The sequence below is a fragment of the Pandoraea communis genome, from assembly GCF_902459745.1.
Lineage (GTDB): Bacteria > Pseudomonadota > Gammaproteobacteria > Burkholderiales > Burkholderiaceae > Pandoraea > Pandoraea communis.
In genome coordinates this window covers 1-57,671 of sequence record NZ_CABPSJ010000009.1, presented here as the reverse complement: position 1 = coordinate 57,671, position 57,671 = coordinate 1, and the positions used below count along the sequence as shown (strand labels likewise).

The following is a 57,671-nucleotide window of genomic DNA, read 5'->3' as shown; positions in this document are numbered from 1 at the left end:
GCATGAACGGCAACGTGACGCGCCGGTACGTTGGGCAGCGGGGCGTCGTGCAGTGCCTGCGCGGCGGCATCGAGTTTGCCGACGAGCAACAGGCGGCGAGCGATGAGCAGCCGCGCGAGCATGGCGTTGGGGAAGTCGTCATGCGCCGCGAGAAGGGACGCAGCGTCTTGCAACGAGCGAGTGGTCCCACTCAGATCACGCATGGCGAGCGCGACTTCGGCGTCGGCGACGACGCATCGGGCGCGGGCCAGTGCCTCGTGGGTTCCGAAGCCGCGCGCGGCGCGTTTGAGCAACTCGCGGGCTCGCGCGTAATCGCCAAGCTGCGCCATCGCGATACCGCGCAGCGCAAGCGCCGGCGGATCGTCGCGAAGCGCGACACGGTGCAGCGCACCCAGCGGGTCGCCCGCAGCCAACGCGCGGGCGGAAGCGGCGATGAGGGAGTCCATCGCGCGATATTACCGCGTGGGGCACGCATAGCCCCGGCCCGACATGCGGCCCGGAGCGCCATGACCGCCGGTCTGCGTCATGTCTTCCAAGCGGGAGTGCCGCGCCCTGCAACGGGGGCGGCGTCAAGCGGATTCAGTGCGCCTGCGACGTCGACGCGCCGCGACAATCGCCCCCTGGACAAGACGATGGTGCACCACGCGCATGCGCGACCGGCCCGGACGACGTGCCATGACGTCCAAATCCGATCTGCTCAAAGACACCGCCACCCAGCTCGAAACCGGTGGCGTAGTGATAGGCGGCAACTGTGGAGCCGAGTGCCACCGACAGCAACAACAACGTTCCCGTACGCCAGCGGCGTCGGACCGTGGAAGCCATGTCTCCTCCCTGTCAGAGGTCGGCCCGCCCGAACGACGCTCGTCACCAACACATGGCAACGACACGCCGGCATCTCGGCGGGGATCGAGTTCCCGTCAACTGCTGAGTCTCGTTTTTTCGCGATTCTGCACGTTACGGGCCCCGTTTGTCATCCCGGCTATCCCTAAGGCCGCCTAATATATCGCATTGTGATATATTTTTCGGCTTTCGGACCTTCCGGCGTCCCGCGCCCTCCCGCCCATGTCTGCACCTGCCTCGCCCGGTTCGCCGATCACCGCCGACGCGCTGACCAAGAGCGATTTCGAAGCACTTTCGGAATTCCGCTATCGCCTGCGGCGCTTCCTCAATTTCAGCGAGACAGCGGCGCGCGAAGGCGGCATCACGCCGCAGCAGTATCTATTGCTGCTGCACGTGAAAGGTATACCGGGGCGCGACTGGGCGTCCATCAGTGAATTGGCCGAGCGATTGCAAGCCGTGCATCACAGCGTGGTGGCACTTGTCGCCCGTTGCGAGAAGGCCGGGCTCGTCACCCGTCGTCAGAACGAAAGCGACCGGCGCGTGGTGGAAGTGCACCTGTCGGCGGCAGGCGACGCGTGTCTCGCCAACCTCGCCGCCCAGCATCGCAACGAGTTGAGCACCTTCGCAGACATCTTCCACATTCGTGGCGTTCATCTGTAATCACGGCACCGTCATGGATTCCGCACCCCACACCGTTTCACCTCACTCGACCATGGCCGCACCCCCGCATGCCCGCGACTTTGCGCGGGCGCCGGGGTTGCCGCGACTGCTTGCGCTGGCCACCGTCATCGGTTTTTGCGGTGTGCCCGCCGCGTGGCTGCTGCTGCACCTGATTCAAGGCTTCACCAACCTTTTCTTCTACCAGACACTGTCGTTCGCCCCTCGCTCACCCGCCAATCACACGCTGGGGGCCGTGGCTATCGTGCTGCCCGTCATTGGGGGCCTCATCGTCGGTGTGATGGCGCGATTCGGCAGCGACAAGATTCGCGGCCACGGCATTCCAGAGGCCATCGAGGCGATTCTGTTCGGCAAGAGCAAGATGTCGCCCCGCGTGGCCATCCTCAAACCGCTGTCGTCGGGCATCGTGATCGGCAGTGGCGGCCCGTTCGGCGCCGAAGGTCCGATCATCATGACGGGCGGCGCCATCGGTTCGCTCGTCGCCCAGTACTTCCATCTGAGCGCCGCCGAGCGCAAGACGCTGCTTGTCGCGGGTGCCGCCGCCGGCATGACGGCCGTGTTCGGCACACCGGTGGCTGCCGTCCTGCTTGCCGTGGAACTGCTGTTGTTCGAATGGCGTCCGCGCAGTCTGCTGCCGGTGATCGTCGCCTGTGCCGTCGCCGGCTTCGCCCGGCCGCTGATGCTCGAAGCCGGCCCCCTCTTCCCCATGGCAACCCCCGACGTCGCCCCTGTCGCGCTGTTCTCGTGTCTGCTCGCGGGGGGGTGTGCAGGCATCCTGTCTGCGGGCATGTCGCGCGCCCTGTATGCCATCGAAGACGGCTTTCACAAGCTGCCTGTGCACTGGATGTGGTGGCCAGCCATCGGTGGCCTGGCGGTCGGCATCGGCGGCGACTTCCAGCCGCGCGCGCTGGGCGTCGGTTACGACGTCATCGCAGACCTGCTCGCCGGACACTTCACCCTGCACGCCGCGCTGGCGCTGCTGCTCGTCAAGGCGATCATCTGGGCGATTGCGCTGGGCTCGTGCACCTCGGGCGGGGTGCTCGCCCCGCTGCTCATGATCGGCGCAGGGCTCGGCACGCTGCTCGCGCCGGTGCTGCCCGGCGGCGATGTCTCGCTGTGGGCGCTCGTGTGCATGGCCGCCACCCTCGCGGGCGTGCTGGGTGCACCGCTGACCGCCATCGTCTTCGCACTCGGCCTCACGCACGACGTGAATGCGTTGCTGCCGCTGCTGCTCACTTGCGGCGTATCGTATGGCGTAACGATCTGGATCATGCCGCGCTCGATCATGACGGAGAAGATCGCGCGACGCGGGCGTCACATCCATCGCGAATACGGCGTCGACCCGCTGGAACGCCTGCATGTGGGCGAGTTGATGACACGCGAGCCGGTAGCGCTGGGCGACATCATGTCGATCGAGGATGCGATGAAGGAAGCCTTCGGTGCGAGTCAGCGCCATCGCGCTTACCCCGTGGTCGATGCGTCGCACGCCTTGCTGGGCATGGTCGACAGGCAGGCGCTCAGGCGCGCTCAGGCACAAGGGCTGACAACGCTGGGCGAGTTGTACGGTGTCAATCCGCCGCTCGTTGCGCTGCCTTCGGAGACAGGGCGGATCGTGTCGGCACGCTTCGCCGCGCACCATCTGGAGCGCCTGCCTGTGGTGAGCGATGCCACCTCGCGCAAGCTCGTCGGCATCATCAGCCGCAGCGATCTGGTCAAACCGGCCGAACACTGGCGCGCCGAAGAGGAGGTGCGCGAGCGCATGCTTCATCTCGGACGCCGACGTAATTGATCTCCGGTGCGGCGACGTGCCGTCGCCCCCATTGACGCGCGTCGCCTCATGACGTCACCATCGGGGACTTCTTCCCACCGAATGCGCATGGCGCCATGCGCAACAGCCGATGGCGACGACTCAAACCTCCAAAGCGCCGGCTGCGACCCGCACGTCGCCCGGAAATCACATTCGTATCGGCGTCGGCGGCTGGAATTTCGCGCCATGGCAAGGTACGTTCTATCCTGATAAGTGGCCGAAGCGCCGCGAACTCGAATACGCCAGCCAACACCTCACTTCCATCGAGATCAACAGCACGTTCTACGGCTCGCAAAAGCCGTCGACGTTTCGCCGTTGGTTCGAGGAAACCCCGGACGACTTCGTGTTTTCGGTCAAGGCATCGCGCTACGCAACGCATCGGCGCGTGCTCGGTGAAGCGGGCGAATCGGTCGAGCGCTTCTTCGACAGCGGCGTGCTCGAACTGGGCAAGAAACTCGGCCCGGTGAACTGGCAATTCGCGCCGGCGAAAGCGTTCGACGCGCAAGACTTCGAGCATTTCCTGAGTCTGCTTCCGGCGAAGGCGGGCGGCCATCCAATCCGTCATGCGCTGGAAGTCCGGCACGAGAGTTTTGCCGTGCCCGAGTTCGTCGCGCTGGCGCGCAAGTACCACATGGCAATCGTCCTTGCCGGAGACGCGAAATTCCCCTGCATTGCCGATGTCACCGCCCCGTTCGTCTACGCGCGTCTCATGGGGACGGAGGAACGCTACACGCTCGGCTACGCCCCGAAGGCGATGACGCAGTGGCTGGCGCGCGCAAAAACCTTCGCGCAAGGCGGCGCACCAAAGGATCTCGACACCATCGCTGGCGCCCCGCCCAAGGTCCAACACCGCGATGTGTTTCTCTATATCATCAGCGGCTTCAAGGAACGCAATCCCGCTACCGCGATGGCGATGATCGACGCCTTGGCGAAACGCTGACCGCTCCCCGGCAGGTGCGCACCGTGCAATAAAAATGCGGCGCCCAGGGCGCCGCATCACAAACGGCCAAGACTGCGATCAATCGACGCGACGGACGTCAATGCATGGCGGCAGAGTTGCGCGCGTCGTTCGACGTCGCCGGAAGATGACCTCGCGCACGCTCCCACGCGTTTTTTGCCAGCAGCGCGACGGTGGCGATCACGGCCGGAATGGCCAGCAGAGAAAATGTCGCAGAAAAGCCCAGATGACGGCGCATCAATTCGGCCCCCAGCAACGCCCCCGCGATGCCGCCGAAGCGCCCGATGCCGAGCATCCACGCGACGCCCGTGGCGCGCCCGTGCGTCGGATAGAACATGGCGGCGAGCGACGGCATCGACGACTGCGCACCGTTCATCGCGGTGCCGGCAAGGAAAATCAGCGCCACCAGCAAGCCGATATTGCCTATCGCCTGACCGACCGCATACACCAGCACTGCGGTGAGCGCGTACCCCACGGCCACCACTTTCTGGGCGTTGAACTTGTCCATCAGCCAGCCCGACAGCACCGTGCCGATGCCCCCGCCCAGCGGGAACAGGGCCGTGATGAGCGCGGCGCGTTCGATGGTAAAACCCGCATCCTTGAACAGGATCGGCATCCAGCTCGTGAGCAGATAGAAGATCACGAGCCCCATGAAGTACGTGAGCCACAACATCACCGAACCGAAACCGTACTGCTTCGAGAGCACCACGCTCACGGCAGATCCCGCGCGCTTCGGTGCCGCTTCGTTGACGGTGAACTCGCCGACATCGCTGAGCGATTCGCCCGAGATGCGCGACAGTATGCGACGCACATGTTCAATCGGCTTTTGCCGCACGACGAGAAACTTCACCGATTCCGGCAGACACAGGATGAGCAGCACCGAGAGCACCAGAGGCAGTACGCCGCCGAGAACCAGCACGCTATGCCAGCCGAAGTGCGGAATCAGCCACGAGGCGACGAACCCACCGATCGATGCCCCGAGCGGGAAGCCGCAAAACATGGTGTTGACGATCACGGCACGACGTGACTCCGGCGCGTACTCCGAGATCAGCGTCACGGCGTTGGGCATGGCCGCCCCAAGCCCCAGCCCCGTGAGAAAACGCAGCGCGGTCAGCGTGTCGAGATCCTGCGCAAAGGCGGTGGCGAGACTCGCAATGCCGAAGAAGACGACCGAGAGCACCAGCAGCGTCTTGCGCCCTAACTTGTCGGCGAGCGGCCCGGCGAAGATCGCACCGCCTGCCAGGCCGAAGAGCGCGGCCGAGAGCACCGGCCCGAGCGAGCCGCGATCGATATGCCATTGCTGCACAAGCGAGGGGGCGATGTAACCGATAGCCGCCGTATCGAAGCCGTCGATGGCCACCACGAAGAAACACAGGATCAGTACCAGCCATTGATAGCCGGAAAATCGTTGTGCGTTGATATAGGCGGGCACGTCCACCGCGCGCGATTGACTCATGAAACTGTCTCCTCGGGGCGTGGCCGCCCCGTTTGTCATCCCATTATTATTCTTGAATTCGTCGCCGCCTCTGCGCGCCCGGCTGTCTGGGGGGAGGCGCCTGTCACTGTCTTGACGCAGCGGTGCGGCGGCGTCGATTTCTGCCGCTACTGTACGTCTTTCAACTGCCCGTCAAAATGATCTTTCGTCAGGCCATCCATAACGGACGGTTATGCACGCGGCCACCGGTGGCGGCTATCGCACACCGGTGGCGCTATCCCTGCGCCGCCTGTCGTCAGACGAGCGGCAGCCCCACGTAGTTCTCCGCCAGCATGAGCGACGCCGCGCGCGAACTGACCACGTACTCAAGCTCCGAGCGCTGCATTTGTTGTTCGAACGGCGTGGCATCGTCGATCCGATGCAGCATGCGCGTCATCCAGTACGAGAAATGCTCGGCGCGCCAGATCCGCTTGAGCGCCGCTTCGGAATAGCCTTGAAGCCCCGTCTCGCTGTCGCGATGAAAGAAGTCGTCGAGCGCACGCGCCAGACGCCAGACGTCTGCGACGGCCAGGTTCATCCCCTTGGCCCCTGTCGGCGGCACGATATGCGCGGCGTCGCCCGCGAGGAACAGGCGGCCGTATTGCATCGGTGTGGCGACGAAGCTGCGCATGGCGACCACATTCTTCTGGAAGATCGGACCTTCCTTGAGACGCCAACCGTCGTGGGTCTGCGTACGCGCGTGCAACTCGCCCCAGATGCGTTCGTCGCTCCATTCCTCCGCACGCTCGGCCGGATCGCACTGGAAGTACATCCGTTGCACGGTAGGCGAGCGCGTGCTGATCAGCGCGAACCCGCGCTCGTGCGCGGCGTAAATCAGTTCGTCGGACGACGGCGGCGCCTCGACCAGCACACCGAACCAGCCGAACGGGTACACCCGCTGGTATTCCTTGCGCACCGATGCGGGCATGGCCGGGCGGCACACCCCGTGAAAACCGTCGCATCCCGCGATAAAGTCGCACGTCAAACGCTGCGTCTTGCCCTGCACGGTGAACTGCACGCTCGGTTGTGCGCTATCGATGTCGTGCACCGAGACGTCCGACACGTCGAACAGAATTTCGCCTTGTGCCGCTTCACGCGCCGCAATCAGATCCTTGATGACTTCGTGCTGCGCATAGACGGTGATGGCGCGCCCGGTCAGTTCGGTCAGCGCGATGCGATGACGTTGACCGTCGAACGCCAACTCGACGCCATGGTGCACCGCGCCTTCGCGCCGCATACGCTCGCCCACGCCCGTCTCGTTGAGAATGTCCATCGTGCCCTGCTCCAGCACACCGGCGCGAATGGTCGACTCGACGGCTGCACGCGAGCGCGATTCGAGCACGATCGACTCGATACCTTGCAGGTGCAGCAGATGGGAAAGCAGCAAGCCGGCGGGACCGGCGCCGATGATGACGACGGGGTAATGGGTACGCATGAATTGTCTCCTCAGATTTGCTCCGCCCTCGTCCGGCGCGCTCGGGCCGGGTCATGTCGCGACAGGTGAACGGCAGGCGTGCGGATTGCATTTCTTGGTTGTCTTGCGCACGCTGCACCCGCTTAGGACTGCGCGTAAACGAGCATGTCTAAAAACGCGTTCACGCCTTGTCACGAGGGGCGAATGCGTCATATCTTATGGAGCACGCACGGCGTGTTGAATGGATGAATCGACGACTTTCTTGTACTTTTTCGACAACTTCGCCCAAGGGAAAACCAGTATGTCAGGCGCGTCACCCCGGCTGCGCGCGGCGCGCGAGACGATTCCGGAATTCTCGCTGTACGGAGAATTGACGGAAACCGACAGTGCCGATTTCGTCCATATCGAGTGGATCGAAACCCGCAGCCGCCTCTACGACTGGCATATCGATACCCATCGGCATCTGGGACTCTTTCAGGTGCTGGCGATTTTCGAGGGAACGGTCGAGGCAAACGTCGACGACGCGACATGGGAAGTCGAAGGTCCGGCCGTCATCACGGTGCATCCGTCCGCCGTGCACAACTTCCGCTTCTCGCGCGGCGCACACGGCTTCGTCCTCACGATGGCGCAGAGCGTGCCTTTCGACGCGGCCATCGGGGCCGACGCCGATATGGAGTCGTTGCTGAGCAAGCCATGGCTCTTCTCGCTGGGCGATGCGCCGCAAACGCGCGACCGTCTCTACACGTTGCTTGGCCTGATCATGGACGAGTTTTCGCGCCCGCAACTGGGGCACGCGGAAATGGTCGGATGGCTCACGCGCAGCGTGTTGCTGCTGCTCGCGAGGCTGCATGCGCTTCACGATTCCGCAGCCCGCTCCGGGCGCACGGAGCTGGATCTGTTCGCCCGCTTTCGCGCGCTGGTGGAGACGCATTACACCGAAGCCTGGGCCGTACCGGCCTACGCGGAACGGCTGCATGTCACCGAGAGCAAGCTCAACCGGCTGTGCCGCCGCATCGCCGGAAAATCGGCCTTCGACCTGGTGCAGGACCGCCTGATGCTCGAAGCGCGCCGCAAGCTCATCTACATCCCCGCCCCCGTCTCGCATGTTGCCTACGAACTGGGCTTTCAGGACCCCGCGTATTTCTGCCGGGTCTTCAAACGGCATGTCGGTGTCACGCCGTCGGCCTTCCGGCGCAAGGCGCAAAACACCCATCTGGGCGACGAATGACAACACTCGGCCGGGTTGGCGAGGCGGCTCCGTCGAGCGCCTCGCCCCCGTGCTCACGCAGGCAGTCGGCGCTTACGCGCTCGCCGGCGTCTTCCCCTGCAAAAAGCGCAGCAGCGCCTCGGTGACAGCCGGCGCGCACTCGATGTTCGACAGATGCGCCCCCGGCACGATGACCTGCTGTGCACCGGGAATACGTTCGACCATCGCACTCGACATCGCGGGCGGCGTCGCCAGATCGCCCGAGCCGGTAATTACCAGCGTCGGCGCCGTGATCGATGCAATCTCGTCAAGCTGATTCATGTCGCGCACGGCTGCGCACGCCGCAGCGTAGCCGTCTGCCGAGAGCGACCGGAACATCGTTTTCATGCGTTCGATGAGCGCGGGTTCGCGTTGCGCGAACTCGGGCGTGAACCAGCGCGACACCACCGCATCGGCGACCGCGCTCATGCCGTCGGCCTGCACGGTGCGAATGCGGGCGTTCCAGCCATCCTCGCCGCCGATATGCGCGGACGAGCAGACGATCGCCAGACGCTCGAGCCGCTGCGGCGCATGAATGCCCAGCCACATGCCCGTCATGCCGCCCATCGAGACCCCGGCCAGACTCGCGCGCTCGATATGCAAGGCGTCGAGCAGTGCGATCACGTCGTGTCCCAATTGCGCGATGGCGTACGGCCCCGGCGTCACGGACGAACCGCCGTGTCCGCGCGTGTCATAACGGATCACGCGAAATTCGCGCGCGAGAGCGGCCACTTGCGGCGCCCACATGTCGAGCGTCGTGCCCAGCGAATTGGACAGCACGAGCGCCGGTGCCCGATCGTCGCCGTTGATGACCACACGCAGCATGGCGTCGCCCACCTCGATAAGACGTTCCGTCGTCATTTGGCTCGTCTCCTCAGCGCTGTGCGTCATCGCGCACACGCGTGGTCGAGCCCGGCTCGGCGGCTTCCATCTCCGCGAAGACCTTCTCGGCGTCGTGGATCGCCTGATTGGCCGCAGGCAGACCGCAATACAGCGCAGCGTGCATGAACAACTCCTTCATTTCGTCACGCGTCACACCGTTGTTGAACGCAGCACGCACATGCATGCGGAACTCGTCGCCGCGATTGAGTGCGATCAGCAGCGAGAGCGTAATCATGCTGCGCATATGGCGCGTGAGCCCCGGACGCGTCCACACGTCGCCCCAGGCGAAGCGCGTGATGAAGTTCTGAAAGTCGTCGTTGAATTCGTTGCGGCGCGTAAGCGTGCGATCCACGTGCGCATCGCCGAGAACGGCGCGGCGCACCTGCATACCGTTGTCGTAACGTTCCTGATCGTTCATTTCGATTTCCTGCCGGGTTGAGAGGTCGGCGCGGCGGCGTCGGCGAGCGCGAGCACCCGGCTCACGAACGTCTCGGCAGCGCCCAGATAATGTTGCGGGTTCATCAAACGCTCAAGTGCGTCGGCGGAAAGCACGCGCGTGATTTCCTCGTTTTCGCACAGCACGTCGAACAGATGGCGTTGCTGGGCAATGGCCTCGCGACAACACGCCTCGACCCGGCGGTGTGCTTCGAGCCGCCCCATCGCTTCGCCAAGCGCCATCGTGACGGCTTCGGCCATGATGAGCCCGTGCGTGATCTCGAGATTCGCTCGCATGCGCGCCGTATCCACTGTCCAGTCGCCGATGAGCGTGCGTGCCGTGGCCAGTGCGCCGCCGCACAGCATGAGCAGCTCGGGCAGCGTCTCCCATTCGGCATGCCAGGTGCCCAGACCACGCTCATGGTCCTGCTGCATCGCGGCGAAGAGCGTGGCAGCGAGTTGCGGTGTGCGGGCGGCGGCGGCCAGCATGGCGGCACATCCGACCGGATTGCGTTTGTGCGGCATGGTGGACGAACCGCCACGGCCCGGCCCGGAAGCCTCGGCAATTTCGCCGACTTCGGTTTGCGTCAGCATCGCCGTATCGCGCGCGAACTTGCCGAGCAGGCCGGTCAGCGACGCCGCCCAGCCCCCCACGCGCACGATGCGATCACGCTGGCCGTGCCATGGCGTGGCCGCCTCCGACAGGCAGAGGTGCCGGGCAAGCGCCGCCGAGACCGCCGCACCTTGTGCACCGAGAGACGCCAGCGTGCCCGCAGCGCCGCCGAACTGCACGCACAGCACCTGTTCGCGCACGTTCGCGAGATCGGCGCGCGCGCGCAGCAGGGCGTCGAGCGTGCCCGCGAGCTTGAGTCCGAATGTGATGGGCAAGGCATGTTGCAGCCACGTGCGGCCGACCATGACCGTTGCGCGGTGCTGCCGCACTTGCGCAGCGAGTTGGCCGATGAGGCCGTCGAGATCGGTGCCGATGGCGTCGAGGGCGCCGCGCACTTGCAAGATGAGACCGGTATCGATGGCATCCTGACTGGTGGCGCCCCAATGCACGAATCGTGCGGCGTCGGCGTCGAGCGCTTTCACGCGGGCCGTCAGTTGCTTGACCAGAGGAATGGCGAGGTTGCCCGCGCGCGCCGCGTCGTCGCGCAAGGCGTTCCAGTCGAATTCGCTGGCGCGGGCCGCGGCGGTAATCGGGGCGACGGCTGCGGCCGGAATCAGACCGGCGTCGGCTTCGGCGGCGGCCAGCGCCGCTTCGAAGTCGAGCATGCCCTGAAGCGTGGCGTCGCGCGAGAAACGCGCCGTCACGGCAGAGCCGCGCAGCAAGGAGTCAAGCAGTTCCGTCATCGGAGGGTCGATGGTGGTTAAGTTGGTGGTTAAAGTCTGCCCGCGAGTCCGGGATTCGCGGGCAAAACCCTTGTACGTTGCAAAAATGCAGATACGGCCACAGGCCGCCGGCACTTTCATGCCGGCAGCCCGAAGCCGCGCCAGTGTCAGCCCTGCATGACCGATGTCAAAGGTCGAGGAACACCGTCTCCTCGTCGCCCTGCATGCGAATATCGAAACGGTACGACACGCGCCCGCCGTTCACCTCGCGGCGTGCGATCAGCGTGTGGCGACGCTCGGCCGGCACTTGTTGCAGCACGGGGTCAAGCGCATTGGCCGCAGCCTCGTCGTCGAAATAGATACGCGTAAACAGATGATTGAGCAAGCCCCGCATCGTCAGAATCACATCGATGCGCGGCGCTTCGCCAGGCGCGCTCGAGCCCGGCTTGATCGTCTCGAAGACAAAACGGTTCTCGGCGTCCGTGCCGGTGCCGCAACGGCCGGTGCCGGCGAAGCCCGTACGTTCGATCTCGTCGGCGTTCTGCACATAGCGGCCATGGGCATCGGCCTGCACGACCTCGATCAGGGCATCGTTGATCGGATTGCCTTCGCCGTCGACCACTTGCCCGATCAGGCGAATGGCTTCGCCTTCGGCGCGATCCAGCGCCACCACGGGCGTGAAAGCGCTCTTGAAGTCGTAGCGGTATTGCTCCGGCGACAGGCCATAAGCGAAGTACGGGCCGACGGTCTGCGACGGCGTTTGCTGATAATCGGACATGGCTCAGGACTCCATCGGCGTTTGGTCGGCACCGCGCAGCACGATGTCGAATTCGTATCCCAGCGCGTACTCGGGTTCGGTGACGTCCATCGAGAAGCGCGCGATCAAACGGTCGCGGGCATGCGCCGGCGTGGCCTGGAAGATCGGATCATAGGCCAGCAGCGGATCGCCGGGGAAGTACATCTGCGTGACGAGGCGGGTCGCGAAATACTGACCGAACACCGAGAAGTGCAGATGCTGCGGGCGCCACGCGTTGTGATGGTTCCTCCACGGGTAGGCGCCGGGCTTGATGGTGAGGAATTTGTAACGGCCCTGCGCGTCGGTCAGCGCGCGGCCGGCGCCGAGGAAGTTCGCATCGAGCGGTGCGTCGTGCTGGTCGACCTTGTGCACGTAGCGGCCGCAGGCGTTGGCTTGCCACAGTTCCACGAGTGTATTGGGCACCGGACGGCCGCCTTCATCGAGCACGCGGCCGGTCACGATCATGCGCTCACCCAGAGGCTCGCCGTTGCGAACCGCGTTGCGCGTGAGATCGCCGTCGAGCTCACCGATGATGCCGTGGCCGTAGACCGGCGAGCGAAGGTTCGCGAGGTTCTGCCTGACCGGGACGAGCAGTTGCTTGGGGCCGCGCAGCGCCGTGGACTTGTACCCGCTGTCGATGAGCTTGGGATGGGAATCCCAGTCGCGGGGGCGCAGGACGGTGGTCGTTTCCGACATGGTCTCACTCCGTTATGTGTTGACTGATCTGGCCTGGCGCCAGCTTGTTTTCGACACTATATCCATAATCAACGGATATATTTATTGACATTTTCTTAGGTTTTTCATAACTTTTCGGCATGGAAAGACATCGACTCGACGGGCGAATCAAGCTGCGTCATTTGCAATGCCTGCTGGCCGTGGCGCAGCACGGCAGCCTTCAGCGCGCTGCCGAAGCGCTGTCCATCACGCAACCGGCCGTTAGCAAGACGATTGCCGAACTGGAAGGACTGCTTGGGGTGCGCTTGTTCGACCGCGGACGCAACGGCGCACGGCCGACGGCGCAGGCGGAGTTGTTCCTGCGGCACGCGGGGGCGAGCGTGAGTGCGCTGCGTCAGGGCATCGATGTGCTCTCCCGCGCCGTCGGCCAGACGGGCGGCGTGATCGAGATCGCCGTATTGCCCACGCTGGCCGCCGCCATGATGCCCAGCGTGCTCGAAACCTTCCGGCGCGAATGGCCAGGCATCGTGGTGCAAGTGCATACCGGCGCGAACCAGCAATTGCTCACGCAGTTGAAATCGGGCGAGACGACGCTCGCCCTCGGCCGGATGTCCGATCCCGAGGGGATGGCGGGACTCACGTTCGAGCATCTTTGCGCGACGCCGCTCAGTGTGGTCGTGCGCCCGGCGCATCCGCTGGTGCAACAGCGCAGCGTATCGATGGCAGATCTGGCGAACCATCACGTGATCTTGCCGCCGCACGGCACGATCTTGCGTCACACGGCCGACAGTTTCTTGCGCGCGCACGGCGTGGGCACGCTCGATGACTACTCGGAATTGCTGTCGATGTCGCTCGCCCGCGCCATGACCCTGCGAGACGACGTGGTGTGGATCGCCTCCGAGATCACCGTGCAGGACGATCTGGCCGACGGCGTGCTGTGCGCCCTGCCCTTCGCGATGAAAGGCACCGAGGAGTCCATCGGCATCCTGTGGCGCAACGATACGATGCCCACGCCACCGGAGCAGACCCTCATCAGCGCCATGCGCGAAGCCGCGCGTGTGCGCTACGGCGGGCCGGGGTTGCGCTGAGGATGGCACCGCTCACGCCTGTGCCGGAGCCGGTGCCGCAACGCCCGCAGTCTGAATCGGCTCAGGTGCAAGGCCGAGCATCCTCACTGCGTTGTCCTTGAGCACCAGAGGCTTGACCTCGTCTCGAAATCCTGCGGCCTCGAAATCGCGCAACCACCGGTCTGGCGCGATGAGCGGGAAGTCCGAACCGAACAGCATCTTCTCGCGCAACAACGAGTTGGCGTACTGAATCAGTTCCGGTGAGAAATACTTGGGCGACCAGCCGGACAGATCGATATAGACGTTCGGCTTGTGCAGCGCGATGGACAGCGCCTGCGATTGCCACGGCCACGACGGATGCGCGATCACGATGTTCATGTCCGGGAAATCGGTCGCGACGTCGTCCAGATGGATCGGCTCGGAGAACTTGAGCCGCAGCCCGCCGCCACCCGGCATCCCCGAACCGATGCCCGAATGCCCGCTGTGGAACACGGCCGTGAGCTTGTACTCCGCGATCAACTCATACATCGGATACGCCATGCGATCGTTGGCGAAGAACCCCTGCATGGTGGGATGGAACTTGAAGCCCCGCACGCCGAACGCCTCGACGAGCCGCCGCGCCTCCCGCACGCCCATGCGCCCCTTGTGCGGATCGATACTCGCGAACGCGATCATGATGTCCGCATTCTCCTGTGCGAAGCCGGCAATCTCCTCGTTCGGAATACGGCGACGGCCGATGTTCGCCTCGCAATCGACCGTGAACATCACGAAGCCGATGTTGCGCTCGCGATAGTGTTCGATGGTCTCGGGAATCGTGGGCCGGCGATTCTGCTTGAGAACCGTACCGAAGTACTTGTCCGCCGCGTCGTCGAAAGCCTTGCCGAAGAGATCCGGCGGCTGGCAGCACGACACTTCCGCGTGCACGTGTGTATCGATGGCGACGAGTTTGTCGAGATTCATTCGGCCGTCTCCGGATCGCTGATCTGCGCCGCAACGATCGCCATTGCGCGGCGCGTCTCCGGCAGTTCGAATTTCAACCAGTAGCGTGCCGCCCGGCGCTTGCCGTCGCGCACAATATCGCCCACCGCCTCGGCGCGGTGCTCGGCCAGCGCCGCGTGCGCCCATAGCCCCGCCATCGACAGCCCGTGCACGGCTCGCATCACCTCCCCTGCCACGCACAACGCCGCGCGTGTCGACGATTGCGCCAATGCGACGACGCACGGCAGTAGCGCTTCCCACTCGTCCAACGCCGCCAGCGCAGCGTCGAAGCCCTTGAGCGTCGTGATGGCTCGCGCATCATTCACTTGCGTGCGTGTCCATGCGAGCCATTGCCGCAACGTCTCGCCGTCGTCTCTGACGACCTTGCGCAGCATCAGGTCGATAGCCTGTATCTCGTTGGTCCCTTCGTAAATCATCGGGATACGCGCGTCACGCAGATACTGAGCGATGCCGGTCTCTTCGATGTAGCCATACCCGCCGAAGACCTGCAACGCGGCGCTCGCGCCTTCGAAGGCCTGCTCGGTGAGCATCGCCTTGACGACCGGCGTGAGCAGCGCCGCTAACGCGTCGGCCTTCATGCGTGCGTCCGCCGTGTCGGCGTGATGGGCCTCGTCGATGGCCAGCGCGGCGCGATACAACAGCAGGCGCGCACCTTCGACGGCGACCCGCTGCCCTTCGAGCAGACGCCACACCGCCGGGTGTTGCGCAATGGGCGCGTTCGCCGCCGCACCCGGTACGCGCGATTGCACGCGCTCCCAAGCATGCTTCACGGCCATTTCGTAGGCGTTCTGAGCCAGTCCGACCCCGGACGCGCCCACATGCAGACGCGCCGAATTCATCATCGCGAACATCGCCTCGAGACCGCGATGCGGTTTGCCGATGAGATACCCCGTCGCCCCCTCGAACGCCATCGAGCACGTGGCGCTGCCGCGAATCCCCATCTTGTGCTCGATGCCGATGCAGCGCACGGCGTTACGCTCGCCGTTCGCCAGTATCTTGGGCACGAGAAACAGCGACAGACCACCGCTTCCGGCGGGCGCGTCCGGCGTGCGCGCCAGCACGAGATGCACGATGTTCGGCGTCAGATCCTGCTCGCCGCCTGAGATGAAAATCTTCTCGCCGGTCACGCTGACTGTGTCGTTCGCCCCACCGATCCACTCGGCGCGCGTGCGAATCTGCCCCAGATCGCTGCCCGCCCCCGGTTCCGTCAGCGCCATCGTGGCAAGCCATTCACCACTCACCAGCGGACCGAGCCACGCATCGCGCAACGCGTCGCTGCCGAACCGGTGCACGCATTCGTACGCACCGTGCAAAATGCCGGGATACATGGTCCACGCCAGATTCGCGCCCGCCGTCAGTTCCTGCACCGCCACTTGCGCAACGACCGGCAGGCCCTGCCCGCCCGACGCCGGATCGCACGGCAACGATGGCCAGCCAGCGTCGCGATACTGACGATAGGCATCGGCAAATCCGGCAGGCGTGCGGACCTCGCCGTCGCGCCAGGTGCAGCCCTCCCGGTCGCCGACGGCGTTCAGCGGCGCGAGCACTTCGCGCGAGAAACGCGCCGCCTCGTCAACCACCTGCACCAGCGTCGCCGTATCGAATTCGCGGAACGGCGCGAGACGTGTCAGCGCTTCGCCGACACCGAGTTTATCCAGCACGAACGCGATATCGTCGGCCGCGCTTTGCAACACCCGATAGTCCATGTCAGCGCCGTGCCGGAGCAAGAATGATATGGGCGCCTTCCGCCTGAGCCGCATGCAGCGCATCGACCGTCGACGCGCGATGATCCTGCACGGCACGCTGGTTGATCGACCCCTTGTCGGTGACTTCGCCCTTATCGAGCGAAGGCGGCGAGTCGAGCAGCATGAGGCGAGCGACATAAGTGGCACTGCCACCTGCCGTGGCATTGAGCTTCGTCAGCAGCCCCGCGAAGACTTCCCGCACGGGGGCGGCGGCGAGTACGTCCGCCAGGGGGGCATCCTTCGCCAGCGCACTCAGACGGCGGCAGTCCTCCACCCGCGGGAAGACCATCAGCCCGATGTCGTCGCGATTGATCCCCGTGACCACGGCATCCTGCACATACGGCGCACCTTCCGAAATCACGCGGGCACGCAACGGCCCAACACTCACGAACGTGCCGGAACTGAGTTTGAAGTCTTCGGTGATGCGCCCATCGAACTGAAGACCGATCTCCGGCTGTTGTACGTCAACGAACGTCGCGGCGTCGCCCGTGCGGTAGTAGCCTTCTTCGTCGAACACCGGCTCGCTGGCCTGATGACGCCAATAGCCCGCCATGACGTTCGGACCACGGAACCGGACCTCCAGCTTGCCGCCCACCGGGGCCAGCTTCACCTCGCAGCCGGGCGCCGGCAGACCGATGTAGCCCGCCCGCATGATTGGCCCGGTGGTGAACATGCAGCTCGGCGAGGTCTCGGTCATGCCGAGTCCGGACATGATCCGGATGCGCTCGCCGCAGTGCTGTTCGGTCACGCGTTCGAGCCGGTTCCAGGCCGCCTGCGACAACCCTGCACCGCCGAAGAAATAGAGATTCACACGCGCGAAAAAGCGCTCGCGCAACGCGGCATCGCTCTCGAGCGCAATGGCAAGGTCCTCCCACCCCTTCGGCACGTTGAAGTACACCGTCGGAGATATCTCGCGCAGATTGCGCAGCGTCTCCTCGAACTTGCCGGTCACCGGCTTACCGTCGTCGATGTAAAGGGTGCCGCCGTTGTACAACGCGATGCCCACGTTGTGGCTGCCCCCGTAGGTGTGATTCCACGGCAGCCAGTCCACCAGCACCGGTGGCGCCTCGCCGAAGGTCGGGAACGTTTGCAGCAACATCTGCTGGTTGCTGCACAACATGCGCTGCGTGGTCGGCACGGCTTTCGGCTGACGCGTCGAACCGGACGTGAACAGAATCTTGGCGATGGTATCGCCGGTGACCTGCGCGTGTACGGCGTCGATATCGCGCGGCACGGTGTCGAGCAGCGCGTCGAACGCCAGCGTGCCGCCATCGCCGCCAGCGCTCACACGAATCACGTCGTCGCCCAGCACGGCATCCATGGCACGTCCGTAGGCATTGACGTCGGTCGCATAGACGAGGCCCGGTTGCAGCACGCCAAGCGTGTGACGCAACTTGCCGTAGTCCGTCGACACGATGGAGTAGGCCGGTGAAATCGGGGCGAACGGCACGCCTGCGTACATCGCGCCGAGGGCCAGTTGGAAGTGTTCGAGATCGTTACCGGACAGAATCGCAATCGGGCGCTGCTCGGACAGGCCGCGATCGCGCAAAGCCTGACCAATGGCGCGCGCACGCAACAGCATCTGCGCGTAGGTGATGCCGATCCAGGCGCCGTCGGGACCGCGCCGCGCGATCAGCCATCGTTCCGGATGCTGAGCGGCGCCCGACACCAGCCGGTCGGTCAGACGCTCGGGAAAGTCGCCGAGCGCTTCACGTGAGCGCAGATACCAGAACTCGCCGTCGCGCCGCACTTCTACGCCGGGATTGCCGATGCTCACCGGCCGGTAGCGATGCGCCGCGATCTCCGGCGTCTGCGCCGCCGTCGTGTTGTTGCCTTGATTCAAAACACTGTCTCCTGCTTCAGTCCTGCCGGGACGCGCTCTAGGTCGCGTTCGCGGGCGGTCACATCCTCATCCCCAGACCTGATCAGATCGGGTAGTGACGCGGGGTCGTTTGCACCGTGATCCAGCGAAGCTCGGTGAACTCGCCAATGGACGCCTTACTGCCAAAGCGGCCGTAACCACTCGCCTTCACGCCGCCAAACGGCATCTGCGCTTCATCATGCACCGTGGGGCCGTTGATGTGGCAGATGCCCGACTCGATGCGTTTGGCCAACTGCATGGCACGCGACACATCGCGACTGAAGATCGCCGCCGACAGGCCGAACTCGCTGTCGTTGGCCACCGTCACCGCTTCGTCGTCGCTCTGCACGCGCTGGATCGTCACCACCGGACCAAACGACTCTTCCCGGTACAGACGCATCGCAGGTGTCACGCCATCGACAATCGTTGCCTGCATGACCGCACCGTCGACGCGGCAGCCAAGCGGCAAGCGCGCGCCGTGCTCGCGGGCGTCCTCGACCAGCGCTGCTACGCGCGACGCCGCCTGCGCACTGACCATCGCGCCAAGCACGCTGTCGGGCGATGTCGGCGACCCGGCGTGCAGCTTCGCCGCCTTGGCGGTGAGCTTCTCGACGAAGGCGTCAGCGACGCGCGCATCGACGATGACCCGCTCCGTCGACATGCAGATTTGCCCTTGATTGAAGAAGGCGCCGAACGCAATGCCGTCGACTGCGGCATCCAGATCGGCGTCGTCGAGCACAAGCACGGGTGCCTTGCCGCCCAACTCCAGCAGCGCCGGTTTGAGATGCTCGGCCGCGAGGCACGCGATGATGCGGCCCACGTGGGTGGAGCCGGTGAAGTTGACTCGGCGCACCGCCGGATGCGCGATCAGACGCGCCACGATCTCGCCGGCATCTTCCGGCGCATTCGTGACGACGTTGACCACACCGTCGCCAAGCCCTGCCTCATGCAGACATGCACCAATCAATGCATGCACCCCCGGACACTGTTCCGACGCCTTGAGCACGACCGTGTTGCCGCATGCGAGCGGCATGGCCAGCGCTCGCGTGGCGAGAATGACCGGCGCGTTCCACGGCGCGATGCCCAGCACCACACCGACCGGCGAGCGCACGGCCAACGCGAGGCTGCCGGGCACGTCGCTCGGCATGACGCTGCCGTCGATTTGCGTGGTCATGGCCGCCGCTTCGCGCAGCATGTTGGCCGCGAGCATGACGTTAAAGCCATACCAGTTGGCCATCGCCCCGGTCTCGGCCGCGCCAATGGCAATGAAGTCGGCCGCGCGGCTGTCCATGCGTTCTGCGGCCGCGAGCAAACGCTGGCGACGCGCCGTGGGCGAGAGCGCCGACCACGCGGGGAATGCCGCCTGTGCCGCGTCGACCGCAGCGTCGGCATCCGCCAGCGTGGCTGCCGGGGCTCGCGTGGCGACTTCGCCCGTCACCGGATCGATTCGCTCGAACGTCGCTCCGCCTTGTGCGCCGCGCCACTGGCCGCCGATCAGCATCTGCACTTCATGCATTGCGCGATTCCTCTTTCGTCTGTTCGGTTACGGATGGTCGTTGCACTTCAGCGCTTGTAGGCTTGCAGACCCGGCTTGATCGACTTGTCGTCGAGGAACTGCTTGAGGCCCTGCTCGCGGCCGTGCTCCGGGTCGCGCAGTTGCGCCTGATCGAGCTTGGCGTACAGATAGTCCTCGCTTTGCTCCCACGTGAGTTCGCGAGCGCGCTTGAAGCCGTGCTTCGCGGCACGCAGCACCACCGGGTTCTTCTCGAGCAGCTTGGCGGCGAGCGCCAGCGTAGCGTCGCGCAGTTGGGCGAGCGGCACGCTTTGATTGACCAGCCCCATGTCGGCGGCTTCCACACCGGTGAACGTATCGCCGGTCATGATGTAGTGCAACGCACGACGATGCCCCACCGTATCGGCCATCGCCTTGCTCACCAGGTTGCCCGGCGGAATGCCCCAGTTGATTTCCGACAGGCCGAAGACAGCCTCATCGGCGGCGATCGCCAGATCGCAGGCCACCAGCGGGGAGAAGCCACCGCCGAAGCACCAGCCGTTGACCATCGCGATCGTCGGCTTCGAGTACATGCGCAGACGGCGCCATTGCCAATCCGATGCGTCGCGGCGCACGCGTTCCTGCACGATTTCCGGCCCGCCGTCGATCTCGCGGAAGTACTCCTTCAAATCCATCCCGGCCGTCCAGGCCGAGCCCGCACCCGTGAGCACGACCACCTTGATGTCGCCGTCGAGTTCAACGGCGTCGAGCACCTGATTCATCTCGGTGTTGAGCGTGGGGCTCATCGCGTTGCGCTTTTCCGGGCGATTGAAGATCACCCAGCCAATGCCGCCCTCGACCTTCACGTCGACCGTTTTCCAGCGCCCTTCGTATGCATTCATTTGCGTAATTTCCAAGTGTGCGGGGCAACTTGCGCCGCGCGCCGGGAGTGGCGCGCGGTGTTGCCAACACACACATTTAATATCAGGTAACCTTACATTGCAAGGATTGCGTTCCCGGTGAAAACCCTTAGCCGGAGATGTCAGAACGTATGACGCATGCCGAGCATCACGCCGGTCTGGCCCTGGCCTGCGGGCGGCGTGGTGCCGCCACCGCCGCCGCTGACCGAGTACGCGGCGCGTGCGCTATTGAAAAGATAAGCGGCTTGCGCGTAGACAGCGGTGCGCACCGACAGTGAATAGGTAGCGCGCAGTGTGGTCATGGTGCCGCGCGTGTCGTGATCGTTGTTGATGATGCGATACACCTCGCCGTCTACCAGCCACGCTGGCGTGAGGTTGTACGCCGCACCGAGATAGAACAGATTCGAGTGCGTGTTCACGGCAGCCGTCGAGACACGACGGCCCAGCCATCCGCCCCCGAGTTTGAATGCGCCGTACTTGTAGTACGCACCGAAGGTTGCGCGCGCGTCTTTGTCGCTGCTGCTGTTGAAGGCCGACGGCGCCTGTCCGTCGAAGAAGTTGGCCGAAGCATTCGTGCCGCCACGCTGTTCTTCATACGACGCCGCCACGCCGAAATTACTCGCGTCGTACTTGAGCATCACCGACCAGTCGCGGCACTGCACCGCCTGCCCCGGCACCTGGCCCGCGCAGGTGCCCTGCCCCGGCGAGTTGCCCGTGCCGCCGGAATCGCGGCCGAACGAATAGCCCACGCCGAAGCTCAGCCCCTGCCAGCCGACCTGATACGTGACGGAGTTATCGGTACGCGCGTTCGGGATGTAGGCATCGAACGAGCCCATGCCGTAGATGTCCGGGCCGAGCACGTCGGAGCCCAGCAGCGCGTAATACGTCATGGAGTATTGCCGGCCCAGCGCCAGCGTGCCGTACGGCCCCTTCACGCCCACGAAGGCCTGACGGCCGAACATTCGGCCTCCCTGCCCAAGATCGCCGCCGCGAATGTTGAAGCCGCTTTCCAGCTGAAAGATCGCGGCAAGGCCGCCACCGAGATCTTCCGAGCCGCGCAGCCCCCAGCGCGACGGCAGCTCTCCCGTCACCCCCGGCATACGCCAGACGGCGCCATTCGAGCTCGCATGAGAAACGTACTCGATCCCGGTGTCGACGATACCGTACAGCGTGATATTCGATTGCGCGCCGGCGATGCCGGGGGCAGCCAGCACAGCGGCCGCGCCCAGGGTTGCGAGCGCACGAGTGCGTGAGGGAAATGCCATACCTGTCTCCTGATTATCGATGTCGTTATGTATGCAGTCTTGCGGCGGCGAGTGCGCGTGCGACGCGCGCACGAAAAAACGCGACGGGGCAGCCGAATGCCGTCCGTCGCGTGCAAGCGAGGCCAACCGGTTGATGCTGGTCAGTCAGCTGCGCGGGGACGACGGATGAGTGTGAGTGCGGCCAGCGCGGCCACGATCGTCACGGGGATGCTGGCGCCGATCACCACGGCTGCGCTGCTGCCCACCGCGAGCAACATGCCTGCGGCGAGCGGCCCGACCACCGAGCCGATGCGCCCGATGGCCACGGCCGCGCCCACCCCCGTGCCGCGCATCGCGGTCGGGTAGTAAGCGGCGGCAAGCGCGTAGAGCACAGACTGGCCGCCGATGATGAACATGCCCGCGAAGAACGCTGCCGTGGCGAGCACGCTGAAGCCTTGTGCGGCGGCCAGACCGATCAGCGATGCGATCATCCCCAGATACATGCCGCCGATCACGAGCGACATGCGCGCCCGATCCATCAGATAGCCGAGCACGAGCACACCAACGGCACTACCTGCATTGAAGAGAATCTGCACCCAGCCGATTTCGCCGCGCGCCAGACCGCGCGATCCCATGAGCGAGGGCAGCCAGTTGAGCAGGAAGTACAGCACGATGAGCGTGCAGAAGTAGGACAGCCAGAGCTGGATGGTCGACACGCCGCGTCCTTCGGAGAACAGCACCGACATCATCGGTGCCGGCGTGGCACGCTGGCCTTGCGCGGCCGCGGCGGCAAACGCACGCGACTCGGGCAAGCACCAGGCCAGCAACGGCAACAGCAGCAGCGGGCCGACACCGCCAACGTAGAAGATGTGCCGCCAGTCGGCATCGCTCACCGCCAGCATGCCGATGGTGGCCGCGATGCCGCCGCCCAGCGGAATGCCGCAATACATGATGCTCACGGCCGTACCGCGCGAGCGCGGCGCCACGGCTTCCGAGGACAGCGCAATCAGGTTGGGCATCGCCCCACCCAGCCCGACGCCCGTGAGAACGCGCACGATCACCAGCATCCAGAAGTCGGATACGAACGCGGTCGCAATCGACAACACGCCGAACAGCGCCGCCGAGAGCATCAGCACACGCTTGCGGCCAATGCTGTCGGCCAGTCGCCCGCCCACCATCGCGCCGGGCAGCAGACCGAATGTGCCGGCCGAGAACGCGATGCCCATTTGCGCCACGCTCAGGCCGAACTCCTTGGCCATGCCGCGCGCGGCAACCCCGACCGACTGGAGGTCGAGACCTTCGAGCAACGCCACGGCAAAGCACAATGCCAGCGTCAGCACGACCGGACTGGTGTTGCTTGCCGCCCCGTCTGCCCCCAAAGGCAACGCACGTGCGTCGCCGTCCCGATTCGCTTCCATGGTGTCTCCTGTGATCTTCTTGATGGTCTTCGGTCACCGCCCCTCCGGGCAGCACCTGATTCGAAGTCAGTCGACACCGGCGACGACGCACGCGGGGTTCGTCAACACCGATCATTTAATCAGGAAACCTGATATTAACGACGCAAGTGCAACAGGCACGGCGATGCCGCAAGTGCGGCTCGTCGTTGTCGTCTTACCGTGTCACTGGGATTCGGTCGCGCGTATCTTCGCGCCGACGGACTCCATTTAATATCAAGCAACCTGACAATACAAGCAATCGGCGGCTCGGGACAAACCCGGAGTCAGTCGCGCAGATTCCGCACGAACATTTCGATATGGCGTTGCACCACTGCGGCGTCTTCGCGGCTCACGTCGGCACGCATGCGTGCGTCGATTTCCTTGGCCACGACCTCGCACCGGGCGAGCACGCGGCGGCCTTCGTCGGTGAGTTGCAACAGCACGATGCGGCCGTGATTGGGGTCGGGCTCGCGGGTGATCCACTGGCGAGATGCCATGATGCTCACGACCTCGTTGGCCGACTGCGGGGTGATGAACGAACGTTGCGCGAGTTGCGCGTTGGATAGCTTGCCGCGTGCGTCGAGTACCGACAGCGCGGTGAACTGGGCCAGCGTGAGACCGAGCGGCGCGAGCGCTTCCGACATGTGGCGGCGCAGCAGGCGGTCGAGGCTGGCGATGACGTACGTCAGTCGGAGTTTGGAGCGGCGCGGACGCGCATCGGCCGAGCCCGGCGTTTCCTCAAGCGTTTCGCTGCCGGGTTCCGGCGCGCGGATGTCGCGGGCGGCCGCTGCGGCGGCAGACTTCTTTTTCTGGGGTACGACGCTCATGGTGAGATGGCGATCGAGCACAAAAGGTATGCGCAGCGTATCGCGTGGTGCGGGAAAGTCAGCAGTGTAACGCCGCCGCCACGCGGTGGCGACGGTCGGCCGGCGATTTCTCCCGACGATGAGCACCGCGACCGGCTTACGCCGGCCGTGCGTTCAACTGGCGAGCTTGCGGAACGTTTCGAGCACGGCGTCGCCCTTGAACGGCTTGACGATCCAGCCCTTCACCCCGGCGGCCTTGCCGCGCTCCTTCATCGCCGGGCTGCTTTCCGTGGTGAGCATCACCACGTTGACGGTCTTGTTCGCAAGTTCGCCGCGAATCTTCTCGACCATCGTCAGACCGTCCATGTTCGGCATGTTCACGTCGCTGATGACCAGCTTCACGCCCGGGCTGGCCTTGATCTTGGCGAGGCCGTCGCGGCCGTCGATAGCCGTGTCCACGTCCAGGCCGTTCTTGCGCAGGAAACCCGCGACTTCGTCGCGCACGGTGCTCGAGTCATCGACCACGAGAATCTTCGACATGGTGTTGTCCTTGTGTATAAGAGGGAGTAGGTGTGCGAGCCGGGATCTCAGAACAATTCCAGCGCCCCGGTCTCGACGGGTTCGGTGGCCACCTGTGCGGCTTCGCGAAACGCTTCCGGCGACCAGTTCAGACTGAATACGAAATGCTGATGCAACGTCACGGTCTGCGCGCTGACCGGATCGGTGAGTCGATAGACGAAGCACAACTGCGGGTTATCGGTGCCGAACGAGATGTACTTCTGCTTGTGATTGATCAGCAGAGGCACTTGTATCTGTGCGCGGTCCACCGACAAGGGGTCGCCCATGTAGCGGTTCTTGAACGCCCCCCAGATCAGGTTCGTCAACTCGCCGAGCATGCCGTTGAGTTCGCGAAAGCCCGCCTGGCCTTCGCAACGGCCCGTGTGCTCAAGCAATTGCATGAACGGCACCTGTTCGGCCTGCATCATCATGAACCCACGGCACCAGGCGCTCTCTAGCGGGATCAGGCTGAAGACTTCGCCGAAAATGATGCGATCGCGCACCACGCTGGGCGGCTCGCAGTGCATGGCGATCTCACCGAACAGACCACGAAACACGCCGTCGGTGATGTCGATCATGCCGCGCACAAGCGCTTCGGGATATTCGTGCTCCACGCTGTCTTCGAGGATCAAAAACTGGCTGGCCGGCTCGCGGGGGGTGCTTCGGTTCATGGTCGTAATTTCCTATGGCGTGCGCCGATTCAAAACAATTCCAGTTCGCCGCTGCTGTCCTGCGTCACGCTGAGTTCGGCGTCGAAGTCGAGCGGCGCGTGCGCGCAAACGCACAGCGTGGCAGCCAGACGCACCGAGCCGTCGAGCATGATGTCCCACGACGCCAGATGGTTCGGTTTGAGCTGCATGAGGTGAGGCACGCAGCGCGCGCTCAGCACGTACGGCGTCGACATGCCCAGATCGGGGAAGTAGGCGAGCAGTTCCTGATTGATCGCCCCACAGCAGAGATTGCTGATTTCGAGGAAGACTTCGCGAAACGGCTTGTCCTGCGCGTCGCCCGCGAAATACCGGGTGGTGACGTCGTCCTCGTCGAAATGCAGCACCAGCAGCATGCGAAACCCGATGGACGAGATCGTGAGCACGACCACGTTGGCGTGCCGCGTCACCATATCGACGTCGGCATCCGAGGCGGCCGAATCTGTCTGACGTACCTTGAGCGGCACGATGTCGCACGCGGTGTCGGGTGTGCGGGCCAGCCGCGTGCGGACCGCCTTGTGCAGAATGCGTTCGAAACTGTCGCGTGCGTGGGCGCTGATCACAACGAAACCTGCCTGCTTAGTGAAGACGGGAATGCAACTGCTGGGCCAACGATTCGACGCTCGAGAGCGAGGCCGCAATCATCTTGCCGCCCGCCTGAATGTCCTGAAACGTCGCGGTGGTCGTCACGTCGTTGCGGTGCAGGCTGTCGCGGTAGCTCTTCGAAAGCTCCTCCGAGCGCGTGGCGAGCGAGCGCACTTCGCCGGCAACGATGCCAAAGCCGCGCCCTGCCGAGCCCGCACGCGCCGCTTCGATGGACGCGTTCAGCGACACGATCAGCACGTGCCGGACAATCGACGCCAGTTCGTGGTTCTTCGCGTGCATGTCCTGGTTCTGCGTCATGAGCGAGATCATCTGCTCGTGCCAGCGCTCGAACGTCGCCGCCAGACCGCGCAGGCGCGCGGCCTCTGCGGCAATGCGTTGCGCCTCGGCCTGCCAGAGGCCCTTCGCCTCGAGCACGGCCGCCTCCGACTTGCGTGCAGCCTCCAAATCCAGTTCCGCCTGCGTCAGACTGGCCCGTAGCGCGGCAAGCGCCTCGTCGTGCGCATGGGCGCCTTCCTCGCGGCTTGTCACGGCCAGACGCTCACGGTCCAGCGCCTGCGCCAACGCTTCGTCGTGCGTCTTGGTCAGCGCACGCCAATGTGCGGTGGCCCGCGCCATGCGCCAGCGATGCGCGACAAACGCCACCGCACCCGCGCCGATCACGCCGGCCAGCGCCCCTGCCAACAGCCATTCCACTGCTTCCATACGCCATTCGTCTCCGAAAGCGGCACGGCGGCGGCAGACCCGTCAGGTCCGCGCCGCCTTGCCCATCGTGCTTACTGTGCCAGCGGTGCCGACGATGCCAACGGTGTGGCGGCGCCTCAAACCTTGTCGGCTTGCGACAGACCACCGCGCGAGGCCGATCGCTCGCCAGCCTCGATGGCCGGCAGGTCCACGGCATCGGCCGCCACACTGTTCAGGTCGAAGCCATCGACCACCAGGTTGTCGGGCAGACACACCACCGTCTGGAACTGACGGAATTCGGCACCCTTGCGCTCGTCGGTGAAGCGCAGTTCGATACGGCCATGTTCGCGGCGCACGAAGTCCTGCACGGCATCCATGCCCACCCCGCGCCCCGACACTTCGGTGACTTGCGCTGCCGTCGAAAAGCCCGGACGGAAGATGAACTGGGCAATCTGCTCGTCCGTCACATAGGTCTCGGCGGTAATCCAGCCGCGCTGAACGGCGATATTGCGGATACGGTGCAGCGCCAGCCCGCGACCGTCGTCGGCGAGCGTGACTTGCAGCATGTTGTGGTCGAGGCCGACTTCAATGTCGATGGTGCCCGCGGGCGGCTTACCCTTCATACGACGCTCGTCCGCACTCTCCAGCCCGTGATCCATCGAATTGCGCAGCAGGTGCATGAACACGTCGCGCAGAATCCGCACGGCGGGCGATCGCAGGCGGTAGCCGTTGTCGTCGATTCGCACGGCCGGGGCCGGCTTGCCGAGTTCGGCCGCGAGCGATGGCAACGAATCCAGCACACCGCCCAGCGCTTCGCCCACGCCTTCGGTGCCCAGCAGACGCAGCGTCTGGTGCACGGCGTCGCGCATGGCGACAAGTTGCTGCGGATCGTTCGGATCGGCCGCTTCGAGCATGCGCAGGCTGGCCCGGATGTGCGCGCGATCGACCACCATCGACTGTTCGTCGGCGGCTCTGCCCGGGCCCTTGCGGCCGAGACTCATCTCATTGATTTGGGCGTAGGTGTCGACCGCTTCGCGCACGCGTTCGAGTTCGCGCATCAGGCCGTCCTGATCCCACAGACGAGCGACGTCGGGCTGACGCAGATCGTGATAGCGCTGCTCGGTCTCGTGCACGACGTTCGTCAGATATTGCAGGTTATATGTGCGCGCGTTGCCCTTAATGGTGTGCATGTTGCGGAACAGCTCCGCGATGGCCGCACTGTCGGCTTGCGAATGCTTGCGGATGATGCGTTCGTTCTCGCGAATGAAGCCGGTCGAGCTTTCGATGAAGTGATGGAACTTCTCCTGACTCACCGCCAGAATCTCGCCGATCATCTCCAGCCGCTGCTTCTGCTCGTTCGCCTCGGCGGCGAGTTCGCGCAGCTCTGTCACATCGCGCACACACAGCATCAGACGCAGGATCGTGTCGCTCTCGTCGGTGATCGCCGACCACGTCAGATCGAGTTGCTTCACCCGGCCGTCGGGCATGCGCTTACCGATCTCGCCCACCAGCAGGTGTTCGTTGAAGGCGAAGTTGATGGCGTCCTGCCCGATACAGGCGTCGATGGCGGCCTCGACCTGCGAGAGCGCATTCGAACCCAGATCGCTCTCGCCGAAGACCAATTCCATGACGGGGCGCCCGGCGATGTCCTGCGTCTCGAAGATCGCTTCGAGGTAAGCCGAGTATTCGCCATGAACCTTCGAGCCGTCGACGACCGTCAGAATGCCCTGCTGCATGTTCTGCAACATCGCCTGAATGTCGGCCGTCTTCTGCTTAAGTTGCGCCGAGCGCTCCTGAATCTTCTCGATCATGCCGTTGAACGCCACGATCGAATGCCCGATTTCATCCATACGGCCGACCGGCACCCGGCGGGTGAAGTCCTGGCTGTTCGCGATCTCGCTCATCATGGCCTGCATGCGCGAGAGGGGACGCGTGATCTGGCGATACAGCAGCGCACCAATGGCCGTGAGCAGCACGATCGCCAACCCGGTCACCAGCGCGATGGCCGTAGTGGTGGTCGAGAGCGTGTCGTTGAGCGTGGCGATGGCCGAGTCTTTCTGACGGTTCTTCTCGACACGAAGCGTGTTGACTACGCCTTCGAGTTCGTCGCGATACTGCGCGACCATCGCGAAGAGAAACGCCTGCGCCATCTCGGTCTTGCCGGCCTGCTTGAGCTTGGCGGTGTCGCTGATCGCGTTGAAGTAGTTCTCGACGCTCTCGCGGGCTTGCGTCACCAACCCCTTCTGGGCGTCGCTCGCGGCGCCTTGCGCCTGACGGGCAAGCGACTGGTCAATTTCGCCGCGCAGTTTCTTGAGATTATCGAGCGCCTGCTCGACGACGGTGTCGTCCGGCGCGTAGACCAGCGTCATGGTGGCGATCTGCACCGCCTTGACTTGCGAGACGAGATCGGCGGAAGCCAGCGCGCTCGGCACTACGCCTTCCGTAACCTGCCGCACCTTATGAGCGCTGGCGCGAGTCTGATAGACCGCGTAGCCACCAATGATCGAGAGCGCCACAAACGTCAGGATCACCAATAGCGTTATTCGATGACGGATCGTCATTGCGTCGTTTCCCCGGGGTCGCACCGGCGCCCGGTGCCACGCGCGAACTGACGCAGTAGATCGGCCGCCGAATTAGTTTGTAGATTCCTCGTGCGATGTGATTATTGCGGGCGAATCGTGACGATTCGATGAATCAACAGAAGCTTCACGTATCCTCGATCCGGCAGTGCCTTGTAGGAATCCGAGACGAGTGAGTGCACACGAACATCGCCGCGCGCCCCACTCCGGTCCGCACAACGTCCCCCACAAACGAGAACAGCGCCGGTGGCACGGTGCAAGGCACACGCGCTACCGGCGCTGTTCGGACGACGCCTGGCTCAGTAACCGGCGGCCAGACCGTCGCGGCGACTGTCGCTGGCGGCGACATAGCCGCGTTCCGGATCGTTGCGATCCAGACGCCAGATATACTGGCCCGAGCCGAAGTCCATGTACGGGTCGTCGACGGACTTCAGCCGATGACCCATCGCCACCAGCCCGGCCACCGTTTCGCGGTCAAGCGTCGATTCGATATCGACGGTGAAGTCGCGATTGACCTTCCAGCGCGGTGCGTCGCACGCCGCCTGCGGCTGCTGGCCGTAGTCGATCATCCGCACGATCGATTGGAGATGGCCTTGCGGCTGCATGTCGCCGCCCATCACGCCGAAGCTCATCACGGCCTCGTGCTTGCCGTCGACCTTCTGCGTGAGGAACGCCGGGATGATCGTGTGGAACGGACGCTTGCCGCCCTCGACCACGTTGGCCGACTTCGGGTCCATGGAGAAACCGCAGCCGCGATTTTGCAGCGCGATGCCCAGGTCGGGCACCACGACGCCGGAGCCGAAGCCCATGTAGTTCGACTGGATGAAGCTCACCATCATGCCCTGCTCGTCGGCCGCCGCGAGATAGATCGTGCCGCCGGACTTCGGCATGCCGAAGTCGAAATGCGATGCGCGTTCCGGGTCGATGAGCTTGGCACGCGCGGTGAGATAGGCGTCGTCGAGCATCTGCTCGGGCGTGACTTCCATGGAACGCGGATCGGCAACGTATTTATAGAGATCGGCGAACGCGAGCTTCATCGCTTCGATCTGCAAGTGCTGCGAATGCACCCGGTCGACGGCCAGACGCGACACGTCGAACTTCTCGAGAATGCCCAGCGCCATGAGTGCCGCGATGCCCTGCCCGTTCGGCGGAATCTCATGCACGGTGTAGCCGCGATAGTCCTTCTCGATGGGTTTGACCCAGTCCGCACGGTAGTTGCGCAGATCGTCGGTCGTCATCGCGCCACCATGCTGCGCCGACCATGCGGCGATACGCTGCGCGATCTCACCTTCGTAATAGGCGCGCGGTCCGTGCTCGGCGAGCATGCGCAACGTGCGCGCATGGCCCGGCATGCGGACCATCTCGCTCGTCGTCGGGGCGCGGCCATTCGGCATGAACGTCTGCGCGTAGCCCGGAAAGTCTTTCAACTCCGGCACCGCCGCCGCCCATTTGCGCGCGACGATGTGCGCCACGGCATGCCCGCGCTCGGCGATCTCGATGGCCGGCGCCATGAGGTCGGCAAACGGCAGCTTGCCGAACTTGGCGTGCAGCGCCTCCCAGCCGGCAATTACGCCGGGCACGGTGGTGGTGTCGACTCCGCGCATCGGCTGCTTGGCGATGCCATGCTGCTCGCCGTACTTTTTACGGAAATAGTCGACGTTCCACGCGGCGGGGGCAACGCCCGAGGCGTTCAGGCCGTGCAGCGCCTTGCCGTCCCAGATCAGCGCGAAACAGTCGCCGCCAAGGCCATTGGACACCGGCTCGACGACCGTCATGCATGCGGCGGCGGCAATCGCGGCATCGACGGCATTGCCGCCCTGCCAAAGAATACGCAGACCGGCTTGCGCGGCAAGCGGGTGCGACGTCGACACGATATTTCGGGCGAACACCGGCAGGCGCGGTGTCGGGTACGGATTCTGCCAATTGAATTGCGTCATGGGACTCGCTGTTGACCTTTGTCTCGAATGGTTGGAATGGGCCTGTCAGGTGGCGATGCTGTCGAGTATCGCGTCTCTCGTCGTGCTATTGCTCGCGCGGATCGAGCGCGTCGCGCAAGCCGTCGCCCAGCAGGTTGAAGCCGAGTACCGTCAAGAAGATGGCGATACCGGGAAAAATGGACATCCAGGGCGCCTGTTCGACAAAGTCCTTTGCCGTATTGAGCATCGAGCCCCACGACGGCAAAGGCGGCAATTGTCCCAGCCCCAAAAACGACAGGCTCGCCTCGGCGATGATGGCGGTGGCCACCGTCAGGCTCGCCTGCACGATGATCGGCGGCAGCACGTTCGGCAAGATGTAGCGCACGATGATGCGCGTGTCGGTGAGGCCAATGGCGCGCGCCCCTTCCACATACTCTTCCGCCTTGACGGTGAGCGCCTGCGCCCGGGCGAGCCGCACGAAACGCGGCATCGCGGAGACGCCGATGGCGATCATCGCGTTCGTAAGGCTCGCGCCCAGGAACGCCGCCATCGCAATCGCCAGAATCAGGAACGGGATGGACAGCAGCGCGTCGGCCAGTCGCGAGATGATGGCGTCGACCCAACGGCCGAAATACCCCGCGAGCAGACCCAGCGGCACACCGATAATCACCGCAATGCCCACCGACACCACGCCCGCCGCGAGCGACGCGCGCGCGCCGAAGATCATGCGGGCGAGCACGTCGCGGCCTAGCTCGTCGGTACCGAACCAGTGCAGGGCACTTGGCGCCTGCCGCACGGTCATGAAGCTCGTGGCAACCGGATCGTAAGGCGACAGCCACGGTGCGAAGATCGCGACGATCACCGCGAACGCCACAATGACGGCGCCCGCGACCGCCGCCCGGTTGCGCACGAACTTGCGCAGCCCGCGATGCCGGCGTCGCGGCAAACGTTCGGCGCCGGCTGCGGCCGCGACGGGACGGCTCCCTTCGGGGGTCGGCGATGCAGAAGAAGTCGTTGGCAATGCGGCCATGTTCGGAAAGGTCTCAGGCGCGACGCAGGCGCGGGTTGAGCAAGACGTAGAGCACGTCGGCCAGCAGGTTCAGGACGATGAAACCGGCCGCCGTCACCAGCACGACGCCCTGCACCACCGCATAGTCGCGGTTGAACACGGCGTCGACGATCAGCTTGCCGAAGCCCGGAATCGTGAAGACTTGCTCGGTAAGCACGGCACCGGCGAGCAACTCGCCGAAAAGCAGTGCGAGTACCGTCACGATGGGAATCAGAGCATTACGCAGCGCGTGCTTGAGCACAACGGTGCCGCGCAGCAGGCCCTTGGCGCGCGCCGTGCGAATGTAGTCGGTGCGCAGCACGCCGAGCATGGCGCTGCGCGTGTGGCGCATCAATTGCGCGCCCAGCGCCGCCCCGAGCACGAACGCGGGCATCACCATCGTCTTGAAGCTCATCCACAGGTCTTCGCCCGGCGGCACGTAGCCCGAGGACGGCAACAACTGCCAGCGCACGGAGACGAGAAAGATCAGCAGAATGCCGAGCCAGAAGTTCGGGATCGACATACCCGACAACGCCAGCACGTTCGCGCCGTAATCGACCGCCTTGCCTCGATTGGCAGCCGACAGAATGCCCAGCGGAATGCCGATCCCGATGGCGATCACCAGACCGAACATCGCCAGTTGCAGCGTGACGGGCAGCTTCTGCGCGATGAGTGTCGTCACCGGCTCGCCCGTGCGCAATGAGGTGCCGAGATTCCCCTGCAGTACATCGCCGATCCATAGCGCGTACTGCGTGGGCAACGGCTTGTCGAGGTGATACTTCTCACGCAGTGCCGCGATGACCTGCGGGTTCTGGTCCTCGCCGGCCATCGCGAGCACGGGATCGCCGGGCAACATCTTCTGTAGCCCGAAGATCATCATCGACACGATGATGAGCGTGGGGATCGCAACCAGCGCACGATGAACGACGAGGCGCAGCATGGTGGCTCCTTCTCCTTATCCCGGTTATCCCGCTTATCCCTTCACGCTCACGCCGCGCAGGCGAATCAGCCCGTCGGGATAGGCGACGAACCCTTGCACCTTCTTGCTGAGCACATACGGCCACGGTTGCACGTACAGATAGAGGATGGGATTCTCGTCGGCCAGGATCTTGTTCGCGCCATCGTAGAGCGGCTTGCGCTCGGCCACGCTCGACTTCACGCGCGCCTCGTTCAGCAGCTTGTCGACGTCGGCATTGCAGTACTGGCCGTAGTTCAGGTTGCCTTTGCAGGTGACGAACTGATGCAGATTGCCGTCGGGGTCGATACGCCCCGACCAGCCGTTATAGAGCACGTCGAAGTCTCCGCGGTGGGCCGCATCGAGCGCCGCCGCGTAGTCCATCGGACGCAGTTTCAGCGTTATGCCCGCCTCGGCAAGCATCGCTTGCAACATCTGCGCCATCTGATTGGCCACCGTGTTGTTGCCGAAGCTCAGCGTCACGTCGACCTTCTCGAAGCCCGCAGACTTGAGCAGTGCCTTCGCCTTGGCCACATCGCGCTTGGTCGTCTTGATCGACGTATCGTAGTACTGGCCCGAACGCGGCAGCGCCTGATTGGCCGGCGTGAAGATACCGCCGCCGATGACCTGGTTGATGGCGTCGCGATCGATCGCCAGATCGAACGCCTGACGCACGCGCTTGTCACGCAACGCTTTCGGCGCGTTCGCCGCCACGTTGAACGTCAGGCCGTAATAACCCAGCCCATCGATGGAGACGAAGTTCAGGTTGGCATCGCGCTTGACCGACTTCACATCGGACGGCGAGAGGCGTTCGAGCATATCGAGCGAGCCCGAACGCACATTGGCCAATCGCACGGTCGTGTCGGGAATCGGCAGGAAGATGACCTTCTGTGTCGGATACTTGTCGGCATCCCAGAAGCCCGCGAATTTCTCCAGCACCACACGATCGTTCTGCACACGTTGCACGAACTTGTACGGCCCGGAGCACACGGGGCGAGCCTGCACGGCGGCGTCGTCGGCGAGCGTCTTGGGCGCGAGCATCATGCCCGCGCGGTCGGACAGCGTGGCGAGCAGCGCAGAATCGGGTGCCTTGAGCACGATGTTGACGGTCGTGTCGTCAACGGCGTCGACGCGATCGATGGAGGACAGCTCGCTCTTGCGATTGCTCGCCGGCAGGCTGCGTGCGCGGTCGAGGTTGGCCTTGACGGCACGCGCGTTGAACGGCTCGTCGTCGTGGAATTTCACGCCCTGACGCAGCTTGAACGTCCATGTCTTCCCGTCGGCGCTGACGCTCCACGACGTGGCGAGCATCGGCACGAACTTCAGATCGGTGCTGATATCGACCAGCGAGCTGCACAGAGAACGCAGCACCATGCGATCGACGACCTGCGAACTGCGAGCGGGATCGAGCGAACCGATGTCCTCCTGTAAACCGATGCGAAGGGTCGACTGCGCCATCGCAGAGGCCGCACCGGCTGTCAAAGACGCCGCCAGAACAAGATCGAGCAAAACGTTGCGCATGCGTGAGATCCCTTGAGTGTGATGGAGTGGTGAAATGAGGGTTAACCGGTGATTGCAATGTCCGCCTGTGCCTGCCGGGCGCGATACAGCGCGAGACGCTCCCCCAGCTTCTCGCTGGGTGCCGTCGCGCGCGCGGGGCTCGCACCGGCGTTCTGAATCTCACGCCAGAAATGGCAGGCCACCTGCCGCCCGTCGGGCAGCACTTCGTCGATCGGCCGTTGCTCACGGCACGCGGGCTTTGCATGCGGGCATCGCGGATGGAAACGGCAGCCGGGCGGCGGGGCGGTCGGGCTCGGTAATTCGCCGCCCAGCGGCGCACGTTCGCGCCGCAGGTGCGGGCGGCTCGCCGGAATGGCTTGCAGGAGCGCCTGGGTGTAGGGGTGCAAAGGGTTGTCGAACAGCGCGTCGGCACTCGCCAGCTCCACAATCTCGCCGAGATACATCACGGCCACGCGGTCGCTCATGTGACGAATCACCGCCAGATCGTGGGCAACCATGATGAGCGTCAGGCCGAAGTCGTGCTTGAGGCGCTCCAGCAGATTGATGACCTGCGCCTGTACCGAAACGTCCAGCGCCGAGACCGGCTCGTCGCCAACGATCACGCGCGGCTCACCCGCCAACGCGCGTGCGATGCCGATGCGCTGACGCTGACCGCCGGAGAATTCGTGCGGAAAGCGCTGCGCATAGTCAGGTTGCAGACCGACGGTGCGCAGCAGTTCGGCCACGCGTTCGTCGCGGGCGCGCCCGCGCGCGAGCCCATGCAGGGCGATGGGTTCGCCAATCAGTCCGCCCACCGTCATGCTCGGATTGAGCGACGCGAACGGGTCTTGAAAGATGATCTGCAATTCGCGCCGCAGACGGCGCATCGCCCCCGCGCCCAGCGTCATGATGTCTTCGCCCTGATAGCGCACTTCGCCGCGCGTGGCGTCGAGCAGGCGCAGGAGCAGCCGTCCCAGGGTGGATTTCCCGCAGCCGGATTCGCCCACGATGGCGAACGTCTCGCCCGCCTGTACGGCAAACGAGACGCCATTGACGGCATACACCGTAGGAGCACGGGAAAAGCCGACGCGATGTCCGCCAAAGTGCTTGGTCAGGTCGCGCGCTTCGAGCAGCGGGGATGAGGATGGGGCGTTCATACGGCAACCTCTTCCATCGGTGCGGCGGGAGGTGTCAGCGCTTCGACTGGCGCAAGCCAGCAGGCGACGCGATGCGCGCCGGACAGCGTGCGCTGCGCAGGCGCCTCGCGGGTGCAGCGGGCTTCGGCGAACGGGCAACGCGGTGCAAAACGGCAGCCGGCAGGCATGCGCTCCGGCGACGGCACGGTGCCGCGAATGGTGGCGAGCGTGCCGTCGCGCTTGCCGATCGACGGAATCGCCCCCATCAGCCCGATGGTGTAAGGATGCTGGGGGTCGTCGAAAATCTCATCGACCGTGCCATATTCGACGATGCGCCCCGCATACATCACGGCCACATCGTCGGCGACTTCCGCCACCACGCCCAGATCGTGCGTAATGAGGACAACCGCGGTACCGGTTTCTCGCTGCAGTGTCTGAATCAGCGAGAGCACCTGCGCCTGAATCGTCACGTCGAGCGCCGTGGTCGGCTCGTCGGCGATAAGCAGCGCGGGTCGATTGGCCAGCGCCATCGCGATCATCACGCGCTGGCGCATGCCGCCGGAGAGTTCGTGCGGATAGTTGTCGAGCCGCGTCTCGGGTGCGGGAATGCGCACCCGCTTGAGCATGTCGAGCGCCTCGGCGCGCGCCGCGCGCCGGTCCAGCCCCCGGTGGCGGCGAATGCCTTCTTCAATCTGATGACCGATGGTGAACGCCGGATTCAGCGAGGTCATCGGCTCCTGAAAGATCATCGCAAGCCGATTGCCGCGCAGATCGGCAAACTCGCGCTCGTCCAGCGCCAGCAGATCCCGGCCTTCGAACATCGCCCGGCCCGCCACGACATTGGCCGGCGGGCTCGGCAACAACCCCATGAGCGCGAGCGACGTCACGCTCTTGCCGCATCCCGATTCGCCGACGATGCACAGCGTCTTGCCGGGATGCACGGCAAACGAGACGCCGTCGATCAGGTTGGGCGCGTCGGACGCCTTGGAAAATTTCAGCGATAGTCCGGTGACATCGAGCACCGGCCCAGCGTCTGCGGGCATGGTCATGGGCGCGTTGTGTGGGTCGGTCTTCTTGCCCTGCTTGCCGGCAAGCCGGTCATGAGGGAGGTGCATGACACGATTATGTCTCCCACGCGATCAAAGGAAATATTAATATTTCTTTTTCATCCTTAAATTATTTTTAACTTCCAAATGCTGACATTGCGGATGTTGAAGACGTTCCGGTTGGTGGCGCAAACCGGCTCGTTCGCGGCGGCAGCGGAGCGTGCCGCGTTGACCCAGGCGGCGGTCAGCCTGCAAATGCGGGGGCTCGAAGACGCCGTCGGCCAGCGGTTGTTCGATCGGCGCGGGCGGCAGATCACGCTCACACGTCAGGGGCGCGACCTGTTTCCCCGCGTGGAGCAGATTCTGGCACTCACGGCCGAACTGACCGCGACCCCCATCGATGCCATGCACGGCCCGGTCACTATCGGCGCAGTGGTGTCGGTCATCGGCGCGTTGTCGCTCGCGGTCGCAGAACTCAAGACGGCGCATCCCCGGCTCGACGTACGGCTCACGTCGGCACGCTCGGACGAACTCACCGAACTCGTCGAACAAGGCGAAGTCGATATCGCCGCCGTGGTCGCACGCGCCGACGATGCCCGTGCCGACGGACTGGTGTGGACGCCGCTCTACACCGAACCGATGGTCATGATTGTGAATCGCGACGTGATCGAGACGGAACTCCGCGAGACCGACCCGCAGCGCATTCTCGACGAACACGCGTTTCTGCGCTTCGACCGGCGCGTTCGCACCGGGATGGTGGTCGAGCAGGCGTTGCGCGCGGCAAAACTCAGTGTGTCCGAGTACCTCGAGCTGAATTCCATCGAAACGATTGCCGCACTTGTGCGCAAGAACGTCGGCGTGTCCGTTCTGCCGCTGCTGCATCGCGGCGACTGGCAATCCGACCCGCTGTTGCGCATCGTTCCGATTGCGCAGCCGCCTTTGCTGCGCATGGTCGGGATGATTCATCGCGAACACGATTCGCGCACGCACAACATCACGGCCGCCATCGCAGGCATGCTGCAAGACGTGTGATTCCCCCGGAACGTAAAAACGGCGCGAACTCGTCGCGCCGTCGGCAGAAACGATGTGACGCGCAGCGTCAGTCGCGTGTCTCGAAGGCTTTGTTGATGCGCAACGCCAGCAATGTGCAAACCGTGCCCGAGAGCAAATAGGCACTCACGGCGATCAGTCCGAACTCGGCCGACAATCCCAGCGCCACGAGCGGCGCGAACGCCGCACCGAACAGCCATGCGAAATCGGTCGTCAGCGCCGCCCCCGTGTAACGGAAACGTTGCTCGAAGTTCGACGTCACCGTCCCGGCCGCCTGCCCGTACGACAGCCCGAGCAGCGCAAAGCCGACCAGAATGAAGATGTCCTGCCGTGTCGAGCTACCGCCCATCAGGAATGGCGCAAAGAGAGCAAACACCCCGATGAAGATGGCAAACAGGCCCAACGTGGTACGTCGGCCGATGCGGTCGGCAATGCGTCCGGAAATGACCGTGCACACGATGGCGATCACCGCACCGCATAGCTGCACAATCAACACGCTGTTCAGATCCTGCGTGTTTTGCAAGGCAATCCACGACAGCGGAAATACCGTCACCAGATGGAAGAGCGCATAGCTGGCCAGCGCCGCAAATGCACCGAGAAAAATGTTATAGCCCTGCGAGCGCACCATCTCACGCGTGCTGATCGGCTCCAGTTGGCCCTCTTCCAGCATCTCCGTGTATTCGTGCGTCACCACCAGACGCAACCGCGCGAACAGCGCCACCACATTCACGGCGAAAGCGACATAGAACGGATACCGCCAGCCCCACGAGAGGAAGTCGTCGGACTCGAGACTCCAGTGCAGGAACAGGAACAGCCCCGCCGCGATGATGAAGCCGATCGGTGCGCCCAACTGCCCCATCATCGAATACCACCCGCGCCGCTGTGGCGGGGCGTTCATGGCGAGTAACGACGGCAAGCCGTCCCACGAGCCGCCAAAGCCGATGCCCTGCACCAGACGGAAGAAAGCGAGCAGCCAGATGGAGCGCTCACCCAACACCGAATAGCCCGGCAGGAACGCCATGCCGGCCGTCGCCGTGCCGAGCACGAATAGCGCCGCCGTGAGCTTCACACTGCGGCCCCAGCGACGCTGCACGGTCATGAACAGCGCGGTGCCGAAGGGGCGTGAGATAAACGCGAAGGAGAAAATCGTGAACGCGTACAACAGGCCGCGCAGACCGTCGGCAAATGGAAAGAAAACGTGGGGAAAGACGAGCACGGCGGCGATGCCGAACACAAAGAAGTCGAAGTACTCGGAGGCGCGGCCGACGACCACCCCGACCGCGATTTCCTCCGGCGCAATGCGGGACTTGCTCCCGTGATCGTGCGCCGTCGTCGCGACGGTGACGCCCGGCGGCGTCGGCGGTTGATGAGCACTGCTTGACATTATCGGACCCCCTTGCGGATCGGGATGACCATGACACTCGTGCCAGAAAAGCATCGCAGGTATCGCGAATCGACGCTATAGGGTTTACCCTCAATTGCTGCATCAGGGTGGGAAGTCCATGATGGACCCGGTCTGAGGCTACGGTTCCATCGATCGCAGCATGACTTCCCCCAAGTTCCTTCGCGGGGTACTTTTACTCCCCGCCGCCGCGTTGCTGTCCGGATGCAATACCGTCTTGATGTCGCCTTCGGGCGATCTCGCGGTAAGGCAGCGGGACATCATCATCGTTTCCACCGTCTTGATGTTGCTGATCATCGTTCCGGTGATCGTGCTGACATTGCTCTTTGCGTGGCGCTACCGCGCCTCGAACAAGAACGCGGTCTATACCCCCGAATGGGATCACTCGACGCTGCTCGAACTGCTCATCTGGGCCGCGCCGCTGCTGATTATCATCGCGCTCGGGGCGCTCACCTGGGTGAGCACGCACAAGCTCGACCCGTACCGTCCACTCGAGCGCATCAACGCCAGACGCGATCTCCCGCCCGACACGCGAGCGCTCACGGTACAAGTGGTCGCGATGGACTGGAAGTGGCTGTTCTTCTATCCCGATCAAGGCATTGCGACTGTCAACGAACTGGCCGCACCGGTGGACCGGCCGATCCGTTTCGAGATCACGTCGACCACGATGATGAACTCGTTCTTCGTGCCCGCACTCGCGGGGCAGATCTATGCGATGCCAGGCATGGAGACGAAGCTTCACGCGATCATCAACAAGCCCGGCATCTATGACGGTTTCTCCGCGAACTACAGCGGCGCAGGCTTCTCGGGCATGCGCTTCAAGTTCCACGGTCTCTCGGCAGACGATTTCGATGCGTGGGTGCAGCAGGTCAAGACGAAGGGCGACAACCTCACGCGCGACAAGTACGCGGCGCTTGAGAAGCCGAGCGAATGGGTACCCGTGCATTACTACGGCGACGTGGCGCCCAATCTCTACGACGCGATTCTGAACCGCTGCGTGCAGCCTGGGCAGCCTTGTCTGAAGGACATGATGGATCAGCCCAATCACCAGCACGCGAGCCGAGCGCCCGCAGGCAGAACCGATGCGTTGCTTGCCGATGCGATGTGCACGGCAGAAAATACCGTGCAGTTCGCTTCCGGCATGCGGCGTGCCCCCGGTGAGGAGCTCACGCAGTGACGCACGCCGCGCGCAACCCCCGACAATGATGCGCCTCGCGCGCGAATGATTCCAGGCTCTCGCTTATGGACATCGTCAAGCTGATCTTCGGCCGCCTCACGCTCGAGGCGATCCCGTACCACGAACCGATCCTGCTCGCGACGTTCGCGGGCGTGGCGATCGGCGGCATTGCCGTACTGGGCGCCATCACGTACTTCAAACTGTGGGGCTATCTGTGGCGTGAGTGGTTCACGAGCATCGATCACAAGAAGATTGGCGTCATGTACGTGATCCTCGGCATCATCATGTTGCTGCGCGGCTTTGCCGACGCCGCGATGATGCGTTTGCAACAGGCGGTCTCGTTCGGCGACAACATGGGGTATCTGCCGCCGCATCACTACGACCAGATCTTCACCGCGCACGGCGTGATCATGATTTTCTTCGTGGCGATGCCGCTCGTGACCGGCCTCATGAACTTCGTGGTGCCACTGCAAATCGGCGCGCGCGACGTAGCGTTCCCGTTTCTCAACAACTTCAGCTTCTGGATGACGACGAGCGGTGCCGTGCTCGTGATGATGTCGCTGTTCGTCGGCGAATTCGCCCGTACCGGCTGGCTGGCGTATCCGCCCTTGTCGGGGGTGCTGCAGAGTCCGGACGTCGGAGTCGATTACTACATTTGGGCACTACAGATCGCCGGGATCGGCACCCTGCTCTCGGGGATCAACCTGCTTGTGACCATTGTGAAGATGCGCGCGCCGGGTATGTCGATGATGCGCATGCCGGTCTTCACGTGGACCTCGCTGTGCACGAACGTGCTGATCGTGGCCGCTTTCCCGGTGCTGACCGCCGTGCTCGTACTGCTGGCGCTGGATCGCTACGCGGGCACCAACTTCTTCACGAACGATCTCGGCGGCAACGCCATGATGTACGTGAACCTGATCTGGATCTGGGGCCACCCCGAGGTCTACATTCTCGTGCTGCCGGTGTTCGGCGTGTTCTCCGAAGTTGTCGCCACGTTCTCCGGCAAGCGTCTGTTCGGCTATGCGTCGATGGTCTATGCGACGGTCGTGATTACCGTGCTGTCGTACCTCGTATGGCTGCACCACTTCTTCACGATGGGCTCCGGCGCCAGTGTGAATTCGTTCTTCGGCATCACCACGATGATCATCTCGATACCGACCGGGGCGAAGATGTTCAACTGGCTGTTCACCATGTATCGCGGGCGTATCCACTTCGAGGTGCCGATGCTCTGGACGGTCGGCTTCATGGTGACGTTCGTCATCGGCGGCATGACCGGCGTGCTGCTCGCCGTGCCGCCGGCGGACTTCTCGCTGCATAACGGCCTGTTCCTGATTGCGCACTTCCACAACGTGATCATCGGCGGCGTGATCTTCGGGGTCATGGCCGCGATTACCTACTGGTTTCCCAAGGCCTTCGGTTACCGTCTCGATCCGTTCTGGGGCAAGTGCTCGTTCTGGTTCTGGTTCATCGGCTTCTACGTCGCCTTCATGCCGCTGTATCTGCTCGGTCTGATGGGCGTGACGCGCCGCGTGAGCCACTTCGACGATATGTCGCTGCAAATCTGGTTCCAGACCGCCGCCGTGGGCGCCCTGCTCATCGCCATCGGTATCGGCTGCTTCATCATCCAGCTCGTGGTGAGCTTCATGCGCCGCGAGCAACTGCGCGACGAGACGGGCGACCCGTGGAATGGCCGCACGCTGGAATGGTCGACGTCGTCGCCGCCGCCGGCCTACAACTTCGCCTTCACGCCGATCGTTCACGACAACGACGCCTGGTGGCAGATGAAGCAGCACGGCTTCAAGCGTCCGGAGACCGGTTTCATCCCGATTCACATGCCGAAGAACACGGGCGCGGGCATCATCCTCGCGGGGCTTTCGACGGTCTGCGGCTTTGGGCTCATCTGGCACATGTGGCTGGTGGTGATCGTCGCGTTCGTGGCGCTGCTCGCGGTCGCGATCGGTCATACGTTCAACTATCACCGCGAGTACTACATCCCGGCCGATCAGGTCGAACACACGGAGGCAGCGCGCACGCGACTGCTCGCCCAGAATGTCTGACACGACCGCTACCTTCCCGCCGGGGGGCGCCCCGCTCGGGGCCCACGCCCCGAGTCCGCCGCGCGACGGCGAGTTGAAGTTCATGATGACGAGCGACTACCACCCGCCGGGTGGGACCCTGCTCGGCTTCTGGGTCTACCTGATGAGCGACTGTCTCGTCTTCGCCTGTCTGTTTGCGGCGTATGGCGTGCTCGGGCGCAACTATGCGGGCGGGCCGACCGGCGCGGAGCTGTTCGAGCTGCCGCTCGTGGCAGTGAATACGACTTTCCTGCTGCTCTCGTCGATTACCTACGGTTTCGCGATGCTCGAAATGCAGAAGCGCCGCCAAAGCGCCGTGCTCGGCTGGCTGGCCGTCACCGGCGTGCTCGGGGCCGCATTTCTCTCGCTGGAACTGTATGAATTCGCGACCTTCATTCACGAAGGCGCCGGCCCGTGGCGCAGCGCGTTCCTCTCCTCGTTCTTCACGCTGGTGAGCACGCACGGGCTGCACGTCACGTTCGGCATCATCTGGCTCATCACCCTGATGGTGCAGGTCGGCAAGCATGGCCTCACGGCGCCCAACCGCCGCCGCCTGATGTGCCTGTCGATGTTCTGGCACTTTCTCGACGTCGTGTGGATCGGCGTCTTCACGTTTGTCTATCTGATGGGAGCGCTGCCGTGAGCACCCACGACTCGACGTTGCACGATGCCGACGGGCACGACCACGACCATGACGATGAGGGACCGCACAGTACCCTGCGCGGCTATACGACCGGCTTCATCCTGTCGGTCGTGCTCACCGCCATTCCGTTCTGGTTCGTGATGGGCGGCGTGTTCGAAAAATCGAGCACCACTGCCATCATGATTCTGTTTCTGGGCGCGATACAGATCGTCGTGCACATGATCTACTTCCTGCACATGAACGGGAAGTCCGAAGGCGGCTGGAACCTGTTGTCGCTGATCTTCACGATCGTGCTGGTGGTAATCACGCTGTCGGGCTCGCTATGGGTGATGTATCACCTGAACCAGAACATGATGCCGGGTATGATGCAGGATACGAAAAACCTTCCTTGAACGGCATTTCCCTTGAGCAGCAATCGACTTCATGATTCGGGGGGCGCACAGCGTCCCCCGCGCGCTTCCGGCGCGCCCGCCCGTCCCTCCCCCCTTCGGCTGGTCGTCCTCGGCGTCATCACGCTGGTATTGATCTCCGTGTTCGCCTCCCTCGGCACCTGGCAACTCCAGCGCCGCGCCTGGAAGCTCGATCTGATCGAGCGCGTCAATTCCCGCGTGCATGCCCCGCCGGCCCCGGCCCCCATGCGTTCGCAGTGGGCCGCCGTCAACGCAGCCGACGACGAATATCGTCACGTCTCGCTCACCGGCGCGTATCAGTTCGACAAAGACACGTTAGTGCAGGCCGTTACCGATCTGGGTGGCGGGTATTGGGTGCTCACGCCGCTGCGCACGGCTGACGGCGGCGAAGTGCTCGTCAACCGAGGCTTCGTGCCGCCCGGTTGGAAAGAAGCCGCACCGCCCGCACCGGCGGGCGAAGTCACCGTCACCGGTCTGTTGCGCATGCCCGAGCCGGGCGGTGGCTTCCTGCGCAAGAACGCACCGGCGGAAAACCTCTGGTATTCGCGCGACGTCGCCGGCATTGCAGCCGCTCGCGGCCTGACGGCAACCGATGTCGCGCCGTATTTCATCGACGCCGACGGCAAACCGGGTGCGGATGCCGGCACCAACGCCGTCCGGGGCGACGCCGAAGCCCTCACCGGCAAGGCCCCCGCACGCGACTACCCCGTGGGCGGACTCACGGTGGTGCAGTTCTCGAACAACCACATGAGCTATCTGCTGACGTGGTATGCGCTGGCCCTCATGTCGGCTGTGGCCGGCTGGTTCGTCATCCGGCTCGAACTGCGCAAGCGCGCCGAGTAAGACCCGGAACGACGCGGACTCACGCCGCCGCCGCAATGGCGTCGGCGATCCGCGACGCAATCTCCGGCAGCCGCGCGTCGTCGAGCGCGGCATAGCCCAGTACCAGTCCGGGGCCGATAACCTGCGACCGGGTGAACTCCGCCAGTCCTTCCACGAATACGCCCTGCCCATGCAGCGTCGCGACAAGCGCCGCTTCGTCGGCGCGCGGGGGTAACCAAAGCAAGAAGTGAAAGCCTGCATGCTCGCCGGTAATGCGGCAGGGCGTCGTTATCCGCGCGCGAAGCGCATCGAGTAGTAGATTGCGGCGGCGCAGATAGACGCTGCGCGAAGCGCGCAAATGCCGCGCGAAATCGCCAGCATCGATATAGCTCGCCAATGCCATCTGCTCGACAAGACTGTTGGCCCGCCCCGATGCCGAGCGAAGCCCGGCAATACGGGTAAGCAACGCCGGAGGTGCTAGCAAATAACCGATGCGCAGCGACGGGAACAGCGACTTGTTGAAGCTGCTGCAGTGAATCACGCGGGCGTGGGTATCGATGGCCTTGAGCGCCGGCAATGGCGCGCTGCCGTAACTGAACTCGCTGTCGTAGTCATCCTCGACGATCCATACGTCGCGCGCCGACGCCCATTCGAGCAGTTGCACGCGTCGGTTGATCGACATGGTGGTGCCTAACGGCGCCTGATGTGCGGGCGTGACGTAGGCGATACCCGGACGCGCCGCCCCCGCACGGTCTGCGGCCGTCACGACAAAGCCTTCGTCGTCGACCGGCACGCTCACGCAGCGCTGCGGCGGCACCTTGAGCAGCGACGCCAGATTCTTGTATCCGGGGTCTTCGAGATAGAACGCCGTGTTGTCGCCCGCCAGCACATCGGTGACGAGATCGATCGCATGGCGGATGCCGGTTGTCACGACAATCTCGGCGGCGTCGCAAGCAATGCCGCGTGTCATGCGCACATATCGCGCGATGCTCTCTCGCAGCGGCAAATAGCCGCGAGGGTCGGTGTCTGCCAGCAACTCGGGGGTGACAGCGCGCAGCGCGCGGTTCATGTGCTTGCGCCACGTCGACAGAGAGAACAACGCGGCGTCGACCGAACGGCCCGTCTTGAGCGCAATCGACGCGGCGTTTTCGGGTAACGGCACGACCGGCGTCCCAGCGTCCTGCATGGCACGAGATGACGTCGCTGCCGCAGCAAGATCCGCGACGACCTCCGTACCCGCGCCGACGCGGCTCGCCACATAGCCCTCGAGCGTCAATTGCTCGAAAGCCAGCGTAACGATGCCACGCGACACTCCCCATCGCTCCGCCAGCGTGCGGGTCGATGGCAGCCTGTCGCCCCGCCGCAGCTCGCCCGCCACGATGCGCTCTCGCACACAGCGGTAGACCCATGCCTGACGCGTCTCCTTCTCGCGACGATCCGCAAGCGGCAATTCAAGCGATTGGCTGAGGTGTCGTCGGCGCATGGCAGTGGATAAGGAGAAAGGGGCGCAGGGATGGAGAAAGGCTCGCAAATTCGTGCGGCGCCGCACGGCAAACCCAAAGTGGACCAATCAGACACTCGATAATTGGCGCTTCGAATTATACAAGTCAGACCGTATTCTTATCGACGTGCCCCTTGTGCCGCAGGCTGCAACGCGACAAGTGGCCCCTCAACGTCATGACGATCAGTGGAGAGATTCGATGGAGTTGGCACAAAGAGAAGCGGTCGGGGCGAAGTTCAGCGCTGCCGCCATGCAACGCGCTCAGGCCCTCACGTGGGAGGCGGCCGAGAAGATCGCCGCGCTCATCAAGCCCGGCATGTGCGAATCGGAAGCCATTACCGCGAGCAAGGCGCTGCTCGACACCCTTGGCATGGATCGCATCTGGCATCCGGTGCTGATCCGCTTCGGCAAGAACACCCTGCGCACGTTCGGCGAGCGCAGCGACGACGATCCGGTGCTCGGCGAAGACGATATCTACTTCGTCGACATCGGCGTGGTATTCGGTGCACACGAGGGCGATTGCGGTTTCACGCACACGACCGGCACCGACGCCGAGATGCAACGCTGTGCCGACGACGCGAAGCGCCTGTTCGGTATCGTGCAGGATCACTGGCGCACGCAAGGCGTGAGCGGCCAGGCCCTGTACGAGTTCGCGAAGCAGCAAGCCGGCGCGATGGGCTGGGTGCTCAACCTCGACATGAAAGGCCACCGCGTGAGCGATTTCCCCCACGCCATCTACAAGGCAGGCAAACTGGCCGACCTGACCGACACCCCCAGCGGCGGCCTGTGGATCCTGGAGATCCAGATCGCACACCCGACGCGTGCGTTCGGCGCGTTCTACGAAGACCTGCTGGTCTGATTCGTCCCGCGAGCGGCATCGCGACGCCCAGGCCATGACGACGTGGTGACAGCGCAACAGCATCGGGGTGGAATCTTATCTTTTCGCCTCTTTGCGCATCGCGATCCGCTCGGTTTCGGTGGACAATCCCTCCCCCTCATCCGACCCCAAATATGGCCAAACGCTTGCCGGTGAAGGCGCGAGCACATTTTGGCGAAATGTCCAGAGCCACCCGATGTGGCGTTGTGGCCCGCCGCCCGGACTTTTGGCACATCTTTCCCCAATTACCCGTTATGCGTTAACGTTCGATAGCCGACGGAACTTTTACGCACGTCAGTCATACGGCAGCGGAGACGTCGCCCCGGAACAGCGCCGGCCTCAGGCACTGTGCGTGGGCGAACTGCCGGTCGTGCGTCCGTCGCAGGTGCAGTGGAAGTTCCATTTATCCCGCTCAGACAAGAACCATAGAAAGACGATGAAAAACCCAACTCTCACCAAAGCGCTTCTGGCGACAGCCCTGAGCTGTGCGCTATTCAACGCTCACGCAGCCTCGCAAGCACCGGTCGGTGCCGAGAACGGGATGGTCGTCACGGCCCAGCACCTAGCGTCGAAAGTCGGCGTAGACGTGCTCAAGGCTGGCGGTAACGCCATCGACGCCGCCGTTGCCGTGGGTTATGCCCTTGCCGTGGTGTATCCGGCCGCAGGCAATATCGGCGGCGGCGGCTTCATGACGATCCAGCTCGCTGACGGCCGCAAGACCTTCCTCGACTTCCGCGAGAAGGCCCCGCTCGCCGCCACGGCAAACATGTATCTCGACAAGGACGGCAACGTCATCAAGGGCGCCTCCACCACCGGTTATCTGGCCGTGGGCGTGCCGGGCACCGTGTCGGGCATGGAGTATGCGCGCGAGAAGTACGGCACGAAGACGCGTCAGCAACTGCTCGCACCGGCCGTCACGCTGGCGGACAAGGGCTTCGTGCTCGATCGGGGCGACGTCGACATGCTGTGGACGTCGACCAAGGATTTCGAGAAGGACCGCGCCAACTCCGGCGCCATCTTCCTGAACAAAGGGCAGCCGTTCCAGCCGGGCGAGCGCCTGGTGCAGAAGGACCTCGCGCGCACGCTCAAGCTGATCAGCGCCAAGGGCACCGACGGCTTCTACAAGGGTGAAGTCGCCAGCAAGCTCGTGGCGTCGGTGAAGGCCGGCGGCGGCATCATCACGCAAGCGGACCTCGATCAGTACAAGACGCGCGAACTGGCGCCGGTCGAGTGCGACTATCGCGGCTATCACGTGGTGTCGGCCCCGCCCCCCAGCTCGGGCGGCGTCGTGATCTGCGAGATCATGAACATCCTCGAAGGCTACCCGATGAAGGAACTGGGTTACCACTCGGCACAGGGCGTGCACTACACCATCGAGGCAATGCGTCATGCATACGTCGACCGCAACAGCTATCTGGGCGACCCGGACTTCATAAAGAACCCGATCGCGCAGTTGCTCGACAAGAACTACGCCGCCAAGATTCGCGCGGCCATCAACCCGCAAAAGGCCGGTATCTCGCAAGAGATCAAGCCGGGCGTGCCGCCGCATGAAGGCAGCAACACCACGCACTACTCGATCATCGATCGCGACGGCAACGCCGTGTCGGTCACCTACACGCTCAACGATTGGTTCGGCGCGAAGGTCATGGCCAATGGCACCGGTGTGCTGCTCAACGATGAAATGGACGACTTCACCGCCAAGGTGGGCGTGCCGAACCTGTATGGTCTGATCCAGGGTGAAGCGAACGCCATCGGCCCGGGCCGCCGTCCGCTGTCGTCGATGAGCCCGACCATTGTCACGAAGGATGGCAAGCCGGTCATGGTCGTCGGTACGCCGGGTGGCAGCCGCATCATCACGGCAACGCTGCTGACGATGCTCAATGTCATCGACTACGGCATGAATCTGCAGGAAGCCGTCGATGCACCGCGCTTCCATCAGCAGTGGATGCCGGAAGCCACTAACATCGAACCGTTCGCGCTGAGCCCGGACACGCAGAAGATCCTCGAGAGCTGGGGTCAGAAGTTTGCCGGTCCGCAACCGGCGAACCACATCGCCGCCATTCTCGTCGGTGCGCCGTCGCTTGGCGGCAAGCCGATCGGCAAGAACCGTTACTACGGTTCGAACGATCCGCGCCGCAATACGGGTCTCGCGCTCGGGTATTGAGGCATGACGTGATCCGGACCGTGTCCGGGTCCGGTCGTCAGCCGATGGGGCCGCGCGAGCGGCCCCATTTTGTTTTGCGAAGCCCTCAGCGACGGTGATCGACGCGACGCGCCAACCGCTCGCCGGCGAACTGCACGAGCGTGACGAGGGCGACAAGAATGGCGATCACATTGAACATGACGCTCGTCTCATAGCGCTCGTACCCGTAGCGCACCGCCAGATCGCCCAGCCCGCCCGCGCCGACGGCACCGGCCATCGCCGACGCGCCGACCATCGCAATGACGGTCACCGTCGCACCGCCCAGAATCGCGGGCAAGGCCTCGGGCAGCAACACGTGCCGCACGATATGCCAGCGGCGGCAGCCCATCGCACGCGCCGCCTCGATCAGCCCCGGCTCGATTTCGCGCAGCCCCACCTGCGTCACGCGTGCAAAGAACGGAATCAGGTGCACGGCCAGCGGCACCACGGCCGCCCATGTCCCCATCGTCGTGCCGACGATCCAGCGCGTGACGGGCAGCAGTGCGACTAACAGAATGATGAACGGTATGGCGCGAAACAGGTTCACGACGACAGACAGTCCGCGGTTCAGCCGCGGTCGCGGCGCCAGACCGCCCGGTGCGGTGACGACCAGCACCACGGCCAGCAACATGCCTATCGCGAAGACGATGGCGCACGCGCTCGTCACCATCAGCAAGGTTTCGCCAAGCGCGCGCAGATATTTATCGATCATGGGCATTCCGGGAAATTCAGAGGGCGTGAACCTGCGCTTGCGCACGCACTGCCGACGACGCAAGCCGGCCTTGCCAGGCATGTTGAAGCGGTCGCAGCAACGCGCGTGTCGCGTCGGCCTGCGGATTCGCGAAGACTTCGTCGACCGTGCCCAATTCGACGATGCGCCCCTGATCGAGCACCAGCACGCGTTCGCACGCCTGATGAATCACGCCCATGTCGTGGGTGATGAGCACGACCGTCAGCCCGAACTCGCGCTGCACATCGCCGAGCAGCGTGAGGATTGCGTCGGTCGTCTCGGGGTCGAGTGCCGATGTCGCCTCATCGCATAACAAAATCTCGGGGCGATGCACGAGCGCCCGCGCGATGCCGACGCGTTGCTTCTGTCCCCCCGAGAGCATCGCGGGATAGGCCTCGGCTTTGCCCGCCAGCCCCACGAGCGAGAGCAGTTCGTTCACGCGCGGGGCGATCTGTGCTTTGGACACGCCCGCCACGCGCAGCGGCAACGCAACATTCTCGAAGACGGTCTTCGCCGAAAGGAGATTGAAGTGCTGAAAGATCATGCCGACCCGACGGCGCAGGCCCACGAGCGCGTCTTCGCCGAGCGTCGCGACATCGATGCCGTCGACCTTGACATGTCCGCTGCTCGGCAGCTCCAGCGCATTGATCGTTCGCAGCAGTGTGGATTTTCCGGCACCGCTGCGGCCGATGATGCCGAAACTCTCGCCGCGTTGCACCGCAAACGAGATGTCTTGAAGCGCGGCGCTCGAGGCCTCCGCGTAAATCTTGCCAAGCCCATCGAACGTGATGTGGGCAACTTCGCGTGCGGCTGCGGTTGGCAGCCGGGTGACGGGTGCCGTCGACGTGTGTCGGGTAGTCATCGCGTTCCTCGCTGGTAACGTGTGGCGTCGAGTGCTGTCTCAGAACGCCGGGACCACCGAGCCCTGATACTTGGTCTCGATGAATTTGCGCACTTCTTCAGACTGATACGCCTTGACCAGCGGCGCGACCCACGCCGCGTTCTTGTCCTTCTCTCGCACGGCAATGATGTTCACGTAGGGATTGTTCGCGCGCTTTTCCACGGCGATGCCGTCTCGTGTGGCGATGAGACCCACCTGATAGGCAAAGCTGTTGACAATGGCCGAGGCATCGACGTCGGGCAGCGAGCGGGCCAGCACGACCGAGGCGCTCTCGATGAAGTCGAGCTTGCGCGGATTGGCCGTGACATCCGCGAGCGTGGCCGTGCCGGTGTACGGATCGAAGCCGTCGCGCAGTTTGATCAGGCCGTGGTCACGCAGAATCACGAGCGCACGGGTCTGATTGCTGGGGTCGTTCGGCAAGCCGATCTTTGCGCCCGTGGGCAACGCTTCGAGTGACTTGTACTTCTTCGAATAGAAGGCGATGGGCGAAATCAGTGTGTCGGCCACGGCCACGATCTTGTAACCGCGTTGCTTGACCTGATCGCGCAGGAACGGAATGTGCTGGAACGAGTTGGCGTCAAGATCGCCGTTGTTGAGCGCTTCGTTCGGGCTCGCGGTGCCGGTGATCACGACCGGCTCGACGTTCAGGCCGCGCGACTTCGCGACCTTCGCGACAACTTCCCAAATCTCTTCGTCGACCCCGCCGCGCACGCCAACCTTGAGCGGCTTGTCGGCAGCATGCGCGCCCATCGCCCCCATCGAGCCGATGGCCAGTGCGAGCGAGAGACTGCCGAGCAAGCGAAACAATTGGCGGCGTTGCATGGATGATTCCTTTGGCTTTGGGTGTCGAAAGTGCCGATTCAGGCGAAGGCACAGTTTAGGAAATCGCCCTCGATACCGTCCAATAACCAAATGCGCAAAGCAAATACGGCGTGCGGCGCAGAGCATTCGTACGCCGAAGGTTCGATATATGTGACTTTTTGTCATGCGTCGCCGGAAAATTCAGGAACTCCTCGGCGACACACCGTCCAACAGGTTTCCCGTGTATTGCGTCTGTGTCCTGCATGGCGGTCACCGCCGTGCGAGGCGGTGCTTTTGCATGCACGCGTCGACCGTCACCCTCTCACTACGGAACCGCGCGAAGATGTCTACCCTGTGGTACCCGCTGCTCAGCCCCTGCCTGCCCCGTCTCTATGGTTTGACGCCGCGCGGCGTCGCGCTCGCACGTCTGGTGCTCTTCAGCGTGATACTGCTCATCGCCGGGTTACCTGTGAGCGATGCCCTCGCCGCGACGGGCCATCACGCGAGCACGGGCAAGCGCCGCGACGATGCCGTCAAGAAGAAGAAAGCGGCCGCGAAGAAGCCGTCGAAGACCACACATCGGAAAGCGGCGGCAGCGAGTACGTCTCGCAAGCGAGCCGCAAGCCCTCGGGCAAAGGGGCCTGCAAACCGTAAGGCCGCGAAACCGCCGCATCAGGCCAAAGCGGCGGTGAAACGTCCCGCCGGAGCGGTGAAACGTCCGTCCACAGCGGCGAAGCGCAGTGCCGGGGCGAAGCGCTCAACCGCCACGGCGGTTGCCCGTGCTGCCCCCGCTGTCCCGGCAGCGGCAGCCAAGGTTCCCCCCGCGCAAGTCAGCACCGATGCGAAACCCAGATTGCTTGCCCGTTGCGGCTTTACGCCTGCGTCACGCAAACGTCTGTTCTCGCGGGCTGTCTATATCGTCGACGAAAAAACGAACACGCCGCTGTTCGCGCACAATGCGGATCAGGTGAGGCCAATTGCGTCACTGTCCAAGTTGATGACGGCCGTGGTCTGGCTCGATAACAGTCCGGCGATGCGCGCCCCTCTCACTGTGACGAAGGCGGATCTCGATACGCTCAAGTACACGCATTCTCGTCTGGCCGTGGGGTCGACGCTTTCCCGCGCCGACATGCTGCATATCTCGCTCATGGCGTCGGAGAATCGTGCAGCCGCCGCATTGAGCCGCGACTATCCGGGCGGGCGCAAGGCGTTCATCTCCGCGATGAACGCCAAGGCTCGCGCCTTGAACATGCCGAACACGCGCTTTGAAAATTCGACCGGATTGTCGCCGCGCAATGTGTCGACGGCGCGCGAGCTGGCACGCCTGGTGCGTGCATCGAATGCGTATCCGCTCATTCGACGCTATTCAATCGATCATCAGCAACAGGTGCACACGGGCAAGGGGCAATTGCAGTACGTCAATACGAACCGTCTGGTGCGCTACGGGAAAGTGAATGCGAGTGTGCAGAAGACCGGCTTCATCAAGGAGTCGGGGCACAGCATGGTGATGCGCGTGATGGTGCACAACCGCCGGCCCGTCATCGTGACGATGCTCGGCAGCGACACCCCCGAAGGCTCTCGCCTCGACGGCGTGCGCATCGCCCATTGGTTGTCGTGCTCGTTGCAGTGAAGCGCGCACTCCCGTGAAAGTGAGCGCGCGCCTCGGACTCGCCGGTTAGCGCCTGCGCGCGTGCCAGCAGCTCCAGACGGCCGTTGCGAAGAGCAGCAGCGCGCCCGTGCCGATCACGACGTTGAAGCCCAGATTGAAGGCAGTGTTCGCCGCGCTCGTTAGCGCATCGGCGAGCGCCGGTGGCAAATGCTCCGCGACCAACAGGGCTTCGTCGAGACTGTCGCGCACGGTGCCGGGCAACGCCCCGGTTTGCGGCACATCCATCGACCGGCCGTAGATGAACGTCAGCAGGCTACCCATGAACGTCACGCCTAGCGCGCCGCCGAGTTCATATGAGACCTCTTCGACCGACGCCGCCATGCCAGCGCGCTCGGGTGGCGCGCTCTGCATGATGGTGCTCGATGCAGCAGTCATCGTCGCACCGACGCCAAAACCAAGTATCGCCAGTGAGAACACCGACGGCACAAGGCCCATGTCGAGAACCATGAGATAGCCCGCCATACCGAGCGCCGACGTCAGCAGCGCGATCGGCAACATCCTTGCAGCGCCCATGCGTGGCAGCAGGCGCCCGGCAATCGGCCCGGCCACGAAGGAGGCCAGCGCCAGCGGCATGATGGCCACGCCGGCGTCCAGCGGCGAATAGCCAAGAACCAGTTGCAGACGCTGGCTGAACACCAGCTCCATACCGATCAACGCGGCAGCCGCCACCAAGGCCGCGACCACCGCCCCCGAGAATGCCGGATTGCGGAAAAGCGCGAAGTCGAGCAGCGGATGCTCGCTGCGTTGCTGCCGGCGAACGAAAGCCCACAGGAAAACGGTGCCCACGATCAGTGCGGCGGCGACCGCCGGCCAATCCGGAGACGGTTTGCCAGCGCTCTTGATCGCATACGTCATCCCGATCAGGCCGACCATGAAGAGCAGTGACCCGAACCAGTCCCACGGTTGCGTCGACGTCGCCCCCCCCTTCGGAATGAGCCACCACGCGAGCGGCAGTGCGACCAGCACGATGGGCACGTTGATCAGGAAGACCGATCCCCACCAGAAATGCTCGAGCAACGCACCGCCGACGATCGGCCCGAAGGCCGCGCCGCCGGAGGCAACCGACGCCCAGATGCCGATAGCGAGTGCTCGCTCGCGTGCGTCGGCAAACGTCAGACGGATCAGCGACAAGGTCGCGGGCATCATCATGGCCGCACCGACGCCAAGGAATGCGCGTGCACCGATCAGGAAGTTGGCGTTTGCGGCGAATGCCGCCGCGAGCGACGCCACACCAAAGACCGCCAGTCCGGCGAGGAAAAGACGCTTGTGGCCAAGTCGGTCGCCCAACGTGCCCATGCCAAGCAGCAGGCCTGACACGACAAGGGCGTAGGTGTTGACGATCCACAGCTTGGCGGAGGCCGTCGCGGCAAGATCGTGGGTCAGACGAGGCAGTGCCGTATAGAGCACCGTCATGTCGATCACGATGAGCAGCAGCGCCACCGATACGACGGCAAGCACCAGCCAGCGGCGCGCGCCGCTCGACTCGTTCACCGGATGCGATGAGGTATGCAGACTGGACATCGGAAAGCTCCTTTTATTGCGCGGCCCCGTTTTCATTGGGAGTGCGCACGTTCTCTCTTGTCTTCGAGGGAAATCCGAATCATCCATCAATAAATCGATTAATAAAAGTTGGATTCCATCAAGTAAATAGATGAAATATCGACGCCTTGGGATTCACCATTTACCGGACTGAATCAAAGTTAGTTAGTACCAGCTTTCATTCTTCGGGAAAAGTGAAATTCGAACGGCCGTTCTATATCGGCCGTCAAGACTGGCGGCGCACCACGGGGGCGCATACAATTTGCGCCACTCATTCTCATTGGGCGAAAAATCCCCCCCGATTCATACATGGCATCTCACCCGACCCGAATTCCCGACGCCGTCTCGCTCCCCGAGTTGACGGTGCGCGGCATGATCCTCGGCGCCCTGATCACCGTGGTGTTCACCGCTTCCAACGTCTACCTCGGTCTGAAAGTCGGGCTGACGTTCTCCTCATCGATTCCGGCAGCTGTCATTTCCATGGCAGTGCTGCGCGCGCTGCGTGGCGGCAACATTCTCGAGAACAACATGGTGCAGACGCAGGCGTCTGCGGCCGGCACGCTCTCGTCGATAATTTTCGTGTTGCCCGGTCTGTTGATGATTGGTCACTGGCAGGGCTTTCCGTTCGGCTTGACGCTTGCGATCTGCGCGTCGGGCGGCATTCTCGGCGTACTGTTCACCATTCCGCTGCGGCGTGCGATGGTTGTCGACAGCAATCTCCCCTACCCCGAAGGGGTGGCAGCGGCGGAAATTCTGCGCGTTGGCAGTGAAGGAGACGATGTCGCGTCGGCTGACGTAAAGGCTTCGCCGGCACGACGCAAGGGTGCCAACGAAGCCAGCGGCGTGCGAGAAATCGCGTTCGGCGGCGTAGTGTCCGCACTGTTCGCGTTCGCGACGGGCGGGTTGAGAGTATTGGGTGAGAGCATTACGGCGTGGATTCCGGCCGGCACTGCGGTCTTTCGTCTGACGACCGGTTTCTCCCTCGCCTTGATCGGTGCCGGTTATCTCATCGGCATTGTTTCGGGCTTGGCGATTCTGCTTGGCATCGTCTTTAGCTGGGGCATTGCCGTGCCGGTGCTGACATCCGTGACACCCAACACCGATGGCCAGGCGATTGCCGCGTTTGCCAATGGTCTTTGGCAACATAAGGTGCGGTTCATCGGTGCGGGTGTCATCGGCGTGTCTGCCATCTGGACGCTCATTACGCTCGCGAAACCGATGGTCGACGGCGTGAAGACGTCGCTCACTGCGCTGGGACAGTCCCGCGATGCACGCGGCAAGCGCGCCGCGTTGGGACGTACCGAGCAAGACCTCTCGCCGTATTGGGTGATCGGGCTCACGCTCGTGTGCGTGGCCGTGTGGGCCGTCACATTCGGCGTGTTCCTCGCGGAGGCACCTTTGTCGTTTGGCGCCATTGCGACGCTGGTGGCGTGTAGTGTGGTGTTTGCGGTGGTCTTCGGCTTTCTCGTCGCGGCAGCCTGCGGCTATATGGCCGGATTGGTGGGGTCGTCGGCCAGCCCGATTTCGGGTATCGGGATTGTTGCGGTGGTGCTTGTCTCGCTGCTGATTCTCAGTGTCAGTCAGGCCAGCGGGTTGCTCGACACGAGCGAGGGTAGCAAGCTCGCGATTGCGCTGGCGCTGTTCACAACGTCGGCCGTCATCGCCATTGCGACGATTTCGAACGACAACCTGCAAGATCTGAAGACGGGTTGGCTCGTCGGCGCCACGCCGTGGCGTCAGCAGGTGGCGCTGCTCATCGGCTGCGTGGTCGGTGCCGCGGTGATTCCGCCGGTGCTGAACCTGCTGTACAACGCCTATGGCTTTATCGATGCGTTACCGCGTCCGGGTATGGACCCATCTCAAGCGCTTTCCGCACCGCAGGCGATTTTGATGACGGCCATTGCGAAGGGCATCTTCACGCACCAGCTCGACTGGTCGATGCTTGGCATTGGCGCGTTGCTTGGTCTCGTGTTGATCGCCATCGATGCGGTGCTGGCCAAGCGAGGCGGCGTCGCGCGTTTGCCGGTGATTGCCGTAGGTATCGGCATATATTTGCCGCCCACGATTGGTTCCGTGCTGGTGATTGGCGCGCTGTTGGGCTGGATCGCACAGCGCGTGTTGCAAGCGCGCGCGAAGGCACAGGGCAAGGACTATGGCCCGTTCGCTGAAGCGGCTGAACGACGCGGCGTGTTGCTCGCGTCAGGCTTGATCGTCGGCGAGAGTCTTGTCGGTGTGGCGATGGCAATGGTCGTCGGCTTCACCGGCTCAGATTCCCCGTTGGCCATCGTCGGGAGTGGCTTTGCCCCGACAGCCGAATGGCTCGCGCTGGTCGTGTTCGCAGGTATTTGCGTAGTGCTGGTTCGACGCGTTCTCGCGACAACGCGGTAACGAGCCAACCGAGCGAGTTCGTTGGCAAGCGAGTTTGTTGGTGATTTAGATTTTGGCTCTACGCTGTGAGCCGCTGGATGTTCGATCGACATCGAGCGGCTCGCAGTGCTCCCCTCCCCGCCCCCCTTCCTCCGTCGAACGGCGCAGAGCGATATGCAGTGCGTTGGTTACTGTCGCACGCCATCCGCGTCCTGGCTCTCTTACCGTCGTAACCTCAGCTTAGATTCAATGGACACCGCCGAAAACGGCGCGTGTTGAGTGAATAGATACGGGGTCCGATGCAAGTCGCCCTTCACAATTGATCAGAACGTCATAGGTGGCGATTACAGAACGAAGTCATGCTCGATGCAGAGGTCTCACCGCGTTACCAAGCTGCTGTATCGACATCCGACATCGGCCCATAGCCTCTTCCGAAAGCGCACGTCAGAGGCTGAGTCAGCGTGAGTCGACAGCTCGACGCATCAAGACCATGCCATAGCCGATCGAAGTCCGTAATTCGTCTTAGGGCGTAGGCATCGCCGGCGTCGCGCGCAAGGGTACAGCAGGCCAAGTGTGAGCACAAAGCAAAAACCCCTTGCTACGCGCTGTAGCAAGGGGTTTTTAGGGGAGCCTGACGATTACCTACTTTCACACGGGTATCCGCACTATCATCGGCGTGGAGT

At 63.9% G+C, this 57,671-nt stretch carries 48 protein-coding genes and 1 pseudogene (1 of these 49 running past the window's edge); 15 read left to right on the top strand and 34 right to left on the bottom strand.

Annotated features, from left to right (window positions below; translation table 11 throughout):
* Together PCO31110_RS24215 and PCO31110_RS24210 are read right to left on the bottom strand one after the other, a co-directional pair.
* On the bottom strand, positions 1-446 hold the start of the coding sequence (locus PCO31110_RS24215) for a hypothetical protein (RefSeq protein ID WP_010804509.1). 775 nt of this gene lie to the left of the window's left edge; 446 of the gene's 1,221 nt are visible here — the first part of the coding sequence; the start codon lies at positions 444-446; its stop codon lies beyond the left edge, outside the window.
* Between the two features lie 133 nt (positions 447-579).
* A complete protein-coding gene (locus tag PCO31110_RS24210) occupies positions 580-822 on the bottom strand; it encodes a hypothetical protein (RefSeq protein ID WP_010804510.1) in 243 nt (80 codons plus the stop codon).
* A gap of 240 nt (positions 823-1,062) precedes the next feature.
* Between PCO31110_RS24210 and PCO31110_RS24205 the strand changes: the two genes are divergently transcribed.
* From PCO31110_RS24205 to PCO31110_RS24195, 3 genes are all read left to right on the top strand, one after another.
* Positions 1,063-1,500, top strand: coding sequence for a MarR family winged helix-turn-helix transcriptional regulator (locus PCO31110_RS24205; protein ID WP_010804511.1), 438 nt, complete (start codon positions 1,063-1,065; stop codon positions 1,498-1,500).
* A 52-nt stretch (positions 1,501-1,552) separates the two neighbouring features.
* The gene (locus PCO31110_RS24200) at positions 1,553-3,307 is read left to right on the top strand and encodes a chloride channel protein (protein WP_150691710.1); all 1,755 of its coding nucleotides are present in this window, start codon (positions 1,553-1,555) and stop codon (positions 3,305-3,307) included.
* Between the two features lie 109 nt (positions 3,308-3,416).
* The gene (locus tag PCO31110_RS24195) at positions 3,417-4,265 is read left to right on the top strand and encodes a DUF72 domain-containing protein (protein WP_150691637.1); all 849 of its coding nucleotides are present in this window, start codon (positions 3,417-3,419) and stop codon (positions 4,263-4,265) included.
* A 97-nt stretch (positions 4,266-4,362) separates the two neighbouring features.
* Here PCO31110_RS24195 and PCO31110_RS24190 read toward each other — a convergent pair whose 3' ends face one another.
* Positions 4,363-5,739: an MFS transporter gene (locus tag PCO31110_RS24190; protein ID WP_010804514.1), complete on the bottom strand. Its 1,377-nt coding sequence runs from the start codon at positions 5,737-5,739 to the stop codon at positions 4,363-4,365.
* Between the two features lie 274 nt (positions 5,740-6,013).
* Complete coding sequence (pobA, locus tag PCO31110_RS24185) at positions 6,014-7,192, bottom strand: 4-hydroxybenzoate 3-monooxygenase (RefSeq protein ID WP_150691636.1); 1,179 nt, start codon at positions 7,190-7,192, stop codon at positions 6,014-6,016.
* Between the two features lie 280 nt (positions 7,193-7,472).
* Between pobA and PCO31110_RS24180 the strand changes: the two genes are divergently transcribed.
* Positions 7,473-8,399, top strand: coding sequence for a helix-turn-helix domain-containing protein (locus tag PCO31110_RS24180; RefSeq protein WP_174979762.1), 927 nt, complete (start codon positions 7,473-7,475; stop codon positions 8,397-8,399).
* Positions 8,400-8,471: 72 nt separating this feature from the next.
* Here the strand turns inward: PCO31110_RS24180 and pcaD are convergent, their stop codons facing one another.
* The 5 genes from pcaD to pcaH form a co-directional block, all read right to left on the bottom strand.
* Positions 8,472-9,278 carry a 3-oxoadipate enol-lactonase gene (gene pcaD, locus PCO31110_RS24175; protein WP_150691634.1) on the bottom strand — a complete coding sequence of 269 codons (807 nt, stop codon included), beginning with the start codon at positions 9,276-9,278 and terminating at the stop codon, positions 8,472-8,474.
* Positions 9,279-9,291: 13 nt separating this feature from the next.
* Positions 9,292-9,717 carry a 4-carboxymuconolactone decarboxylase gene (gene pcaC / locus PCO31110_RS24170; protein ID WP_010804518.1) on the bottom strand — a complete coding sequence of 142 codons (426 nt, stop codon included), beginning with the start codon at positions 9,715-9,717 and terminating at the stop codon, positions 9,292-9,294.
* Positions 9,714-11,090: a 3-carboxy-cis,cis-muconate cycloisomerase gene (locus PCO31110_RS24165; protein ID WP_150691633.1), complete on the bottom strand. Its 1,377-nt coding sequence runs from the start codon at positions 11,088-11,090 to the stop codon at positions 9,714-9,716. The genes pcaC and PCO31110_RS24165 overlap by 4 nt, the downstream gene beginning before the upstream one ends.
* Before the next feature lie 166 nt (positions 11,091-11,256).
* Positions 11,257-11,847, bottom strand: coding sequence for a protocatechuate 3,4-dioxygenase subunit alpha (pcaG, locus tag PCO31110_RS24160; RefSeq protein ID WP_010804520.1), 591 nt, complete (start codon positions 11,845-11,847; stop codon positions 11,257-11,259).
* A gap of 3 nt (positions 11,848-11,850) precedes the next feature.
* Positions 11,851-12,561, bottom strand: coding sequence for a protocatechuate 3,4-dioxygenase subunit beta (gene pcaH / locus PCO31110_RS24155; RefSeq protein ID WP_150586119.1), 711 nt, complete (start codon positions 12,559-12,561; stop codon positions 11,851-11,853).
* Positions 12,562-12,680: 119 nt separating this feature from the next.
* Here pcaH and pcaQ point away from each other — a divergent pair, with 119 nt between their 5' ends.
* A complete protein-coding gene (pcaQ, locus tag PCO31110_RS24150) occupies positions 12,681-13,628 on the top strand; it encodes a pca operon transcription factor PcaQ (RefSeq protein WP_150691632.1) in 948 nt (315 codons plus the stop codon).
* A gap of 12 nt (positions 13,629-13,640) precedes the next feature.
* Here pcaQ and PCO31110_RS24145 read toward each other — a convergent pair whose 3' ends face one another.
* The 19 genes from PCO31110_RS24145 to PCO31110_RS24055 all read right to left on the bottom strand — a co-directional run bounded on the left by PCO31110_RS24145 (position 13,641) and on the right by PCO31110_RS24055 (position 36,839).
* A complete protein-coding gene (locus PCO31110_RS24145; RefSeq protein WP_010804523.1) occupies positions 13,641-14,567 on the bottom strand; it encodes an amidohydrolase family protein in 927 nt (308 codons plus the stop codon).
* Entirely contained in the window at positions 14,564-16,312 is a 1,749-nt protein-coding gene (locus tag PCO31110_RS24140; protein WP_150691631.1) for an acyl-CoA dehydrogenase family protein, read from the bottom strand. The genes PCO31110_RS24145 and PCO31110_RS24140 overlap by 4 nt, the downstream gene beginning before the upstream one ends.
* A gap of 1 nt (position 16,313) precedes the next feature.
* A complete protein-coding gene (locus PCO31110_RS24135; protein WP_150691630.1) occupies positions 16,314-18,194 on the bottom strand; it encodes a feruloyl-CoA synthase in 1,881 nt (626 codons plus the stop codon).
* Positions 18,195-18,276: 82 nt separating this feature from the next.
* Positions 18,277-19,728: an aldehyde dehydrogenase gene (locus PCO31110_RS24130; protein ID WP_150691629.1), complete on the bottom strand. Its 1,452-nt coding sequence runs from the start codon at positions 19,726-19,728 to the stop codon at positions 18,277-18,279.
* 47 nt (positions 19,729-19,775) lie between these two features.
* Positions 19,776-20,606, bottom strand: a complete 831-nt coding sequence (locus PCO31110_RS24125; protein ID WP_010804527.1) for a p-hydroxycinnamoyl CoA hydratase/lyase — start codon at positions 20,604-20,606, stop codon at positions 19,776-19,778.
* Positions 20,607-20,746: 140 nt separating this feature from the next.
* Positions 20,747-21,889: a porin gene (locus PCO31110_RS24120; protein WP_150691628.1), complete on the bottom strand. Its 1,143-nt coding sequence runs from the start codon at positions 21,887-21,889 to the stop codon at positions 20,747-20,749.
* A gap of 140 nt (positions 21,890-22,029) precedes the next feature.
* Positions 22,030-23,286, bottom strand: a complete 1,257-nt coding sequence (gene mhpT / locus PCO31110_RS24115; protein ID WP_246189967.1) for a 3-(3-hydroxy-phenyl)propionate transporter MhpT — start codon at positions 23,284-23,286, stop codon at positions 22,030-22,032.
* Positions 23,287-23,588: 302 nt separating this feature from the next.
* On the bottom strand, positions 23,589-24,131 hold the full coding sequence (locus PCO31110_RS24110) for a MarR family winged helix-turn-helix transcriptional regulator (protein WP_081636157.1): 543 nt from the start codon (positions 24,129-24,131) through the stop codon (positions 23,589-23,591).
* A 153-nt stretch (positions 24,132-24,284) separates the two neighbouring features.
* Positions 24,285-24,650, bottom strand: coding sequence for a response regulator (locus PCO31110_RS24105; protein ID WP_010804531.1), 366 nt, complete (start codon positions 24,648-24,650; stop codon positions 24,285-24,287).
* A gap of 47 nt (positions 24,651-24,697) precedes the next feature.
* Positions 24,698-25,339 carry a chemotaxis protein CheX gene (locus tag PCO31110_RS24100; RefSeq protein WP_010804532.1) on the bottom strand — a complete coding sequence of 214 codons (642 nt, stop codon included), beginning with the start codon at positions 25,337-25,339 and terminating at the stop codon, positions 24,698-24,700.
* A gap of 29 nt (positions 25,340-25,368) precedes the next feature.
* Positions 25,369-25,938 carry a hypothetical protein gene (locus PCO31110_RS24095; protein WP_150691627.1) on the bottom strand — a complete coding sequence of 190 codons (570 nt, stop codon included), beginning with the start codon at positions 25,936-25,938 and terminating at the stop codon, positions 25,369-25,371.
* A gap of 16 nt (positions 25,939-25,954) precedes the next feature.
* Positions 25,955-26,683, bottom strand: coding sequence for a methyl-accepting chemotaxis protein (locus PCO31110_RS24090; RefSeq protein ID WP_150691626.1), 729 nt, complete (start codon positions 26,681-26,683; stop codon positions 25,955-25,957).
* A gap of 116 nt (positions 26,684-26,799) precedes the next feature.
* Positions 26,800-29,223 carry an MCP four helix bundle domain-containing protein gene (locus tag PCO31110_RS24085; protein ID WP_010804535.1) on the bottom strand — a complete coding sequence of 808 codons (2,424 nt, stop codon included), beginning with the start codon at positions 29,221-29,223 and terminating at the stop codon, positions 26,800-26,802.
* Positions 29,224-29,540: 317 nt separating this feature from the next.
* Entirely contained in the window at positions 29,541-31,178 is a 1,638-nt protein-coding gene (locus PCO31110_RS24080; RefSeq protein ID WP_010804536.1) for a gamma-glutamyltransferase family protein, read from the bottom strand.
* Positions 31,179-31,263: 85 nt separating this feature from the next.
* Positions 31,264-32,187, bottom strand: coding sequence for an ABC transporter permease (locus PCO31110_RS24075; RefSeq protein ID WP_010804537.1), 924 nt, complete (start codon positions 32,185-32,187; stop codon positions 31,264-31,266).
* A 13-nt stretch (positions 32,188-32,200) separates the two neighbouring features.
* Complete coding sequence (locus PCO31110_RS24070) at positions 32,201-33,145, bottom strand: ABC transporter permease (RefSeq protein ID WP_010804538.1); 945 nt, start codon at positions 33,143-33,145, stop codon at positions 32,201-32,203.
* A 33-nt stretch (positions 33,146-33,178) separates the two neighbouring features.
* A complete protein-coding gene (locus PCO31110_RS24065; protein WP_174979759.1) occupies positions 33,179-34,681 on the bottom strand; it encodes an ABC transporter substrate-binding protein in 1,503 nt (500 codons plus the stop codon).
* Positions 34,682-34,722: 41 nt separating this feature from the next.
* Positions 34,723-35,817, bottom strand: coding sequence for an ABC transporter ATP-binding protein (locus PCO31110_RS24060; RefSeq protein ID WP_010804540.1), 1,095 nt, complete (start codon positions 35,815-35,817; stop codon positions 34,723-34,725).
* Complete coding sequence (locus PCO31110_RS24055) at positions 35,814-36,839, bottom strand: ABC transporter ATP-binding protein (protein WP_370855853.1); 1,026 nt, start codon at positions 36,837-36,839, stop codon at positions 35,814-35,816. The genes PCO31110_RS24060 and PCO31110_RS24055 overlap by 4 nt, the downstream gene beginning before the upstream one ends.
* Before the next feature lie 150 nt (positions 36,840-36,989).
* On the opposite strand from PCO31110_RS24055, the gene PCO31110_RS24050 reads away from it, so the two are divergent.
* Positions 36,990-37,874 carry a LysR substrate-binding domain-containing protein gene (locus PCO31110_RS24050; RefSeq protein WP_036661427.1) on the top strand — a complete coding sequence of 295 codons (885 nt, stop codon included), beginning with the start codon at positions 36,990-36,992 and terminating at the stop codon, positions 37,872-37,874.
* A gap of 67 nt (positions 37,875-37,941) precedes the next feature.
* Here PCO31110_RS24050 and PCO31110_RS24045 read toward each other — a convergent pair whose 3' ends face one another.
* Positions 37,942-39,276 carry an MFS transporter gene (locus PCO31110_RS24045; protein WP_010804543.1) on the bottom strand — a complete coding sequence of 445 codons (1,335 nt, stop codon included), beginning with the start codon at positions 39,274-39,276 and terminating at the stop codon, positions 37,942-37,944.
* A 160-nt stretch (positions 39,277-39,436) separates the two neighbouring features.
* Between PCO31110_RS24045 and cyoA the strand changes: the two genes are divergently transcribed.
* The 5 genes from cyoA to PCO31110_RS24020 all read left to right on the top strand — a co-directional run bounded on the left by cyoA (position 39,437) and on the right by PCO31110_RS24020 (position 44,442).
* Positions 39,437-40,471 carry a ubiquinol oxidase subunit II gene (gene cyoA / locus PCO31110_RS24040; protein WP_150691625.1) on the top strand — a complete coding sequence of 345 codons (1,035 nt, stop codon included), beginning with the start codon at positions 39,437-39,439 and terminating at the stop codon, positions 40,469-40,471.
* A 65-nt stretch (positions 40,472-40,536) separates the two neighbouring features.
* Entirely contained in the window at positions 40,537-42,528 is a 1,992-nt protein-coding gene (gene cyoB / locus PCO31110_RS24035) for a cytochrome o ubiquinol oxidase subunit I (RefSeq protein WP_150691624.1), read from the top strand.
* Complete coding sequence (gene cyoC, locus PCO31110_RS24030) at positions 42,521-43,189, top strand: cytochrome o ubiquinol oxidase subunit III (protein WP_036661430.1); 669 nt, start codon at positions 42,521-42,523, stop codon at positions 43,187-43,189. The genes cyoB and cyoC overlap by 8 nt, the downstream gene beginning before the upstream one ends.
* Entirely contained in the window at positions 43,186-43,581 is a 396-nt protein-coding gene (gene cyoD, locus PCO31110_RS24025; RefSeq protein ID WP_010804547.1) for a cytochrome o ubiquinol oxidase subunit IV, read from the top strand. Before cyoC ends, cyoD begins: the two co-directional genes overlap by 4 nt.
* Before the next feature lie 12 nt (positions 43,582-43,593).
* A complete protein-coding gene (locus PCO31110_RS24020; RefSeq protein WP_306439178.1) occupies positions 43,594-44,442 on the top strand; it encodes an SURF1 family protein in 849 nt (282 codons plus the stop codon).
* 19 nt (positions 44,443-44,461) lie between these two features.
* Here PCO31110_RS24020 and pdxR read toward each other — a convergent pair whose 3' ends face one another.
* Entirely contained in the window at positions 44,462-45,904 is a 1,443-nt protein-coding gene (pdxR, locus tag PCO31110_RS24015) for a MocR-like pyridoxine biosynthesis transcription factor PdxR (RefSeq protein ID WP_150691623.1), read from the bottom strand.
* 217 nt (positions 45,905-46,121) lie between these two features.
* Here pdxR and PCO31110_RS24010 point away from each other — a divergent pair, with 217 nt between their 5' ends.
* Together PCO31110_RS24010 and ggt are read left to right on the top strand one after the other, a co-directional pair.
* Positions 46,122-46,781 carry a M24 family metallopeptidase gene (locus tag PCO31110_RS24010; protein ID WP_150691622.1) on the top strand — a complete coding sequence of 220 codons (660 nt, stop codon included), beginning with the start codon at positions 46,122-46,124 and terminating at the stop codon, positions 46,779-46,781.
* Positions 46,782-47,235: 454 nt separating this feature from the next.
* Complete coding sequence (gene ggt / locus PCO31110_RS24005) at positions 47,236-48,963, top strand: gamma-glutamyltransferase (protein ID WP_010804551.1); 1,728 nt, start codon at positions 47,236-47,238, stop codon at positions 48,961-48,963.
* Between the two features lie 85 nt (positions 48,964-49,048).
* Here ggt and PCO31110_RS24000 read toward each other — a convergent pair whose 3' ends face one another.
* The 3 genes and pseudogenes from PCO31110_RS24000 to PCO31110_RS23990 all read right to left on the bottom strand — a co-directional run bounded on the left by PCO31110_RS24000 (position 49,049) and on the right by PCO31110_RS23990 (position 51,434).
* Entirely contained in the window at positions 49,049-49,693 is a 645-nt protein-coding gene (locus tag PCO31110_RS24000) for a methionine ABC transporter permease (protein ID WP_010804552.1), read from the bottom strand.
* A gap of 76 nt (positions 49,694-49,769) precedes the next feature.
* Positions 49,770-50,573: pseudogene (locus tag PCO31110_RS23995) on the bottom strand (methionine ABC transporter ATP-binding protein); the annotation flags it as partial.
* A gap of 39 nt (positions 50,574-50,612) precedes the next feature.
* Entirely contained in the window at positions 50,613-51,434 is an 822-nt protein-coding gene (locus PCO31110_RS23990; protein ID WP_150691620.1) for a MetQ/NlpA family ABC transporter substrate-binding protein, read from the bottom strand.
* Between the two features lie 322 nt (positions 51,435-51,756).
* Here PCO31110_RS23990 and PCO31110_RS23985 point away from each other — a divergent pair, with 322 nt between their 5' ends.
* Positions 51,757-53,043, top strand: coding sequence for a serine hydrolase (locus PCO31110_RS23985; protein ID WP_150691619.1), 1,287 nt, complete (start codon positions 51,757-51,759; stop codon positions 53,041-53,043).
* A gap of 45 nt (positions 53,044-53,088) precedes the next feature.
* Here the strand turns inward: PCO31110_RS23985 and PCO31110_RS23980 are convergent, their stop codons facing one another.
* The gene (locus tag PCO31110_RS23980; protein WP_150691618.1) at positions 53,089-54,603 is read right to left on the bottom strand and encodes an MFS transporter; all 1,515 of its coding nucleotides are present in this window, start codon (positions 54,601-54,603) and stop codon (positions 53,089-53,091) included.
* Between the two features lie 327 nt (positions 54,604-54,930).
* On the opposite strand from PCO31110_RS23980, the gene PCO31110_RS23975 reads away from it, so the two are divergent.
* Positions 54,931-57,009 (top strand): OPT family oligopeptide transporter, encoded by a 2,079-nt coding sequence (locus PCO31110_RS23975; RefSeq protein ID WP_150691617.1) that lies wholly within the window; start codon positions 54,931-54,933, stop codon positions 57,007-57,009.
* Positions 57,010-57,671 lie beyond the last annotated feature (662 nt).

Excerpts from the sequence above, each read along its gene's own strand:
- PCO31110_RS24210 (WP_010804510.1), bottom strand. The coding sequence starts at position 822 with ATGGCTTCCACGGTCCGACGCCGCTGGCGTACGGGAACGTTGTTGTTG.
- PCO31110_RS24205 (WP_010804511.1), top strand. The coding sequence starts at position 1,063 with ATGTCTGCACCTGCCTCGCCCGGTTCGCCGATCACCGCCGACGCGCTG.
- PCO31110_RS24200 (WP_150691710.1), top strand. The coding sequence starts at position 1,553 with ATGGCCGCACCCCCGCATGCCCGCGACTTTGCGCGGGCGCCGGGGTTG.
- PCO31110_RS24195 (WP_150691637.1), top strand. The coding sequence starts at position 3,417 with ATGGCGACGACTCAAACCTCCAAAGCGCCGGCTGCGACCCGCACGTCG.
- PCO31110_RS24190 (WP_010804514.1), bottom strand. The coding sequence starts at position 5,739 with ATGAGTCAATCGCGCGCGGTGGACGTGCCCGCCTATATCAACGCACAA.
- pobA (WP_150691636.1), bottom strand. The coding sequence starts at position 7,192 with ATGCGTACCCATTACCCCGTCGTCATCATCGGCGCCGGTCCCGCCGGC.
- PCO31110_RS24180 (WP_174979762.1), top strand. The coding sequence starts at position 7,473 with ATGTCAGGCGCGTCACCCCGGCTGCGCGCGGCGCGCGAGACGATTCCG.
- pcaD (WP_150691634.1), bottom strand. The coding sequence starts at position 9,278 with ATGACGACGGAACGTCTTATCGAGGTGGGCGACGCCATGCTGCGTGTG.
- pcaC (WP_010804518.1), bottom strand. The coding sequence starts at position 9,717 with ATGAACGATCAGGAACGTTACGACAACGGTATGCAGGTGCGCCGCGCC.
- PCO31110_RS24165 (WP_150691633.1), bottom strand. The coding sequence starts at position 11,090 with ATGACGGAACTGCTTGACTCCTTGCTGCGCGGCTCTGCCGTGACGGCG.
- pcaG (WP_010804520.1), bottom strand. The coding sequence starts at position 11,847 with ATGTCCGATTATCAGCAAACGCCGTCGCAGACCGTCGGCCCGTACTTC.
- pcaH (WP_150586119.1), bottom strand. The coding sequence starts at position 12,561 with ATGTCGGAAACGACCACCGTCCTGCGCCCCCGCGACTGGGATTCCCAT.
- pcaQ (WP_150691632.1), top strand. The coding sequence starts at position 12,681 with ATGGAAAGACATCGACTCGACGGGCGAATCAAGCTGCGTCATTTGCAA.
- PCO31110_RS24145 (WP_010804523.1), bottom strand. The coding sequence starts at position 14,567 with ATGAATCTCGACAAACTCGTCGCCATCGATACACACGTGCACGCGGAA.
- PCO31110_RS24140 (WP_150691631.1), bottom strand. The coding sequence starts at position 16,312 with ATGGACTATCGGGTGTTGCAAAGCGCGGCCGACGATATCGCGTTCGTG.
- PCO31110_RS24130 (WP_150691629.1), bottom strand. The coding sequence starts at position 19,728 with ATGCATGAAGTGCAGATGCTGATCGGCGGCCAGTGGCGCGGCGCACAA.
- PCO31110_RS24125 (WP_010804527.1), bottom strand. The coding sequence starts at position 20,606 with ATGAATGCATACGAAGGGCGCTGGAAAACGGTCGACGTGAAGGTCGAG.
- PCO31110_RS24120 (WP_150691628.1), bottom strand. The coding sequence starts at position 21,889 with ATGGCATTTCCCTCACGCACTCGTGCGCTCGCAACCCTGGGCGCGGCC.
- mhpT (WP_246189967.1), bottom strand. The coding sequence starts at position 23,286 with ATGGAAGCGAATCGGGACGGCGACGCACGTGCGTTGCCTTTGGGGGCA.
- PCO31110_RS24110 (WP_081636157.1), bottom strand. The coding sequence starts at position 24,131 with ATGAGCGTCGTACCCCAGAAAAAGAAGTCTGCCGCCGCAGCGGCCGCC.
- PCO31110_RS24105 (WP_010804531.1), bottom strand. The coding sequence starts at position 24,650 with ATGTCGAAGATTCTCGTGGTCGATGACTCGAGCACCGTGCGCGACGAA.
- PCO31110_RS24100 (WP_010804532.1), bottom strand. The coding sequence starts at position 25,339 with ATGAACCGAAGCACCCCCCGCGAGCCGGCCAGCCAGTTTTTGATCCTC.
- PCO31110_RS24090 (WP_150691626.1), bottom strand. The coding sequence starts at position 26,683 with ATGGAAGCAGTGGAATGGCTGTTGGCAGGGGCGCTGGCCGGCGTGATC.
- PCO31110_RS24085 (WP_010804535.1), bottom strand. The coding sequence starts at position 29,223 with ATGACGATCCGTCATCGAATAACGCTATTGGTGATCCTGACGTTTGTG.
- PCO31110_RS24080 (WP_010804536.1), bottom strand. The coding sequence starts at position 31,178 with ATGACGCAATTCAATTGGCAGAATCCGTACCCGACACCGCGCCTGCCG.
- PCO31110_RS24075 (WP_010804537.1), bottom strand. The coding sequence starts at position 32,187 with ATGGCCGCATTGCCAACGACTTCTTCTGCATCGCCGACCCCCGAAGGG.
- PCO31110_RS24070 (WP_010804538.1), bottom strand. The coding sequence starts at position 33,145 with ATGCTGCGCCTCGTCGTTCATCGTGCGCTGGTTGCGATCCCCACGCTC.
- PCO31110_RS24065 (WP_174979759.1), bottom strand. The coding sequence starts at position 34,681 with ATGCGCAACGTTTTGCTCGATCTTGTTCTGGCGGCGTCTTTGACAGCC.
- PCO31110_RS24060 (WP_010804540.1), bottom strand. The coding sequence starts at position 35,817 with ATGAACGCCCCATCCTCATCCCCGCTGCTCGAAGCGCGCGACCTGACC.
- PCO31110_RS24055 (WP_370855853.1), bottom strand. The coding sequence starts at position 36,839 with ATGCCCGCAGACGCTGGGCCGGTGCTCGATGTCACCGGACTATCGCTG.
- PCO31110_RS24050 (WP_036661427.1), top strand. The coding sequence starts at position 36,990 with ATGCTGACATTGCGGATGTTGAAGACGTTCCGGTTGGTGGCGCAAACC.
- PCO31110_RS24045 (WP_010804543.1), bottom strand. The coding sequence starts at position 39,276 with ATGTCAAGCAGTGCTCATCAACCGCCGACGCCGCCGGGCGTCACCGTC.
- cyoA (WP_150691625.1), top strand. The coding sequence starts at position 39,437 with ATGACTTCCCCCAAGTTCCTTCGCGGGGTACTTTTACTCCCCGCCGCC.
- cyoB (WP_150691624.1), top strand. The coding sequence starts at position 40,537 with ATGGACATCGTCAAGCTGATCTTCGGCCGCCTCACGCTCGAGGCGATC.
- cyoC (WP_036661430.1), top strand. The coding sequence starts at position 42,521 with ATGTCTGACACGACCGCTACCTTCCCGCCGGGGGGCGCCCCGCTCGGG.
- pdxR (WP_150691623.1), bottom strand. The coding sequence starts at position 45,904 with ATGCGCCGACGACACCTCAGCCAATCGCTTGAATTGCCGCTTGCGGAT.
- PCO31110_RS24010 (WP_150691622.1), top strand. The coding sequence starts at position 46,122 with ATGGAGTTGGCACAAAGAGAAGCGGTCGGGGCGAAGTTCAGCGCTGCC.
- ggt (WP_010804551.1), top strand. The coding sequence starts at position 47,236 with ATGAAAAACCCAACTCTCACCAAAGCGCTTCTGGCGACAGCCCTGAGC.
- PCO31110_RS24000 (WP_010804552.1), bottom strand. The coding sequence starts at position 49,693 with ATGATCGATAAATATCTGCGCGCGCTTGGCGAAACCTTGCTGATGGTG.
- PCO31110_RS23990 (WP_150691620.1), bottom strand. The coding sequence starts at position 51,434 with ATGCAACGCCGCCAATTGTTTCGCTTGCTCGGCAGTCTCTCGCTCGCA.
- PCO31110_RS23985 (WP_150691619.1), top strand. The coding sequence starts at position 51,757 with ATGTCTACCCTGTGGTACCCGCTGCTCAGCCCCTGCCTGCCCCGTCTC.
- PCO31110_RS23980 (WP_150691618.1), bottom strand. The coding sequence starts at position 54,603 with ATGTCCAGTCTGCATACCTCATCGCATCCGGTGAACGAGTCGAGCGGC.
- PCO31110_RS23975 (WP_150691617.1), top strand. The coding sequence starts at position 54,931 with ATGGCATCTCACCCGACCCGAATTCCCGACGCCGTCTCGCTCCCCGAG.